The organism is Bordetella sp. MIP270_01_BMS, from assembly GCF_054958705.1.
This window is the reverse complement of the sequence record NZ_CM143297.1, coordinates 914,110-969,569: the sequence shown is the minus strand read 5'-3', so window position 1 is coordinate 969,569 and position 55,460 is coordinate 914,110. Positions and strand designations below refer to the sequence as shown.

The following is a 55,460-nucleotide window of genomic DNA, read 5'->3' as shown; positions in this document are numbered from 1 at the left end:
TTGACGGTGATATAGGCGCCGATCAGGCAGGCGGCCAAGGTCCAATGGAAGATGCGGGTGGGAAGATCCCAGATGCGTATGGATGCGCGCGTGTGCTGCATGGTGGTGCAAAGTAAGGCGATGACGCCGAATTTAGCACGCGGTCCCGCCGCAGGTGAACGTCAGGAAGCCAGGGCGGCTCCGCGGCGCAACGGTTCGATGCGATGCACGTGTTCGTGCCGGAAACGTATGCGTATGCCGGGGCCGGCCGACTGGCCGCACGGCCGCACCACGTCGGTGGTGTAGGTCACCGTACCATTGATGGGCGCGTTGAAGATCACCGTGGCGCGGATTTCCGGGCCATGGGCAGGTTTCAGGTGCACGATGTCACCCACGTGGATGGGGGTCTGGTCGAGCTTGCTATGGTGGACGCGGGGCAACAGGTGCGTGGCGCTCAGGACAGAAGTGGATAGGTTCATGGTTTTCCTCTTTCGAGTTCTCGTTATGGGAATGCAGTACCAGCGGGCGCACACAACCGAGCGCAACCTGCATGGACAGGGAAAGGCGATCTGGAGTGATACGCAAGCGCGGTGCGCTTCAGGGGGCCCGGTTGGAATGGGCTGATTGCGAGGCCGGGTAGATGGCGAGGCGCCTGGTGCTTCGGAACACCGTAAAACCGGTGGCTTCGCTTTGCGGCACAACAACCAGCTTGCGAGCTGGCGGGGCGGGATTTGTAGAATGGCCGGTTGGCGAAAGTTGCCATACCAGGCTTTCTTATAGAGGCCCTGTCTCGAAGAAATGCCGCAAAGATCAAAGTCTAAGCGTAAATGCCTGTTTTGTCAATACTTTTTACACCGGTCAGTGCCGGGTGGCCGCCTGGGCGTGAGCCAGGCGCTGGGCTTCGATGATCTGGTCTTCGAGTTCCGGTGACATTTCAAGCGCCACCTGGGGCGGTTCGCCAGGCGCGAGGTCGAGCTTGAGCAGGATGCGCTGGCCATCGAATGCGGCTGGAGCGGCCTGGATATCGATATAGCGCTGTACCAGCGCGTCTACGGCGTGCTGCGCGCGCGCCAGAGCGGCGTCGTCAATGGGCGGCTGAGCCAGTTCCTGGTTGACCACGCGGGCCAGGTCTGAAGTGAAGAACAGGAAAGCCGTGGCACCACGGCAGTCGGGATGTGCGTAGCCCCAGGGTTCCGGGGTGGTATCGGTATTCGCAGTCATCCGGCAATTGTAGGGCAGACCCGCCGGCGCCGTCGGCAAATGCTGTCACATATCGCTTCCCAGGCAACAATTCCTACATAGGTGCCCTGGCGCGCCACAGTTCAGTTAATGTTCGACCCGGCGCCTGACGCCGTCGTGATGGGCAGAGCCCGGGAGCAAGTGAACTGTGTTTCGGATTTTGATGCTGATGGTGGTGTGCCTGGGGGTGGCGGGGTGTGTGAACAAAGAGCCCGAGCATCGCGCGGCGTTCATTGACTGGCTGCAGACGCAGGACACCGAGGCGGCGCTTTCCCCTCTGCCTCGCCTGGATCGTAGCGAGCGTAACGGTTTTGGCGACTATGCCGAGCACTACGAAGTGCTGGCCGACTTCGACGAAGTGGCCAGGCAGGCGTATGCAACCGTGGCGCGTGCGCTGGGTCACGATGAACTCCATACCCTGGCGGCGCTGCTGGCGCGGCAGGAACCCCTGGCAGAAGATGAGCAGGCGCTGGCAAGGGCGCGCGATTCTCTGCTGCAGGCGCGGCAGCGCGCCCAGGCCCAGCGTCTCGCGCTTGAACAGCCTTCAGACTTGCAACCCGTGTATGCGCAGGTTTTTGAACGGGCCGTCACGCAGCGGGCCGCGCAACTCGAGTCGCTGCTTGCAACAGCGTCGGCTGCCGTGGGCGACGCATTGCGTGTTGCCCAGTTCGTGGACCGCCACCAAGAGCAGATAACGATCACCCCCGACTCGGCAGCCGTGCGCGATCCCACGGTTCAACAGGAACTGAACCGCCTCATCGATGCGCTCAATGGCCATGCCAACGCGGTCGCCGGGGCCCAGAGCCACCTCCGCGATCAGGAGGGCCAATGAAACCGTCCCTGTTTGTACAATGCGCCACAGACGGCAGCCGCCGGACACGAGGTCAAATATGAGCGGAATCAGCCTGCAATACCGTTGCTTTCTACTGTTGCTGGGTTTGGTAACGATTGCCTTTTTGGGGGTGCTATGGCCGTTTTACGGCGCCGTGTTCTGGGGCGCGATACTGGCCATCATCTTCGCGCCCGTACATCGCCGCATCGCGGCCAAGCTGGGCGCGCGCCGCAATCTGGCCGCGTTGATATCACTGACGATGGTATTGCTGGTGGTGATCGTACCCGTGGCGTTCATCGCCGCGTCCATGGTGCAGGAAGGGGCGTACCTGTACCAGCGCGTCAAGTCGGGCAATCTCGACTTCGGCGCTTTCATACAGCAGATCCTGGACGCAATGCCGGAATCGATCCATAACCTGCTGGCACGCTTCGGCATGGCCGACATCACGGGCCTGCAAGACAAGCTGACCGCAGGCGCCATGGAGGGCAGCCAGTTCCTGGCGACCCAGGCCTTCAACATCGGCCAGAACACGTTCCAGTTCGTCATCAGCTTCGGCGTGATGCTCTATCTGCTGTTTTTCTTGCTGCGCGACGGTTCGCTGCTGTCGGCGCGACTGCGCGAAGCTATCCCATTGAGCAAGGGCCGCAAGACCCACCTGCTGCGCAAGTTCACCACCGTGATACGCGCGACCGTCAAGGGCAACATTGCGGTTGCCGCCGTGCAGGGGGCGCTGGGCGGGGCGATTTTCTACGTTTTGGGCGTGCAGGGCCCAGTGTTGTGGGGCGTGGTCATGGCCTTCCTGTCGTTGCTGCCCGCCATCGGCGCCGGACTGGTGTGGGTTCCCGTTGCGATTTATTTCCTTGCGACCGGGGCGATCTGGCAGGGTGTGGCGTTGATCCTTTTCGGCGTACTGGTCATCGGCATGGTCGACAACGTACTGCGCCCCATACTGGTCGGCAAGGACACCAAGCTGCCGGACTACATGGTGTTGATCTCCACGCTGGGCGGCATGGCTTTGTTCGGCCTGAACGGTTTTGTCATCGGGCCCCTGATCGCGGCGCTGTTCGTGGCCAGCTGGGATCTTTTCAGTTCCGATATGTCGCGTGCCAAGGAGCGTGACGATGGCGCGCTGCCGCCACCTTCGGCGCCGTGACGCGTCAGCCGCCGTATGTAACGCCCCGGTAACGCTCTTCAAGGATTGCAAGGTTACGGTCCTGGGCACGTGTTTTGCTCTACCCTGGAACAGTGGTACTTCTCAGGGAGATCAGCCATGGACACGTTTTCCGCGTTTGCTTCCCGGGTGAGTTATTCCATCCGGCCGCGCGTCCACGAAGTGGGTTTTGGCGAGTTCCGCGGGTGCGTCGACATCATTGGGCGTGAAGCTTCGCGCACGTTCAGCTTCACGCGCTTCTGCGACATGGTGCGATCCGGACGCGACCGCGCCGAGTTGGACGCGCTCAGATTGGCGCGGCAACTGCAAGCCACCGAATGCGCAAATGGCAAGAGCTGGATATTGCCGGGCCAGGTGAGCGTACGGTGCGAACCTGAATTAGTGGAAGACGTACCTAGCAGCCTGCTGCGCCCCGCCAAACCCGGGCCTCAGCGCCGGCATCTGCGCGTGGCTGCCTGAGTTCCAGCGGCCGCTCGCAGCCGGGCGAGGTGCGAGTGCCCGGCTGCGAGCGGCCGGCTGCGAGCCACCCGTTGCGACCGGCGAGGTGCGGCCGGCAGGAGTCCCTTGCGAAGCCCGGCTGGTGAGCTTCTGCGGGTGACCTTCGGCCGGAGAACGCGACGGGGCAGGGAATCGCTCGGCCGAACCTTGCACACCGCACTGAATGACTGCACCAAACGCAAAACGGCCCGCATCGCTGCGGGCCGCATAAATCTTGGTGGCGCATCCCTGATTCGAACAGGGGACCTGCGGATTATGATTCCGTCGCTCTAACCGGCTGAGCTAATGCGCCTTGCCTGAGGCAGCGTTGCGTACCTGCGATACGCGTACTGCCTCTGACTTCTTTTTACCTTTCTTCTACTTGCTTCTTGCCAGGCAACGCGTGCCCAGGCAAGAACGAAATTCTAGCACGACAAAATCTTTTCTTGCAAACGTGTCAGGCGTCCCGGGCCAGTCGGATGCCGGAAAACTGCCACCGCGCTTCCGGCGGGAAGAAATTGCGATACGACGCGCGCACATGGCTGGCCGGCGTGGCGCAAGAGCCGCCGCGCAGCACGAACTGATTGCACATGAATTTGCCGTTGTACTCACCCACGGCGCCGGACGCGGGGGCGTATCCAGGATAGGCATCGTAGGCGCTGCTGGTCCATTCCCAGGCGTCGCCAAAAAGCTGCGTGGGACCGTCGTTGGCCGGTTGGGAAACGCGCCTGGGCTGGAGATAGCCGGAGTCGAGCAGGTTTGCCGACGCGACGTCGGCAACGGCCCGGGCGGCATGCTCCCATTCCGCCTCGCGCGGCAGGCGTGCCTGGGCCCAACGGGCATAAGCGTCTGCCTCGAAGTAACTGACGTGCGTCACCGGAGCGTCGGGATCGATGGGTTGCATGCCGCCCAAGGTGAAAGCCTGCCATTCATCGTCCTGCTCCTCCCAGTAGAGCGGGGCGTGCCATTGATCGGCACAGACTTTGTCCCATCCCATGGACAGCCAGAGTTCCGGACGCCGATAGCCGCCGTCGCGTATGAACTCCAGGTATTCGCCTTGCGTGACCAGCCGATTTGCCAGGGCGAACGGTCGCAGCAACACGTCGTGGCAAGGGCCTTCATTGTCGAAGGCGAATCCAGGCGGCTCGTGCCCGACGCGTACGCACCCGCCCTCGAACCGTGTATATCCCGCGGATAGCCGGGTGGCGGGCGGCGCGCTGCTTCTCGGCGGCTCGGTATAAGCAGGCCGCAGTGGATTCAGCGACAACGCATGCTTGATATCGGTCAGGATGAGCTCTTGGTGCTGCTGCTCATGGTTGATACCAAGTTCAACCAATTCCAGGCACGAAGCGTCGACGGACCTGGATTGTGCGAGCAATGCCGTCATGGCGGCATCGACATGTTCGCGATAGTCCAGCACATCGGCCAGAGTGGGCCGCGACAACATGCCGCGCTGCGGACGCGGGTGTTTTTCGCCGACCGCGTTGTAGTACGAATTGAACAACATGCGGTACTGGGGATGGAATGCGCGGTACCCGGGGTTGAACGTCGAGAGAATGAAGGTTTCGAAGAACCACGTGGTATGCGCCAGGTGCCACTTGACTGGGCTGCAGTCCGGCATGGACTGCATCTGACAGTCTTCGGGACTGAGCGGGGCGGCCAGCGCGCGGCTCAGCGCCCGCACCTGGGCGTAGCGTTGCGCCAGAGCGGGCACGGCGCGCGGGTCGGGCATTACGTGATGGCTGGCAAGGTCCATGATGTGTGGGGCGATGTACGTTGCGGATCAGGCCCGCGCGCTGAAGATCGAGAACCAGTCTCGCGCGTCGGTCCAGTGATTGATCTGGCGAAACCCGGCTTGTTCGAGCATGCCACGAAAGCGGTCGGGCGTGTATTTGTACGAATTCTCGGTGTGGATGCGCTCGCCTGCCGCGAATCGGCGATGCTTTCCCGGCCAGCGGATTTTTACGTCGCGCTTCGCCTGCAAGAACATCTGAATGCGCGTGTTGTCTTCATCGTAGTGCGCGATGTGGTTCCAGTCGCGAATATCGAAATCTGCGCCCAGCAGCACGTTCACGTGACGCAGCAGGTTCAGATTGAAGGCTGCGGTCAGCCCCAGGGCATCGTCATAGGCAGGCTCGAGAATGTCACGGGGTTTCGCGCGGTCCACGCCAATCAGCAGCCCGCCCTCTTTGCAGGCCGCGTGAATGCGCGACAACATGTCGGCGGCCTGGGCGGGGGCCAGATTGCCTATGCTCGAGCCGGGATAAAACACCAGCCTTCCCGCGTGGGGCAGGCTCTGCGGAATGTCCAGCGCCTGATGGAAATCCTGGCCCAGCGCAAGGATCTCCAGGTCGGGGTGTTGGTTCTCCAGCCGCCTTACGGCGGCCTGAAGATAATCCACGGAAATGTCGATGGGCACATAACGACGCGGACGCAAGCTGGCGAAAAGGCGTTCGGCCTTGACGCAATCTCCCGCGCCCAGGTCGATCAGCGTGTCGACCGAGCCTATATGCATTGCGATGTCGGAGGCGTGCTGGCGCAGAATCTCGGCTTCGCAGCGCGTTGGGTAGTACTCCGGCAACTGGGTGATGGCCGTGAACAGGCTGGAGCCCAGCCGGTCGTACAAATACTTGGGATCGATGCGAGGCTCAGGGGCCAAAAGGCCGGCCTGAAGTTCCTGGACATCCTGCGCCGCCGCTCCCGGTGTGTTTTCCATCAGAGCGGGCGAAGCAGGGGCGAACATGCTGCGGGGCTGGACCATGCGGTGGCTTCCTTGCAGTTGCGCGGAATTTATTGTGGCCGCTTACCCCGCTTCAGTGTCAAGCGTATATCGCCGGTTGCAAAGCTTTTTAACGAATGGAAAGCCCGTGCCGGGATTTGGCGCAGAAGTGTTTCCAATTTCCGTGCCGCGAAATACCGCATTACTGCTGGTTGCCAACGCAGAAGACACAGGGGCCGGTGGGGCGCGCAGAATAGGCTTGGTGCTATATGCCAAGGGACAGCGTATGTCGTCGATGATTGTTGCGCGTTTCGATAGCGTGCCCTCCGCCAAGAGCGCGGCGCACGCTTTGTTTGCCGAAGGCTTTCCCGAAGAAGCGGTAAGCCTGTTTCGCGGAGGCCGCCGCACCGGGCAAGTGCAGTCCTGGGACGACGACCCTGAAGCCCAGGCGGGGCAGGCCCGCTATGGTATGGCGTGGCGGGCGGCCGCGCTGGCTGCGGCCGGCGCGTTGCTGGGCACCGTCGCGGCGATCTTCCTGTACGACGGCGACATCGCGGTGGTAGCGGGCGCGGTGGTGGGTGCCTGTGCCGGATCGGCGGTCGGAGCCTTGTGGGCCGGAAGCAGGCTGGTGGCCAGGCGCAACGCCCGGCTTCAAAGCGTGCCTGCGGCAGAACAAGCGGTCCTGCTGGCCGTACGCGTCGACGCTGATGAGGAAGACGCGGTAATGGCGCTGTTGCGCGATGCAGGCGGATTTCAGGTCGACCGCGAACATGGCCGCTGGCAGGGCGGGCGCTGGATGGACCGCGAGACGACGCGCCGGGCGCCGGTGCGCCGGGCGCCGCAGCGCCGGACCACCGTGTCCCACCGTACGCAGTGGCAACCCTGATCGAACGCCATGAAGATGCCCGTCGTCGGCTTTGCAGAAACGGCGCGCGCAGCGGCGTGCCTGTGGGTTTTGAGCGTTCTGGCGGCCTGCGCAACCGTGCCCGATGCGCAGGAGCGCGAAGCGCGCAAGGCTCAGGCGGGCCTGTCGGCCGATACGGGCTGGGCGAGCTACGAACGCGGCAAGGAGATTGCAGCGCGCGCCCCCCAGGCGCGGCCGCAGGACTTCCTGGCGCGCCATCAGGCTGTCGAAGAAGCGATCAGCGGAGCGCCGCTGGTGGCGGGCAACGACGTGGCTTTGTTGGCAGATGGCGAAAGCACGTACCGCGCCATGCTCGAATCCATCGGGCAGGCGCAACGCTACGTGCATATGGAAACCTATATCTTTGACGACGACGAGGAGGGGCAGCGCTTCGCTGACGCGCTGATCGCCGCACAGCGGCGCGGTGCTTCCGTGGCCGTCATGATCGACGCCGTCGGCACGCTGGGCACCGCGGAGTCCCTGTTCGACCGAATGCGCGACGCGGGCATCCAGGTTGTGGTGTTCAACCCAGTCAATCCGGTGCAGGCGCAGGCGGGCTGGTCGCCCAACCAACGCAATCATCGCAAGCTGCTGGTCGTGGATGGGCGGGTGGGCTATCTGGGGGGCCTCAATATCAGCAGCGTCTACTCATCAGGTTCGAATCCTGGGGGCGCCGACCGCGAGTCGCAGCCCTGGCGTGATACGCATATCCGGGTCTCCGGCCCAGCGGTGGCCGAACTCGAGCGCGTGATACTTGCCGGTTGGGAATCGCAAAAGGGGCCGCCGCTGGCGCACGCCGATTTTTTTCCCCGTGTCGAGCGTCAGGGCGACCTGTCGGTGCGCATCCTGGCCAACCAGCCGGATCGCAGCGACGGGTACACGGTGTACCTGACGCTGATGTCGGCGTTCGAAAGTGCGCAGAAGTCCATCCACATCACCATGGCGTACTTCGTGCCGGATCCCGCGTTCATCGAAGTCCTGCAGAGCGCGGCGCGTCGCGGGGTGGACGTGGCGCTCGTGCTGCCCGGGTTCAGCGATTCGTCGCTCGTGTTCCACGCCGGCCGCTCGCATTACGAGGGCCTGCTCGAGGCCGGAGTGAAGATATACGAGCGTCGTGATGCCTTGTTGCACGCCAAGACTGCCGTCGTGGATGGTGTGTGGTCCACGGTGGGATCCAGCAACATGGATTGGCGCAGCTTCGCCTTGAACTACGAGATCAATGCCGTGATCCTGGGGCCGGACTTCGGCGCCGAGATGGAAGCCTTGTTCCAGCGTGACGTCGAAGCCGCGCAACAAGTCACATTGGAAAGCTGGCGCCAGCGCGGGCCCGATGACCGTTTCATGGAGTTCTTCTCGCGGCTGTTCGAACGCTGGCTGTGAAGGCCGCCGCATGACGCGGCGGCACAGGCCGGTGCGTCCCGGGGTTGGTGGCCCCGGTCGCGAGCGGTCACGCGTGGGCGCGGGGCGCCTTGGCCTGCCCGTTGAATCAGGGTGTGTGCAGCGTCTGGGCGCGATGGATGGCGGCAAGCGCCACCGTGACGTCGTGCGCGGGCTGGAACGAGTCCGCACGCGCCATCGACCAGCCAACTTTGAACACCGTATGCCGGAATTCACCCCGCAGCAGCTCGCCGGGCTCGAGCTCGGGGAACAACGCCGATAGCAGGCGTATTTCGTTGGTGGATACGCGGCGGGCAATATGATGCGGCCGCAGCTGGTTGGGATGAGTCAGCCCGGCCGCCTGCAGCAGCTCGGCCAGGGCATGCAGTGTGTTGCGATGAAAATGCGCGGCGCGCTGCGCCTTGTCAGGAACGACCAGCGCGCGCTGGCGCAGGGGGTCTTGCGTTGTGACCCCGGTCGGGCATTTGTCGGTGTGGCACGCCTGCGCCTGGATGCATCCGATGGCAAACATGAAGCCGCGCGCCGAGTTGCACCAGTCCGCGCCCATTGCCATGGCGCGCGCCATGTCAAAGGCCGTGATGATCTTGCCGGAAGCGCCGAGGCGGATGCGGTCGCGCAGATTGACCCCGATGAGCGTGTTGTGCACCAGGCGCAGCGCCTCGCGCAAGGGCGTCCCGACGTGATCAACGAATTCAACGGGGGCCGCGCCGGTGCCGCCCTCGGCACCGTCTACCACGATGAAATCGGGCGTAATGCCGGTCTCGAGCATGGCCTTCACGATGGCGAACCATTCCCAGGGATGGCCGATGCACAGCTTGAAGCCGACCGGCTTGCCTTCGGACAATTCGCGCAGGCGCGCCACGAAATGCAGCAGCCCGATGGGGGTATCGAAAGCACTGTGGCTGGGGGGCGAATTACAGTCCTGCCCGGGGGCCACGCCGCGCGCCTCGGCGATTTCGATGGTGACCTTGGCCCCGGGCAGGATGCCGCCGTGGCCCGGCTTGGCGCCTTGCGACAGCTTGATTTCGATCATTTTCACTTCAGGCGTGCAGGCGTTGCGCACGAAGGCGGCTTCGGAAAATGTGCCGGTCTCGCCGCGGCAGCCGAAATAGCCCGAGCCGATGTTCCAGATCAGTGCGCCCCCCGCCTTGCGATGGTGCCGGCTGATGCCGCCCTCGCCGGTATCATGCGCGAAGTTGCCCTGTCGCGCGCCCTCGTTCAGTGCCAGGACGGCATTGGCAGACAATGCGCCGAAACTCATGGCCGAGATATTGAAGACGGACATGGAATAGGGCTGGGTGCAGTCGGGGCCGCCCACCATGACCCGGAAATCGGCGTCGTCGATGCGAGCCGGCGCCATGGAATGGTTGATCCATTCGTAGCGCTCGCCATAAACGTCTTCTTGCGTGCCGAACGGGCGCTTGTCGATTTCTCGCTTGGCGCGCTGGTAGACAATGGAACGCTGGGCGCGCGAGAACGGCGCGGCGTGGGTGTCGTCTTCCAGGAAATACTGACGCACTTCGGGCCGGATGAACTCGAACAGAAATCGCAGATTGCCCAGCACCGGGTAATTGCGGAGTATGGCGTGGCGGGGCTGAAGCAAGTCGTAGAAGCCGAGAAGCGCAAGGAGCGCCAGCGGCACCGCCGCCCACAACCAGGCGAGCGAGGTGGCGACGGCAAGGGCCGTGGTCAGGGCGGTTCCCAGCAGCACCAGAAAGAAAGCGGTAAAGCGGCCTAGCATCCATCTCATGCGGATCTCCTGTTGCGCATGACGGCAACCATACCACTAGATGCCGGTGGCTCAGGAATAACTCAGCCGCACGGCCAGCGCGGCCAGCGTGACCAGCAATACGGGCAGCGTCAGCACGATGCCCACTCTGAAGTAGTAGCCCCAGGTGATACGTACGCCCTTGCGCGCCAGCACGTGCAACCACAGCAGGGTGGCCAGGCTGCCGATCGGCGTGATCTTGGGTCCCAGGTCGGTGCCGATCACGTTGGCGTAGATCATGGCATCCCGCACGGCGCCGCTGGAATCGGTGTCTGCAATGGCCAGCGCGCCGACCAGCACCGCAGGCAAGTTGTTCATTACCGAAGCGAGAAATGCAGTGACCACCCCCGTGCCCAGCGCGGCGCCCCATATGCCCAGTTCGGCAAAGCGCTCGAGCAGGCTGGTGAGATTTGCGGTAAGTCCGGCGTTGCGCAGGCCATACACCACCAGATACATGCCGAGCGAGAACACCACGATGTGCCATGGCGCCTCGCGCATGACGCGTCGCGTGCCTACGATATGCTGGCGGCCAGCCACCAGCAGCAGGATCAATGCGCCCGCAGCCGCAATGGCGCTGACGGGCACGCCCATGGGTTCGAGCACGAAAAAGCCGATCAGCAGCAGTACCAGCACGGCCACGCCCGCGCGGAATGTGACGGGGTCGCGCACCGCCGAGCTGGGCGCGGGAAGCTGTTCAACTTCATAGCGCCCAGGGATGTGCTTGCGAAAGTAGACAAACAACACCGCGAGCGTGGCCGCCACCGCGGCGAAGTTCACCGGCACCATCACCGATGCGTATTGAGCGAAACCGATGCCGAAAAAATCGGCCGACACGATATTGACGAGGTTCGACACGACCAGGGGCGTGCTGGCCGTGTCGGCGATGAAGCCGGCAGCCATCACAAAAGCCAGCGTGGCGCCGGGGCCGAAACCCAGGGCGAGCAGCATTTCCATGACGATGGGGGTAAGGATCAGGGCGGCACCATCGTTGGCGAACAGCGCGGACACCGCGGCGCCCAGCAGCACGATCAACGCGAACAGCCAGTGACCTCGGCCGCCGCCCCAGCGCGCCACATGCAGTGCCGCCCACTTGAAGAAACCGGCTTCATCCAGGATCAGGCTGGTAATGATGATGGCGATGAACGTGGCCGTGGCGTTCCAGACGATCTGCCATACGGCGCCGATGTCGGCAAGGTGCACCACGCCGGTGGCCAGGGCCAGCGCGGCGCCGGCGCTGGCGCTCCAGCCTATGCCCAGGCCTCGGGGCTGCCAGATGACCAGAACCAGCGTCACGACGAAAATCAGAATGGGCAGGAACATGGGAAAGGGCAGGTCTACAGGTTGGTCCGGGTGCTGATCCAGGCCACCAGCAAGCTCACGGTGAATACTGATAGCACTGTCGACACCAGGATGGCGCGTGACGTGGCACGTGCATCTCGGCCGTACATCTGGGCCAGCATGAAGGGCCCGGTGCCAATGGGAAGCGCCGCCATCAGTACGGCGCACCATGCCCACAGGGGCGGCAAGGGGAACACGGCAAAGGCCAGCACGGCCGTCGCGGCGGGTTGCAGCAGCAACTTGGCGGCTACCAGCTTCACGACGATAGCGTTGCTGCCCCCGGGTCGGGATTGCGCCAGGAACAGGCCGATGGTGACCAGCGCGCAGGGGCTGGCCGAGGCCCCGAGCAGCTCGACATAACGGTCCAGGCCCGATGGCATTGCCACGCCCGACCCATTGACGGCCAACCCCAGCAGGGGAGCGATGAGCAAGGGATTCCGTGCCAGTGCCCGACCGACCTTGAGCAGGGTTGCCCCCGGACTGCGGTCACGATGCTGGTCGAATTCGATCAGGGCTATTGCTGCGCCGAACAGCGCGCATGCCGTGAGCAGTGTCGTGATGACGGCGGGCGCCAGGCTCGCGGGTCCGAACAGGGCCAGGCAGAGCGGAATGCCCATGTAACCGGCGTTGGTGTACGAGGCAGCCAGTCCTTCTATGCCACGGTCGGTCAGGCTCTGCCTGCCCCTTCGCACGGGCGGGCAAGCCGCCAGGAAGGTGATGACGATGCCGCCCGCGAAGGCGCCCACGAAACCCCAGTGCATCTGGCTGCCGTCGGCATGCGCCATCGCGCGAAAGAGCAGGGCGGGTAGCGACAGATACACCACGTAGCGATTCAGCGCCTCGGTGGCGGCCGGCCCCAGCACCCGCAGGCGGGCGGCCAGCCAGCCTGTCAGGATCAGGGCAAATACCGGCAGGGCTGCGGTGACGACGGCTTGCATGGGCTGGGCGGGATGGAACGAGCGCACATTCTACTTGGCCGGGAATTTTGCGCCAGCCGCGCAGCCTGCGAGAATCACGGCTGTGCGGGACACCCCGTCACGCCCTTCAACGCCTACCGGAGACTCCGCCATGCCCGCCACGCCCCCCATTCGCATCGTTCTGGGAACCTGGGACCGGCTGCGCGATGATGCCTATGTCGTGCGGCACGAAGTCTTCGTGGTAGAGCAGGGCGTGCCGCGCGATATTGAACTCGACGACTACGACGCGCTGTCAGTGCATGCCGTCGCCTACGACCGCGACGGCAGTCCGGTCGCCACCGGCCGCCTGCTGCCCGATGGGCACATCGGGCGGATGGCTGTGCGCAAAGCGATGCGCGGCGCGGGAGTGGGCGGGCAGGTGCTGGACGCGCTCATCGCTCAGGGGCAGGGCGACGGGCACCGCATGCTGGTGCTGCACGCGCAGACACACGCGCGCCACTTCTACGAGGCCCACGGATTCGTGGCCGAGGGCGAGGAGTTTTTCGAAGCCGGCATCAGTCATGTGGCCATGACGCGCACCTTGGTCGGCTGAACCGGGCTGCGGCGTGCTGGAAAGGGCGCCCGCCCGGCGGCCTTCCATGCGCTGGACATGCGTCGGCCGCAAGGAGGTGCGTGCGGCATTGCCGGAATCGCTCGCGGCTGCCCGCGTGGTGTTCACGGCAGCCAGGTGTGGGGCCGCTGGCGTGCCGGCCAAACGGCGGGGCGGTGGGCGGGAACGAATCGTCAGGGCGGCCGGGATCGTGCACGCGCCGTGGAAACAAAAAAAAACCCCGAACACCGGGAAGGGCGATCGGGGTTTCTGGCGCGTCGTGAAGGTAAGCCACGACGTATTAATTGGTGCCCAGGAGAGGACTCGAACCTCCACACCTTGCGGCACATGGACCTGAACCATGCGCGTCTACCAATTCCGCCACCTGGGCGCTGGTGTTCTGGCGCGTTGTTGTCTAATCGCGTTTGAACATCAGAGGACGCGCATTATGCACAGTTTTCAGGACGCGCGCAACTTGCGGTCGGGCACGAGCCGGCCGGCCTGCGCTCGTTGCCAGCGGCCAGCCACCCACTGCCTATGCCAGTGGATCCCGTCGCTCGCCAGCCGCACCCGAGTCGTGGTGCTTCAGCACCCGACCGAGGCGCGCCATGCATTGAATACCGCCAGGTTGGCCGTGCTGGGCTTGCGCAACGCGAGCCTCCATGTAGGCACGGAGTTCGATCAGGCGTTGTGGCAGGTGGCGCAATACGAGGCCTTCCTGCTGTTTCCGGGCGACGGCGCCGAGGTGCTCACCCCGGCGGCGGTGGCTCCCCCGACAGGCGGCCGGCGGCCCAGGCTGCTGGTGGTTCCGGACGGTACCTGGCGTCACGCGCGCCAGCTGATTTCGCGTCACCCTGGCCTGGCGGCATTGCCCCGCGTCACATTGGCCCCCGGTCTCGCGTCGCGCTACCGGGTACGCCATGCCGGCATGCCCGACGCACTATCGACGATCGAGGCGGTGGCCGCCGCACTGGACGCGCTGGAGTCGCCCCAGTCGTACAGCGAGCTGCTCAAGCCGTTCGAGCGATTGGTGGCGGGGCAGATTTCGGCCATGGGCCCCGAACGCTATGCGCTGCACCATGTGCAGCGTTCCGGCAGCCGAGCCGGGCGCGAGTGAGGCTAGGCGCCGTCAGGCAGCGACCAAAACCGGCCGAGCCCGCCTGGCGCAAGGCGCTTACCCGGAATATCGCGTGCGGAACAGGCAGACTCGCAGGGCGGGCAAAAACAAACCCCCGGAAGCCTGAGGGCTGCCGGGGGTCTGGGAGTAATCGGGGAACCCCGATTTACTGGAATTCTGTGGTGCCCAGGAGAGGACTCGAACCTCCACACCTTGCGGCACATGGACCTGAACCATGCGCGTCTACCAATTCCGCCACCTGGGCACTGAGCAAAACTTACGACAGTAGTGTGATACGCTGAAAATTACTCGCAACACGCTACATGGTTTACCATAAGGTCTCGCCGCAGTGATCAGCCTCGGGCAGACCACAGAAGCAAAAGATTATATACAGGATTTCCAACTTTGGCAAAACGATCGAGTAAAGATTCGAACAACAATAACAACGGCAGATCAGGATCCGTATTGCCCGAAACGCCCCCAGACTTCGACCCCGATGTCCCCTCGCGCGAGGACATTCTTACCGCCCTGCGTTCCGCAGGAACGCCGTTGTCACCCGCCGAACTGGCCGAGCGCATGGGGGTGCAGCGGCCCGGTACCCAAATTGGCTTTGACCGCCGGCTTGCCGCCATGGAACGCGACGGCCAGCTGTTGCCCAATCGCAAGGGGGTACTGCTGCTGGCGACCAAGCTCGACTTCGTGGCGGGCAAGGTGCAGGGCCATCGAGACGGATTCGGTTTCCTGCTCCGCGACGATGGCGGTCCCGATCTCTTCCTGTCGCCGCGCGAAATGCTCAAGGTGCTGCACGGTGATCGCGTGCTGGTGAAACCCTCCGGGGAATACCGCGGCAAACCCGAAGGCACCATCGTCGAAGTCATCGAGCGCCGCACCAATAAACTGGTCGGGCGTTTTCTGCATGAGCATGGCCTGTCGATCGTGGCGCCTGAAGACCAGCGCATCAAGCACGACATCCTGATTCCCCCCGGCGACACCAATGGGGCCCAGCATGGCCAGGTCGTCGCGGTACAGATCATCGAGCAGCCCACCCGTCACACACAGCCTCTGGGGCGCGTGGCCGAGGTGCTTGGTGAGATCGATGACCCAGGCATGGAAATCGAAATCGCGGTGCGCAAGTTCGACGTGCCGGTCGAGTTTTCCGAGCCCGCAGCCCGTCAGGCGGCCCGCCTGCCCGACGTGGTGCGCAAGACCGACTTGAAAGACCGCATCGACTTGCGCGATGTTCCGCTGATCACCATCGATGGCGAAGACGCGCGCGACTTCGATGACGCGGTCTATTGCGAGCCGGTTGAACTCGGCACCGGCCAGCGCAAGCGGCCGGGCTGGCGTCTGCTGGTCGCCATTGCCGATGTCAGCCACTACGTGACGCCGGGCGATGCGCTCGATGACGATGCGCTCGAGCGTGGGACCAGCGTGTATTTTCCGCGCCGCGTCATCCCGATGCTGCCGGAATCGCTGTCCAACGGCCTGTGTTCGCTGAATCCGCAGGTAGACCGCCTCGTGTTGGTATGCGACATGGTGATCCCGGCAACGGGTGCCAAGGCAGGCACGATTACGGCCTACCAGTTCTACAACGCCGTCATGCATTCGCATGCGCGCACGACCTATACGCAAATCTGGGAAGGCCTGCAGCAGCCGGCGGGGCCCGTCGCGCAGGCGCTGGGAGCCATCATGCCGCATGTGCGGCACCTGCATGAGCTCTACCAGCTGCTGGTGCAGCAACGCAAGAAGCGCGGCGCCATCGACTTCGATACCGTCGAGACCAAGATTCTTTGCAACGAACTCGGGCGCATCGAACAGATTGTCGGCGTGGTGCGCAATGACGCCCACCGCCTCATCGAAGAATGCATGCTCGCGGCCAATACGTGCGCGGCGGACTTCATGGCACGCAGCAAGCACCCCGGCCTGTATCGCGTGCACGAAGGCCCGACGCCCGAGCGCCTGACTTCCCTGCGTGAATTCCTGCGTACCATGGGGCTGTCCATGGGGGGAGGCGACGAGCCCACCGCCAAAGATTACGGCGAATTTCTCGACAGCGTGCGCGCTCGCCCCGACTTCCAGCTGTTGCAGACCATGTGCCTGCGTTCGATGCAGCAGGCCATCTATAGCCCGGAAAATGTGGGCCACTTCGGTCTGGCCTACCCGGCGTACAGCCATTTCACATCGCCCATCCGGCGCTATCCAGACCTGCTGACCCATCGGGTCATCAAATCCCTGCTGGAGGGTCGCCGTTACGTGCCCGGGCTGGATGATCAGCCCATGGTGATCGGACGCACCCAGCGTGAGCACGAGCACGCCACGTGGGAAAAACTGGGCCTGCTCTTGTCGGCCAGCGAGCGCCGCGCCGATGAAGCGTCGCGCGATGTCGAGGCCTGGCTGAAATGCTGGTTCGTCAAGGAGAGAGTCGGGGAGGACTTCAGCGGCACCGTGACCGGCGTGGCGAGTTTCGGCGTGTTCGTCACGCTGGACACGCTGCACGTCGAGGGACTGGTGCATGTGTCCGAACTGGGCGGCGAATACTTCCAGTTCAATGAGGCACTGCATGAGTTGCGTGGCGAACGCACCGGCATGCGCTATCGGTTGACCGACAAGGTGCAGGTGCAGGTGTCGCGTGTCGATCTCGAGGCCCGGCGCATCGAGTTCCGCCTCGTCAGGGGCACCAGCTTCGAGGCCTTGCGCAAGGCTGCGTCCCGCAATCCCGACGAGCCTCGCAAGATCAAGAAGGCGGCGTCGCCCAAGCCCGAGGCACTGAAAGGGCAGACCGCCAAGCAGCGGCGCGCGCAAGCCAAAAAGGCGGCCAAGGCCGCGCCCGCGGCCAAGAAGCACGCCGCCAAGAAGGCCGCGCCGCGCGCGCGGCACTGAGTCGGCGGGCGCAGCGCGCCGTGCGCGCGCTCGAGCGCCGCACGCAGTAACATGACGTATGCCGTCCCGGGCGCCTTGCCCGGGCAAGCCGGCCCATGGCCGGCCTTTTATTACCCAGATTAAGGTGAATGTCGATGGCTTCGGCCCAAGTCCTGGCGGGATTCCATGCTGTGGTGGCGCGCTTGCGGCACGCTCCCGAGTCGATCAAGGATATTTATGTCGAGGCCGCGCGCCGCGACAAACGCATGCAGGCATTCCTGGAGCAGGCCGAACGCGCCGGCCGGCGCGTGCACCCCGTGGCGACCGAACGGCTGGACGGCCTGGCGCGCGGTACCCGGCACCAGGGCGTGGTGGCGCTGGCCGAAGAGCGCCTGCTGGCGGTCGATGTGGACGAGGTGCTCGACACCATCGAAGGTCCGGCATTGCTGCTGGTGCTCGATGGGGTGACCGACCCGCACAACCTGGGAGCCTGCCTGCGTACCGCTGACGCGGCGGGCGTGCATGCGGTGGTGGCGCCGCGTGATCGCGCGGTGGGGCTGAACAGCACCGTGCAACGCGTTGCATGCGGCGCGGCCGACACAGTGCCCTACATCACGGTCACCAATCTGGCGCGTACGCTGCGCGCCATCAAAGAGCGTGGCGTCTGGGTCGTGGGCACCGATGATCAGGCCACGGACAGGCTGCAAGCCGTGGATGCCCGCCAGTCCATCGCCTGGGTGATGGGCGCCGAAGGCGAGGGCATGCGACGCCTCACGCGCGAAACCTGCGATCAGCTCGTGAACATTCCCATGCTGGGTTCGGTAGAGAGCCTGAATGTCAGCGTTGCCAGCGCGGTGTGCCTGTACGAAGCGGTGCGCCAGCGGCAGGAGTAAACTTTTCCGGGCAGTCCGGGCGCGCGGCGTCTGGGTGCCAACATCTGCGATTTCATCATGCACCAGAACGGCTTCACCACTTCGATACTCCATTCCGACCGCCAGCAGGCCGTCGAGCACGGCGCCGTGCACCAGCCCATACACCCGTCGTCCGAATTCGCATATGCCGACGCCCGCGAGCTGGCGGCGGTTTTCCAAGGCAAGGCCGGGTTCACGTATGGTCGGCAGGGTACGCCCACGACCGCTGCGCTCGAGGCCAAGATCACCCGTATGGAAGGCGGCGCCAGCACGGTGACGTTCTCCACCGGCATGGCGTCCCTGGCCGCGGTGTTTACCACCTTGCTGCGCAAGGGCGACCATCTCTTGTCCAGCCACTACGTCTTCGGCAATACCAACAGTCTGCTGGGCACGCTGGCTGAACTGGGCGTCGAGGTGAGCTACGTCGACCCCACCGATGCCGATCAGGTCCGGGCTGCCTTGCGGCCCAACACTCGCATGGTGTTCACCGAGACCATCGCAAATCCGGGTACGCAGCTGGCCGACCTGGCCGGCATAGGCGAGCTCTGCCGCGAGCATGGCCTCGTGTACGTCGTCGACAACACCCTGACCTCGCCCTGGCTGATGCAGGGGCGCTCGGTGGGCGCCTCGCTGGTCATGAATTCGCTGTCGAAGTACATCGGGGGGCATGGGCACGCCCTGGGCGGCGCGATCACGGACACAGGCCTGTACGACTGGTCCGGGTACCCGAACATCTATGACAGTTATCGCAAAGGCGCACCCACCGGCTGGGGCCTGTTGCAGATCAAGAAGAAAGGCCTGCGCGACATGGGCGGCACCCTGTCGGCCGATTCCGCGCACCGTATAGCCATCGGGGCCGAAACCCTGGCCCTGCGCATGGCGACGCACTGCAGCAATGCGATGGCGCTGGCGCAGATGCTTGACGCGCACCCCGGCGTATCCAAGGTGCATTATCCGGGGCTGCCTCATCATCCGCAGCATGAGCGCGCCGCCCGGTTGTTCGGCGGGCGATTTGGCGGTTTGCTGGGCATAGAGCTGGCCGACGGCGTGGATTGTTTCGATTTTCTCAACCGGCTGAAAGTCGTGCTGATGGCGACCCACCTCGGTGACACGCGCAGCCTGGCGTTGCCGGCCGCCCATACCATTTATTACGAAATGGGCGCTGCCCGTCGGGCCGAAATGGGTATTTCCGACAGCCTGATCCGCGTGTCGGTGGGCATCGAAGACCAAGCCGATCTGCTGCACGACTTCGATCAGGCACTGCACGCCTGTCTGGCGTAGTCCCGCGCCGTTCGTCCCAGCAGATTGCCATGATCATAAACATTGCCGATGTCTTCAGCGCCGATGAAGCGGCGCAGCTACGCCAGCGCCTGGACCAGGCCGACTGGGTCGACGGCCGGGTCACGGCCGGCCTCCAGTCGGCCCAGGTCAAGCACAACCGTCAGCTATCCGAGCAACACCCGCTGGCCGTGGAGCTGGGCAAGCACATTCTTCAGCGCCTCTCAGGCAACAATCTGTTTATGTCGGCGGCCTTGCCTCGCAAGATATTTCCGCCGTTATTCAATCGCTACGAAGGCGGCGAAGCCTTTGGCTACCACGTGGATAACGCCGTGCGGCCGATACCGGGTACGTCCGAGCGCGTGCGTACCGACCTGTCGGCGACGCTGTTCTTTTCCGACCCCGACTCGTACGACGGTGGCGAACTGGTCATTGACGATACTTACGGGCCACGCGCGGTGAAGCTGCCGGCGGGCCACATGGTGCTGTATCCCGGCACCAGCCTGCACAAGGTGACTCCTGTCACGCGGGGCGCGCGTGTCAGCGCGTTCTTCTGGATCCAGAGCCTGGTGCGGGAAGACGGGCAGCGCAGCCTCTTGCTTGACATGGACGTTGCCATCCAGCGATTGAACCAGGATGTTCCCGGACATCCTTCCATTGTGCAGCTCACCGGCACCTATCACAACCTGCTGCGCCGCTGGGCCGACGTCTGATCGCAAGCCGGCGCGCCGACAAGAATGCGCGTACGCAAATGTGCTTATGCATCGTGCGGCTGTCAGCCAGTATTGGCGCGGCTTTTGGCTAGTTATCCTCTTGACAGCCGCTTCCGCGCAAGGCCTAATACGTCTCTGCGTCGCTGACGCTTCACCACGAAATCGTGCCGTGAAGTCTCCGCGACGCAGCAATTTTGCAGTTGCGCTTGGTAGTGCCCAGAAGCATTCCACTCGTCCGTTCTCCGTCTGCCGGTATCGAGTCCACGCTCCGATGCCAGGGCGCGCCTGACAGAACCAAATACCGTGAGGGGTAAACCTGAATGAACAAAACCGAACTCATCGATCATATCGCCAGCAAAGCTGACATTTCGAAGGCTGCTGCTGGCCGTTCGCTTGACGCCCTGATCGGTGCTGTCAAGACCACGCTCAAGAAGGGCGGTACGGTCACGCTGGTGGGCTTCGGCACGTTCGCCGTTTCGGCGCGCGCTGCGCGCACGGGCCGCAATCCGCGCACCGGCGAAACGATCAAGATCAAGAAAGCCAAGGTGCCGAAGTTCCGCCCGGGCAAGGCCCTGAAAGACGCCGTCAACTGATCGACGTCACCGCGCGGCGCTGGCGCCGTGAAAGAACAGCCCTTGAATGGCGCGCTGCGCCGGAATTCAAGGGCTTTTGTGTTTTTTGGGCTTTTATTTCGGGCTTATGCATGGGCACGCCTGACAAACCAGGCGGCCATGGCAGGCGGTAGCGGCATGCTGCGCCGGCCGCAAGGGCGGGGCGGCCGCCCGTGGCCAGGAGATTGCCCGATGGCGGCGAGCGCTCAAACAAAAAGGCACCCGGAAAACCGAGTGCCTTGATGCGAGGGGGTGGTGGGTGCTACAGGGGTCGAACCTGTGACCTACGCCTTGTAAGGGCGCCGCTCTACCAGCTGAGCTAAGCACCCCCGGTGCCGCAGTGCGCCGATGCATGACTGCAGCGCGGACCGCAGTATACCGGAGCCCAGGGCACGCCGCAAATGGCGTGCGCGGCGGACGCGCCGGCGCCACTGCATGCATGTCTGCGCCGCGGCTGCTGGCGTGCCTCTGCCATTACATGCCTGCGGGCATGGCATGCATCATGTTGGCGTTCATGTTGTGCAGCACCCATGCAGAGCCGCCCACGATGATCGCGATGATGAAGACGGCGAACACGAATGCCGCCAGATTGTCCCGCTGCGAGCGCGACGCGCCCATATGCAGGAAGTACACAAGCTGTACCAACAGCTGAACCACGCAGAGGATCACGATGCCCGGCAGCGCCACGCCATGTGGCACGGCGTCGCTCATGACCAGGCCGAACGACAGCAGGGTGAGCACCAGGGAAAGGCCGAAGCCCACCAGATACGATTTCAGCGTGCCGTGGGCGGCGTCGTCATGGCCGTGCTCATGGGCGGTAGCTGGGCTTGCATGGTGCATCATCAGAGCGCTCCCATCAGATAGACGAAGGTGAAGACACAGATCCAGACGATGTCCAGGAAGTGCCAGAACAGGCTGAGGCACGCCAGGCGCCGGGTGTTGACGGGTTCCAGGCCGTGGCGGCGCAGCATGTCGATCATGATCGCGATCCAGAGCAGGCCGAAGGCGACGTGCAGGCCGTGGGTGCCGATCAGCACGAAGAACGCCGACAGGTAGGCGCTGCGCTGGGGGCCGGCGCCCATGCTGATCAGATGATGGAATTCGTAGACTTCCATCGCGATGAAGCCGGCGCCGAGCAGAAAGGTGGCGCACAGCCAGCCGATCACGCGCGGCAGGTTGCCTTTGTGCATGCTCAGCATCGCCATGCCGAAGGTGAAGCTGCTGATGAGCAGCAGCATCGTCTCGCCCAGCACGAACTTCAGATCGAACAGTTCTTTGCCCGTCGGCCCGCCGGCCGTCGCCTGGGACAGCACGGCGAAAGTGGCGAACAGCACCGAGAAGATGAGCAGGTCGCTCATCAGGTAGATCCAGAAACCGAATACGGTCTTGGATCCGTCATCGTGATGGTGCGCGGCGTGGCCGTGCCCGTGGGGAAGGGTACTTACAACTTGCGTCATGGCTCAGGCAGCTTTGGACAGATTGGCGAAATGGGCGGATTCGATGCGAGCGACTTCCTGTGCCGGCACGTAGTAATCGACGTCGCGGTCATAGGCGCGCACGAGGAAGCTGCCGATCATGCCGACCAGCCCGACGATGGCCATCCACCAGATATGCCAGATCAGGCCGAAACACATGGCCAGGCCGAGGGCGCCGATATAGACGCCGGCCGCGGTGTTGCGGGGCATGTGGATGTCTTCGTAGCTGGCGGGCGCCTTGAAGGCCACGCCTTGCTCTTTGTTTTCCCAGTGCTGGTCCAGGTGCTCGACGTGGGGCACGTGCGCGAAGTTGTAGAACGGTGCGGGCGAAGGAATGGCCCATTCCAGCGTGCGGCCGCCCCATGGGTCGCCGGTCGTGTCCAGGTTCTGCTTGCGGTCCCGGATGCTGACGAACACTTGCTGCAGCAGGAACCAGATGCCGAGCGCCACGAAGCAGGCGCCGACCAGCGCAACGATCAGGTAGGGCTGCCAGTCGGGGTTGTCGTAATGGTTCACGCGGCGGGTCATGCCCTTGAAGCCCAGGATGTACAGCGGCATGAAAGCCAGGTAGAAACCCACCAGCCAGCACCAGAACGAATACTTGCCAAGCCGCTCATTGAGCTTGAAGCCGAAGGCCTTGGGAAACCAGTAGGTCATTGCGGCGATGCAGCCGAACACCACGCCGCCGATGATCACGTTGTGAAAGTGGGCGATGAGGAACAGGCTGTTGTGCAGCACGAACGATACGGCAGGTATGGCCATCAGCACGCCGGTCATGCCGCCGATGACGAACGTGACCATGAACCCAATGGTCCAGAGCATGGGAGTGGTCATTTCCACTCGGCCGCGGTACATCGTGAACAGCCAGTTGAAGATCTTCACGCCTGTGGGCACAGAGATGATCATCGTCATGATGCCGAAGAAGGCATTGACGTTGGCGCCGGACCCCATCGTGAAGAAATGGTGCAGCCACACCAGGAACGAAAGCACACCGATGGCTGCGGTTGCGTAGACCATCGACTTGTAGCCGAACAGCGGCTTCTTCGAATAGGTGGCCACGATCTCCGAGAACGCGCCGAAGCAGGGCAGGATCAGGATGTAGACCTCGGGGTGGCCCCAGATCCAGATCAGGTTCACGTACATCATGACGTTGCCGCCCATGTCGTTCGTGAAGAAGTGCGTATCCAGGTAGCGGTCGGCGGTAAGCAGGGCAAGCGTGGCGGCCAGTACCGGGAACGCCGCGACGATCAGCACGTTGGTGACGAGTGCCGTCCAGGTGAATACCGGCATCTTCATCAGGCTCATGCCGGGCGCGCGCATGCGCAGGATGGTTACGATGAAGTTGATGCCGCTGAGCGTCGTGCCCAGACCCGATATCTGCAGCGCCCATAGGTAATAGTCCACTCCCACGCCGGGGCTGTAGTCCAGTCCGGACAGCGGGGGATACGCCAACCATCCGGTGGCGGCGAATTCGCCCACGAACAGCGACAGCATCATCAGCACGACGCCAGCCCCGAACAGCCAGAAGCTCAGTGAATTCAGGAACGGGTAGGCGACATCCCGGGCGCCGATCTGCAAGGGCACTACGATGTTCATCAGACCGGTGATGAAGGGCATGGCCATGAAGAAGATCATGATCACGCCATGCGCGGTAAAGATCTGGTCGTAGTGGTGCGGGGGAAGTATGCCCGCGGCGTCGCCGGCGGCGACAGCCTGCTGCGTTCGCATCATGATGGCGTCGGCGAAGCCGCGCAGCAGCATCACCAGCGCCACGATGATGTACATGACGCCGATGCGCTTGTGGTCGACCGACGTCAGCCATTCGGTCCACAGGTACGACCACTTGCGGTAGTAGGTTACGGCGGCCACCAGTGCAATGCCCAGAATGGTGCACATGACCAGCGTCCCCAGGATGATGGGGTCGTGGTAGGGTACGGCGTCCAGGGTGAGTTTGCCGAACATCAGTTGTTTCCTGCGATCAGATTCTTGGAGGTGGGCGTGCAGGTGGCGGGATCGAGGCCGGCCATCTGGCTCATCTGGTTATGCATGATGTAGTCGAACATGCCGGTAGGCGCCGTCGAATAGCGCGTAACCCCTTGGTTCGTGCTGGGCTGTGCCAGTGCCTGGTAGACCTGCGGCGTCAGCGGGTTGCCGGACGCGCGCGCCTGCTGCACCCAGTCTTCGAAGCCCTGCTGTGTCGTTGCGATGGCCTTGAAGCGCATGCCGGAGAACCCGCCGCCGCTGTAGTTCGCTGAAATGCCGGCGTAGGTGCCGGCCTCGCGGGCGATCAGGTGCAGCTTGGTTTCCATGCCCGCCATCGAATAGATCTGGCTGCCAAGCTGCGGAATGAAGAATGAGTTCATCACCGAGGCCGAAGTGATGCGGAACTGCACCGGCGCGTCCACCGGAAAGGCAATTTCATTCACCGTGGCGATGTCGAAGTCCGGATAGATGAACAGCCATTTCCAGTCCAGCGACACCACGTCGATGTTCACCGGCGTCACCGTGGATTCGATGGGGCGGTAGGGGTCCAGGGCGTGCGACGAGCGCCAGGTAAGCACGGCCAGGATGGCGACGATGATGCAGGGGACGGTCCACACCACGATCTCGATGCGCGTCGAGTGCGCCCAGCGCGGCAGGTACACGGCTTCGGTGTTCGATGCGCGGTATTTCCATGCGAAGTACAGCGTCATGATGATGACGGGCACCACGACCAGGAGCATCAGCCCCAGTGCAGTCAGGATCAGTGTTTTCTCTTGGGCGCCGATGTCGCCCTTGGGGTCCAGCACTTCCATGGTGCAGCCGCCGAGCAGCATGAGCGCACCCAGGGCGAGCCAGCGCGCGCAGGTGGCAAAGTGGGGGTGTTTCACGTACAGCCTTGAGGGATGAATCGCCGTAACCGGCATCAATGCAGTGGCGCTTTGAGTAAGCGCAAAGCAGCGGGGAAGGCGCATGCTAACGGTTTGTTGCATCGCAAACATGCGACGAAAAGTCGCATCCACATCGCGGCTTAGCTGCAAAACAGCAGGAGCAACGGTTTGTGCCCCCGGCAGGCCAGGCGCGCGCCCGGCGTTGAGGTGCGACAACGTGTCGCACCCCCGAGTGATGCCGACGCCTCAGTCGGGGCTGAAATCGCGCTCGGGCCCCGGCTTCTTTGCCAGCTTGCGTTGTAGCGAACGCCGGTGCATGCCCAGCAGCCGGGCGGCGGCGGACACATTACCGCCGCTCTCGTGCAAGGCTTGCTGGATGTGTTCCCATTCCAGTCGGTGCAGCGGCGTCATGGTGGACTCGATGGCGACTGACTCGGGTTTGGCCAGGCCCAGTGTGCGCAGGATCATGGGTGCGGTGGCCGGTTTCGGCAGGTAGTCGTCGGCGCCTCGCTTGATGGCTTCCACCGCCGTGGCAACGCTCGCGTAGCCCGTCACCAGCAGAATGCGCATGTCGGCGCGCAGGGCACGCAAGGGCCGGATCAGCGTCAATCCCGAGTCTTCGCCCAGCCTCAGGTCTACCAATGAAAATGCGGGAAGAATTTCTTCGGCAACGCGCAAGGCTTCGGCGATGCTGGTCGCTACGCGGGTTTCGAGGCCATGACGCGTCAGGCTGCGCTGCAGGGTGCGCACATAGAGTTCGTCGTCGTCGATCAATAGGCCAATGTCGGAGGGGCTCATGCTGGGGTTTCCGAGGCAGCCGCGGCGCCTGGCGCCAGCGGCAGGTAAAAGCGGATGCGGGCGCCTCCTCCGTCGGCCGCAGTCATTGTCATTTCGCCGCCCAATTGTTCTACGGTGGCGTGCGATAAAGCCAGGCCCACGCCCAGCCCGCCAGGCTTGCCGCTGTGAAACAGGCTGGTGGCGGGCAGCAGGGAATGGTCCGGGTCGAAGCCGCGTCCATGATCACGCACTTCACCCTGCAGGGCGCCGGCCCGGTATTCCAGGTGCAGGTCGATGCGCGGGTTGCCCGCGGCTTCGCCGGCGTCGGCGGCATTGTTCAGCAAGGCCTGCAACAGGTGGGCAATGGAGGGTTCCACCCTGAGGCTGGCAGGCAGCTCTCCGGTGCGGTGCAAGTCTATGGTGGGGCGCACCAGGCGCCACTGGCTGACCACGCGCACCAGGTCGACCTCGGTGGGCACGGCCAGGTTGCGGATGCGTTCGCGGCACAGCGCCAGCAATTGCCCCAGCAAGGCGACATCGGCGCGTAATTCGTCGGTGCGCACCTCGGCGGCGATTTCATCCGCAAGCAGGGCCATGGTGGCCAAGGGGGTATTGAGTTCATGCGCCATTGCGGCGGCGTGCGTGGCCAGCGCCACAATGCCTTCGTTGCGCGTGAAGCGTTCGCGCAGCGCCGCGAGTTCACGTTCCCGGCTGCGCAGGTCGGCGGCCAGTCGCGTCGTGAAGTACAGCACCACCATGGCCGAAATGAAGAAACTGGCTACGATGCCCCACAGTATGAGTGCGTAAGGGTTGTGATGGCCCTCGAGCGGCTGGCCCAGCATGGCCGAGGCCGAGTAGCCGGCCAGGCAGGCGATCGCCGCGGCCAGCGCCCAGGCGCGCGGCAGCGCCAGCGCCGCGAGGGCGATCAGGATCAGGAACATCAACCCGAAAGGGTTATGGATGCCGCCGCTCCAGCCCACCATCCAGGCCAGCACCGCGATATCGACCAGCAGGTGGGCGAATGCGATGCCCGGGGCGATTTCCGTGCGGCTGCGTCGCACCCGCACGCTGGCGTACAGGTTGAAGGCCACCAGCAGCGCCACGCCGGCCCAGAGCGGCCGCAGCGGCAGGTCCAGGCCCAGCATGCCGCTGGCTACCAGCACCGTGGCGGCCTGCCCGGCAATGGCAAGCCAGCGCAGGCTGCAGAGCGTGCGTAGAAAGGAATTGGCGGAACTACCGGACATGTCAGAAACCAGGGGCCGGGAAAGGCTGGCCCGCGGGGGCCGTGCCGGGCGAGTGCGAACCCCCGCGGCGTAGAAGAAGATGGCGCCCGCGGCGGCGCGCAAGCGGGCTGGCGTCCGGGCATCGGGCGCGCAGGCGCATTGTATTGCGAATCCGGCAGGCGTGCTGCAGTGCAGCGTAAACGGCTTGCGCCGCGCAAGCAGGGGCGAGCATACTGGCAACCGGGGCGCCGAGCGCGGCGGCCCATGGCATGGCCCGGAATAATCCCATGAGTGAAACGAACCGTCCTCGAATCAGTATTACGTACTGCACGCAGTGCCAGTGGCTGTTGCGCGCCGCCTGGATGGCGCAAGAGCTGCTGTCGACATTCGCCACCGACCTTGAGGCGGTGACGTTGGTTCCCGGGACGGGCGGCGTCTTTCGCATCCACTACAACGATCAGTTGCTGTGGGACCGCGCCGCCGACGCGGGGTTCCCGGATGCGAAGGTGCTTAAACAGCGCGTGCGCGACCGCCTGGACCCGACACGCTCGCTGGGGCACATTGACCGAGCGCGCACCGAAAGGCCGGGCCCCCCCTGACCTAGTTTTAAAAGTATGTGCGAATCATTCGCATTTAATATAATATGTCGGACTTGGAATTCGCCGGCCTTGGCGTTCCCCGGCGTGGTGCCGGCGCGCGGCCGGCCGACATCGACGCTTTTCGGCTAGTTCATGCCCGGTCCTCAACTCGGTTGGTCTGCTCGTTCGCAAACACCTTTGGCTTTACGGGCCGGCGCCGGTCTTGCCGTGCTGGCGGCGCACGTTGCGGTCGTTGCGGCAATTTACTGGATGCCGGAAGAGGCCCCGCCTCAACTGCTTGAACCCGAAGCCGTCATGGTGAGCGTGATCGAGGCGCCCATACCTCAGATTGCCAAGGCCGAGCCTGCCGTCGAGCCGGCGCAGCCGGAACCCGAGCCGGAACCCGAGTCCGAGCCCGAACCCGAGCCCGAACCCGAGCCGCCTCCACCAGAGCCGGAGCCCGAGCCCGTGGTCGAACCCGAGCCCGCGCCGGTTATCGAGCCGGAGCCCGAACCCGAGCCTGTGGTGGAAAAGGCCGCCGAGCCGGCTCCCAAGCCGGAACCCAAGCCCGAACCCAAACCGAAGCCCAAGCCGAAGCCCAAGCCCAAGCCGGAACCCAAGCCGAAGCCCGAGCCCAGGCCGGAAAAGCCGGTTACGCCGCCGAAGGCGCCCACACCGCCAGCCGGCGCCCCGGAGGGTGCACAGGAGACGCAGGCGCCGGTGCAGGGCCCGCCGCCCGACGAACCTGTCATGGTGTCCAGCGTCGAATACATGGGCCGCCGACCTTTGCCGGTCTATCCCATGACCTCGAAGCGTTTGCGCGAAGAGGGCAGGGTCGTGGTACTGGTGGAAATCAATACCCAAGGGTTGGTCGAGCGTGCCACAGTCGCCCAGTCTTCCGGCCACTCCCGGCTTGACGAGTCGGCCCTGACCGCCGCGCGCAAGGCGCGTTTCAAGCCGCTGATGCGCAATGGCGTGGCGTACCCGGCCAAAGCCCGATTACCGTTCGATTTCGTAATGAGGAACTGAGATGTCCAACGCTATGCATAACGCCATGCTGGTGGCGCAGGCGAGCACCGCCCCCTCTGCCGCTGGCGCCGCCGAGGCAGTGGCGCCCGTGGCTTCCGGTGCGCTGCCAGGCGCGCAGCAGGCCGCCGATGCGCTGAGCCAGGCCGGCGCGGCGATGGCTCAGGCGGCCGTCGCGCCGCCGCCCCCGCTGCCGGTGACGGCGGACATGGGCTTTCTGCACTTCATCGCGCAGAGCGACTTCGTGGGCAAGGGCCTGTTCGCCATCCTGATCGTGATGTCGCTGCTCACCTGGTACCTGATCCTGGTGAAGTTCGTCAGCAATATGCGCATGCGCCGCCGTTCGGCCGAGTTCCTCAACAAGTTCTGGAACTCCAGTTCGCTGGAGCAGGTCGAGAACGAAATCGTCACTCATGGGGCGCGTGACCCGTTCTCGCACCTTACCAGCCACGCCATGCATGCTCAGGCGCATCACGCAAAGTTCGGCGCCACGAAGCTGGAAGAAAGCGGCGGCAATGGCGAGTTCGTCACGCGTACGATGCGCAAGGTGATCGATGAAGAAACCGCCAAACTCGAAAACGGCCTGACAGTGCTGGCCTCGGTGGGTTCCACTGCCCCGTTCGTGGGCCTGTTCGGCACCGTCTGGGGTGTGTACCACGCCCTGGTCGGTATCGGCCTGGCCGACGGCGTCACCATCAATCGCATCGCCGGTCCAGTCGGCGAGGCGCTGATCATGACCGGTCTGGGCCTGGCCGTGGCCATTCCCGCCGTGCTGGCCTATAACGCCTTTGTGCGGGGCAATCGGGTCTTCCTGTCGCAGCTCGATGCTTTTGCCCATGATATGTTTGCATTCCTTAGCACGGGCCAACAGGTGGTGCTGTCCGACGGCAAGGTGCGCGCGTTGCGGCGTCATAACGCGTCCGCCGGCCACCGGGGAGCCGAATAATGGCTTTCGGCAGCTTCGACAGCAAGGGGCCGGGCAGCCACACCGTGTCCGAGATCAACATGGTGCCGCTGATCGACGTGATGCTGGTGCTGCTGGTGATCTTCATCATCACGGCGCCACTGATGGCGCACTCGATCCGCATCAACATGCCTCAGGTCACTGCGGAGCAGGTCGAGGAAGAGCCCAAGACGGTGGATCTTGCCATCGATGCGGCGGGCGCCCTGTTCTGGGACGAGCAGCCGGTTGCCATGGAAGACCTGACAAACCGGTTCCTGGGCATCGCCCAGTCCAAGCCCCAGCCTGAACTGCGCATCCGCGCCGACATGAACACGCGCTACGAAACCCTGGCCCAGGTGATGGCTGCCGCGCGCCGATCGGGGGTCTCGCGCATCGGCTTCATTACCACTCCGCAGCCGGGTGGCGCGGCTTCGGCCGACGCCGGCTCGCGCGGCGCTGCGACCGAAAGCCCCGCCGCTGCCACCGCCGGCGCCCGCGCTGGTGCCGCCGCTTCGGCATCCACACCGGCCGCTGCAGATTGACCCTGCTGGCTTATAAGACGTTACCAGGCCCAGCCGCGCTTCGCGCTAGAATCGCCGCATGCGAGTTCTCGTAATCGAAGATGACACCACCCTGGGCCACGCGCTGCAGGAGTTCCTGGCCGATCAAGGGTACGCTGTCGACTGGCTCACCGAGGGCGACAAGGTGCTCGGTGCCCTGGCCGGGCAGTCTTACGATCTGCTGCTGCTCGACCTAAACCTGCCAGGCCGCAGCGGTCTCGACGTTCTGCGCCAGCTGCGCCAGGACGGCAACCAAGTCCCCGTTCTCATCGTCACCGCCCGCGACGGGCTGGACGACCGCGTCGCCGGGCTGGATGCGGGCGCCGACGACTACGTCACCAAGCCGTTCGACCTGCCGGAATTGGCGGCGCGCGTGCGCGCCTTCGGACGGCGGCGCGTCGGCCAGGCGCAGCCCCTGATCGAGACCGGACCGCTGGTATTCGACACGGTAGGGCGCGAAGTGCGTGCCAACGGTCAGCGCCTGTCGCTATCGGTGCGCGAGTTGTCGGTGCTGGAAATGCTGATGGCGCGCGCCGGCCGCGTCGTGACCAAACGCCAGATCGTGAATTCGCTTTCCGCCTGGGACGCCGACTTCAGCGAGAACGCGGTCGAAGTCTACGTCTATCGCCTGCGCAAGCGCCTGGAGGGTACCGGCGCCAGCATCCAGACGGTGCGCGGATTCGGCTACATGCTGGATTCCGAACAGGCGTGAACACGTCCGGCCGGCCCGCGCGCCACGCCGCCCGGCCGGCGCCCGGCACCGTGCCATCCCCGCTCACTGAACCCGGCCCCAGCTATGCGCGCTGGCGCCTGCGGCGCGGCTCGCTCGCACGCTACCTGGTCAAGCGCCTCCTGCCGCCCATCCTGCTGCTGGTGGCGCTGGATCTGCTCGCCACCTGGGTCATCAGCCACAAATTAGACATGTCCGGCTGGATGCTGGAAGATTTCTTCTGGCTGATGGTTGCCGGCCAGTGCGTGCTGGTGGCCGTGTTCGCAGGCGTGATCGTGCAGGGGATCCGATCCGGTCTGCGCTCGGTGAATCACTTGTCCGACGAGATTCGTCAGCGTTCCATCGACGACATGCAGCCGCTGGAAGTCGCAGGCGTCCCGGTCGAGATCGAGCCCTTGGTGACCCATACGAACGATCTCCTGCGGCGCCTGGACGCCTCGCTGGCGGCGCAACGCCGATTCATCGGTCACGCGGCGCACCAGTTGCGCACGCCACTGAGCGGGTTGCGGATGGAATCGGAACTGATGCTGGCCCGCCCGCTGCCCGATGACGTGCGGGCCCGCGCCGAGCGGATCAAAGCCGTCAGCGACCGCATGATCAGGCTGGGTCAGCAATTGCTGGTGCTGGCGCGCGCCGACCCCAATGCGCGGCCGCAGGACAGTTTCGTGCGTATCGATCTGTGCGAATGGGTCCGCTCCAGCGGCGCAGAATGGATACCTCACGCGCGCGCGGCGAATTTCCAGATCGACCTGGTGGCGCCTGACGAGCCGGTGTGGATAGACGGCGATCCGCTGCTGCTCGACGAGCTGCTTGGCAACCTCATCGACAACGCGGTGCGTTACGGCAAAACCGCGGGACGCATTACGCTGACGGTGGGTATCAATCCGCCCGCACTCACCGTCGAGGACAACGGCCCGGGAATTCCGGGCGACGAGCGCGAACGCGTGTTCGAAGCGTTCTACCGCTCGCCAGGCAGCACGGCCGGCGGTTCCGGGCTAGGGCTGGCCATCGTGCGCGAGATCGCCCATGCGCATGGGGCCTGGTGGAAACTCACCAGCCGGCCCGAGTATGCCGGCACCCGCCTGTCCGTGGTATTTCCCGGCCCGCGCAAGGGCGCGCAACTGACCCGCCACGACCGAACTTCATGAGTGCCGACCTTCCGGGCCGTGAAGTCCAGCCGCAGGCCCCTTCGTCGACGACCTTGCTGATGCTGGGCGCGCTGGGCGTGGTGTACGGGGATATCGGCACCAGCCCGCTGTACACCTTGCGCGCCTGTCTGGCGGGCTTCAGCGACCTGTCGCCCGAGCACATCCTGGGTGTGCTTTCGATCCTGTTCTGGCTCGTGATGCTGGTGGTATCGTTCAAGTATGTCGCCCTGGTGCTGCGCGCAGACAATCGGGGCGAGGGCGGGACGCTCGCGTTGCTGGAACTGGCTGTGCGCGGGCGGCATGGGCGGGCGCGCTGGCTGCTGGTGGTGCTCGGCATTTTCGGCGCGGCGCTGTTCTACGGCGACAGCATGATCACACCCGCGATATCCGTACTGTCCGCTATTGAGGGAGTGGGTGTGGTGTCGCACCGGCTCGATGCCTGGATCGTGCCCCTGTCGGTCGCGGTGCTGGTGGGCCTGTTCGCCATCCAGTCGCATGGCACAGGCGCCATGGGCAGGCTGTTCGGGCCGGTGATGGCGGTGTGGTTTCTTGCGCTGGCGGCGCTGGGCGGCTGGCAAATCTGGCAGGCGCCGCAGGTGTTGCAGGCGCTCAACCCCCTATGGGGCTGGCGGATGATAGGCGAGTTTCCCCTGGCCAGTTTCCTTTTGCTCGGGGCCGTGGTGCTGGCGCTGACAGGCGCCGAAGCCCTGTACGCCGACATGGGCCACTTCGGCAGGCCGGCCATCCGGCGTGCCTGGTTCTCGATGGTGCTGCCGGCCCTGGTGCTGTGTTATTTCGGTCAGGGGGCGCTGCTGTTGCGTGAGCCCCAGGCGATACGCAATCCATTTTTCCTGATGGCGCCCGACTGGGCGCTGGCGCCGCTGGTGGTGCTGGCCACCGTCGCCACCGTCGTTGCGTCGCAGGCCGTGATTTCCGGCGCCTATTCGGTCACCCGCCAGGCCGTGCAACTGGGATACTGGCCGCGCATGCAGATTCTGCACACCTCGGCGGCCGAGAAGGGGCAGATCTACCTGCCGCAGGTCAACGTGCTACTGCTGCTGGCGGTGCTGGTGCTGGTGATGCTGTTCCAGAATTCCGAGAGCCTGGCTGCGGCTTATGGTTTTGCCGTAACCGGCACCATGCTCGTGACCACGGTGCTGGCCTTTGCTGTTCTGCCACGCGAGGCGGCGGGGGTGCGCCGCGCGCTGTGGCTGGCGGTACTCGGGGTGCTTCTGCTCGTCGACCTGCTGCTGTTCAGTGCCAATGTGTTCAAGATTCATGAAGGGGGCTGGCTGCCGCTGATGGTCGGCGTGGTGATCTTTGCCTTGATGATGACGTGGCGTCGCGGGCGGCAGCTGCTCGCTGTGCTTCAGCAGCGCGACCACCAGCCGTTGCAGGCTTTCCTCAAGGGGCTGGAAGAGTTTCCCCCGGCCCGCGTGCCGGGCACGGCGGTCTTCATGACCATGAGCCCGGGCATGGTGCCCGCTGCCATGCTGCACAACCTGAAACATAACAAGGTGCTGCATGATCATGTGGTGTGCCTGACCATACACGTGGTGGACGTGCCGTACGCGGCACAACACGAGCGGCTCGACGTGACGCAGGTCGGCGTGTCGTGCTGGCAGGTCGTGGCGAATTACGGGTTCAAGGAAGACCCCGATGTGCCGGCGGTACTCAGACAGGTGGCAGAGGCGTTTCCCGAGATAGGCCTGGAGCCCATGCGCACTTCGTATTTCCTGTCGCGGCAAACTGTCGTGGCGGCGCAAAGGCCGGCCATGCAACGATGGCGCAGGGCGGTGTTCTCGTTCATGGCGCGCAATGGCATGCGCAGCACCAAGTTCTTCAAGATTCCGCCGAACCGGGTGGTCGAGATGGGCATGCAGGTGGAACTGTAATGCCCGCAGGCCGCCTGGCGGCGGGGCGGGGCGGGGCGGGGCGGTGCTGGCCGCACCGCGTCCGCCCCGGTGGGCGCCTACTTCTTGGTGTCTTTCAGCTGCGGCAGCGCGGCGCCGCCGGAAGGCGCCAGCAGGCCGGTCTGCACGTAGGTGTAGAGCTTCTCACGCGTGTCGATGATGTCGAGGTTGCGCATGGTGAGCTGCCCGATGCGGTCGGCCGGCGAGAAGGTGGAGTCGCCTTTCTCCATGGTCAGGCGTTCGGGTTTGTACGTCAGGTTGGCCGATTCGGTGTTCAGCAGGGAATAGTCGTTGCCGCGGCGCAGTTCCAGCGTGACTTCGCCAGTAATGGCGCGCGCCACCCAGCGCTGGGCGGTTTCGCGCAGCATGATGGCCTGCGGGTCGAACCAGCGGCCCTGGTAGAGCAACCGGCCCAGCTTGCGGCCGCTTTCGCGGTATTGCTCGATGGTGTCTTCGTTATGGATGCCGGTAACCAGGCGCTCGTAGGCGATGAACAGCAAGGCAAGCCCCGGCGCTTCGTAAATGCCGCGGCTCTTGGCTTCGATGATGCGGTTCTCGATCTGGTCACTCATGCCCAGGCCGTGGCGGCCGCCTATGCGGTTGGCTTCCAGCAGGAGCTCGACCGGATCGGCATATTCGACGCCATTCAGCGCCACCGGCTGGCCTTCTTCGAAGCGCACGCGCACTTCCTCGGCCTTGACCACGACGTCGTCACGCCAGAACGCCACGCCCATGATGGGCTGGACGATCTTGATGCCCGAGTTCAGGTGTTCGAGGTCCTTGGCTTCGTGGGTGGCCCCCAGCATGTTGGAATCGGTGGAGTAGGCCTTTTCCGCCGACATTTTGTAGTCGAAGCCCGCTTGCTGCATGTATTCGGACATCTCGGCGCGGCCGCCGAGTTCGTCGATGAACAACTGATCGAGCCACGGCTTGTAGATTTTCAGCTCGGGATTGGTGAGCAGGCCATAGCGGTAGAAACGTTCAATGTCGTTGCCCTTGTAGGTGCTGCCATCGCCCCAGATGTTGACACCGTCTTCCTTCATGGCCGCCACGAGCATGGTGCCCGTCACGGCGCGCCCGAGCGGCGTGGTGTTGAAGTAGGTGACGCCTGCCGTGGAAATATGGAAGGCGCCGGCCTGCAGGGCCGCAATGCCTTCGGCCGCCAGCTGGGCGCGGCAGTCGATCAGGCGTGCGTTTTCGGCGCCATATTCCATGGCGCGACGCGGAATGGCCTCGTAGTCGGATTCGTCGGGCTGGCCCAGGTTGGCCGTGTAGGCGTACGGAATGGCGCCCTTGTTGCGCATCCAGAGCAGCGCAGCGCTGGTGTCCAGGCCGCCCGAAAAGGCAATGCCGACCTTCTGGCCGACGGGAAGGTGGGGAAGAATAGTGGTCATTGTGTGATCTAAAGCCTACGGACAGACAGTGCCGGCGCGGCGGCGTGGCGCGCTCGCTGCGATTGAACCACGGATTTTAGCGCGTTTGCGTGGGGTGGACCGCCTGCCGCGCGCAGGCGCCAACTGGAATGTCTGATATCGAAGGCTGCGACCTGCCGGCTGATAGGGCGGGGCGTTCAGGCGGATCAGAGGCGGCCCAGCAGCAGGAACTCCATCAGCGCCTTCTGCACATGCAGCCGGTTCTCGGCTTCGTCCCACACGACGCTTTGCGGTCCGTCGATGACTTCGCCGGTGACTTCCTCGCCGCGATGGGCCGGCAGGCAATGCATGAAAACCGCCTGCGGGTCGGCGACGGCCATCATTTCGGCATCGACGCACCAGTCGGCGAAGGCGGCGCGGCGCGTCTCGTTCTCGGCCTCGTAGCCCATGCTGGTCCAGACGTCGGTGGTGACCAGATGCGCGCCGCGGCAGGCTTCCATGGGGTCGGCAAACTGGCGCAGCACACCCTCGGGTGGCGAACCGACACGCGCGGGGTCGAGTTCATAGCCGGGGGGAGTGGATACATGCAGGGTGAAGCCCAGCATCTCGGCGGCCTGCAGCCACGTGTAAGACATGTTGTTGGCGTCGCCGATCCAGGCCACTGTCTTGCCGGCAACGGGCCCGCGATGCTCGATATAGGTGAACAGATCGGCCAGGATCTGGCAGGGGTGGTATTCGTTGGTCAGTCCGTTGATGACAGGCACGCGCGAATGCGAGGCGAAGCGCTCGATGCGGGTCTGCTCGAAGGTGCGGATCATGACGATGTCGACCATGCGCGAAATGACGCGCGCCGTATCTTCGATGGGTTCGGAACGGCCGAGCTGCGAATCGTTCGACGTGAGATTGATGACCGACCCGCCCATCTGGTACATGCCAGCCTCGAACGAAACGCGCGTGCGCGTGCTGGCCTTCTCGAACACCATGGCCAAGGTGCGGTCATGCAGCGGCATATGGGGCTCGTAGCGCTTGAACTTGTCCTTGATCAGGCGAGCGCGGTCGAGCACATAGGCGATTTCTGCGGGTGAGAAATCCCGGAACTGCAGGAAATGCCGCAAGGGGCCATTCTGGTGCGTGGGAGGAGTCATGGTCGAAACGGCGTGGCCAAAAGAGCAATCATATACAATTCGCGGCGCGGGCCGCATCTTTGGTGCCTGGCCAATCTGGACCCTGCACACGCAGCCCGTGGTGAAAACACATGGCAACTCGCGTCAAACAATTCGTTATCCACGGTGTCACGGAAAGTGGCGCCCGGTTCCGTCCGAGCGATTGGGCGGAACGCCTGGCCGGCGTCATGGCGCAGTTCCGCCCTCCCGGGTCCACCGGCAGCCATCTGACTTACTCGCCTTACGTGCTGCCGGTCATGATAGACGGCGTGCGCGGGGTCGTGGTCGACCAGCGCTTGCGCGAACTGGAACCGCTGGCCTACAAGTTCGTGATTGACTTCGCGCACGACAATAAACTGAAGACCGAAGAGCGCGAAGTCTGAGCAAGCCTGTGGCCGCACATGCCGTGCGGCGCGGATTCTGAAGCGGGCGCCAGCCGCCCGCAGCCTCAGGGACGCTGGGCGCGGACTGCGGCGCCGCCTGCGGCAGGGGGCTACCCGGCCTTACTCGACCGGAGTGACCAGCTTGCCGGTCTGGAAGAACGACTGCAGGTTTTCCAGCATCAGGTCTTCCATGGCCATGCGGGTTTCGTACGTGGCGCTGCCGATGTGCGGCAACAGCACGCTGTTGTCGCTGGCTTTCAGGGCATCGGGCACGTTGGGCTCATGCTCGAACACGTCGAGCGCCGCGCAACCCAGTTTGCCGCTGTCGAGCGCCGTGACCAGTGCCTGCTCGTCGATGACCGGTCCCCGCGCGATATTGACGATGATGCCCTTGGGGCCCAGAGCCTCCAGGACCTCGCGGTTGACCAGGTGCCGCGTGCCCGGACCGCCCACGGTGGCCACGATCAGGAAATCGGACCAGCGCGCCAGTTCGACCAGCGAAGCTTCGTACCCATACGACACGTCGTCGCGCTGGCGGCGATTGTGATAGCGCACTTCCATGTCGAAGCCCTCGCCCCGGCGGGCGATGGCCTGGCCTATGCGTCCCAGGCCGATGATGCCCAGTTTCTTGCCGCTGACGCGCGTGCCCAGCGGAATGCTGCCATGCACCTGGCCCCAGCGGCCGGCCCGCACGTAGCGATCGCCCAGGCTCATGCGCCGCGCGCCGGCGATCATCAGGCCCCAGGCCAGGTCGGCCACACAGTCGGTGAGCACATCGGGCGTATTGCTGACAAGCACGCCGCGCGCCTGCGCTGCCTGGACGTCGATGGTTTCGTAACCGACGCCCCAGCTGCAGATAGCCTTCAGGTCGGGCAGGCCTTCGATGAGTTCGGCATTGGCGCCCATGGTGGCCGAAGTGACGACCGCCGTGATGCCTTTGCCATGTTCGGCCAGGGCGGCCTTGCGGTCGCCGTGCTTCCAGAGTTCGAAGACATCGTAGGAATCGGCCAGCCGTTGGTTGGCGCTGGGAGAGCCGGACAGGGAGCCGACCTGGAGTATGCGTTGCTTGGTGGTCATGTCGTGAGCGCTTGTCAGGGAAACTGCAAATGCTACTTGATTCCGACGGCGCATGGGCAATCTGCCGCCCATGCGCGCCGCCGCCTACTGCAGCTGTATGCCGCCATCTTTGATGACCTGTTTCCAGCGCTTGACTTCGGCCTGCTGGAACGCGGCGAATTCTTCGGGTGAGTTGGCCACCACCTCGAAGCCGAGCCCCTGCAGCGTCTTGGTGACTTCGGGCTCGCGAAGGGTCTGGCGCAAGGCGTCGGACAAGGTCTTGACCACGGGCGCGGGCGTATCTTTGGGTACGGCGAATCCCTGCCACGAATACACGACCATATCCTTGATGCCGGCTTCCGCCAACGTGGGGACGTCAGGGAGTTCGGCGGCGCGCGTCTCGCCGGTGATGGCAAGCGCTTTCAGCTTGCCGGCAAGCACATGCTTCTGCACCGCCCCCAGATTCTGGAACGACACGTTGACCTGCGCGCCCAGCAGGTCCGCGATGGCAGCGGCGCCGCCGCGGTAGGGCACGTCGACGCCGGTGGTGTCGGTGCGCTGGCGGAACAGGATTGCCGAAAGATGGTCCGACGAGCCCGTACCGGACGACGCATACGACACTTCGCCCGGATGCTTCTTGGCATATTCCACCAGCTCGGCCACCGTGTTGGCCGGGAACGACGGCGGAGCCACCAGCAGGTTGGGATTACGCACGGCCTGGGTCAGATACTGGAAGTCCTTGCTGGGGTTGTAGGCCAGTTCTTTGTAGAGCGCCTCGTTGATGGCGAAGGTGCCGATCGAGCCGACCATCATGGTGTAGCCGTCGGCGGGCGCGCGAGCCAGTGCCTGCGCGCCGATGGCGCTATTGGCGCCCGGCTTGTTCTCGGCGACGAAGCTCTGGCCCAGCAGCTTCTGCATGCCGGGCATGACCGAACGGGCCGTAATGTCGGAGGATCCGCCGGGAACGAACGGCACGATGATGGTCACCGGCTTTTCGGGAAACGTGGCGGCGTGGGCGGCCGGTGCGCCCAGAAGGGCAAGGCCGGCGGCGGCGATGGCGCTGATCAGTTTATTCACGATGTCTCCTGGTGCGCGTGTTGTGGGATCAGCCGCCGGCCACGCGCGCCAACGGCCTGGGAATGCCTGAGTTCAGTCGACCCGCGCGCCGGATTGCTGCACGGCCTTGGCCCACTTGGCGGTTTCGCCGGCCATGAAGGTCTTGAATTCGTCGGGCGTCATGGCTTGAGGTTGGGCACCCAGCGCCTCGAAACGCTCGCGCACGGCCGGATCCTGGAGGATCTTCGCCACATCGCGCTGCACCCGGTCCACGATGGCCGGCGGTGTGCCGGCCGGAGCCAGCAGGCCGAACCAGCTGGACGCGTCATAGCCGTCTACCCCAGCCTGGGCGATCGTGGGCACGTCCGGCAACGCGGGGGATCGTTCGGCGCTGGTGACGGCCAGGGGGCGCAATTTGCCCGCTTTCAGAAAACCCATCGAGGACGGCAGGTTGTCGAAGATCAGGTCGGCGGAACCACTCATCACGTCGGTCAGCGCAGGGCTGCTTCCCTTGTACGGCACATGGGTCATCTTGGTGCCGGTCATGGCCATGAACAGCTCGCCGGACAGGTGGGTGGACGTGCCGTTGCCGGTAGAGGCCATATTGACCTTGCCCGGGTTCGCCTTCAGGTAGGCGATCAGGTCGGCGACCGAGCGGATGTTGTGCCGGTCGGCGAAGGCCGGGTTCAGCTCCAGGACGTTGGGCACCGGAATGACCATGGTGACCGGCGTGAAATCGCGCACCGGGTCATAGGGCAAGTTGCTGTAGACGGATTGATTGATGGCATGGGTGCTTACCGTGCCCATCAGCAGGGTGTATCCGTCGGGCGCGGCGCGCGCTGCCTCGGCAGTGCCGACATTGCCGCCGGCGCCGGCCCGGTTCTCGACCACGACGGGCTGCTGCCAGGCCTTGCCAAGTTCGGCTGCCACCACGCGCGCGGCGATGTCGGTGGTGCCGCCTGCGGGAAATGGCACCAGGATGGTGACCTGGCGCGCGGGATAGGCATCGGCGGCATGCGCGGGGGACCCCCACAGTGCCGCGCTGGCGGCCAAGGCGGTGACGGCGGAACGGAACAAGGAACTGACAGGCATCGCGGTGTCTCCTGGTGCGCGGGGCGCATCGGGTGTTATTGGAATGACACGCCCGCGCGGTACGTTGCAGAGCTTGTGCGCGGCGCGCGTATCTGGCAACCGATTTGTTGTAAGACAAATATAGGTATTGAGCTTTTACTTGTCAACCAAGTATACTTTTTTTGTTGATGAATCCGACCACCGGCTCCAGGAGTCCATTGCCATGAAAACCACCCCGGTCACCGCCGCCGACCTGCAGCGATCCGTGATAGCCGTTCCGCCGCTGGCGCGCCGCGCCGATCTTTCGTTCGACGCCGCGGGAAACCAGGCTTTATTGCGCCATCTCGAGCAGGGTGGCGTGCGCAGCGTGATGTACGGCGGCAATGCCAATTTTTATAACCTCGCCGTCAGTGAATATGCGCATGTGGTGGATTCCCTGGCCGAAGCGGCAGGGCCCGATACCTGGGTGTTGCCATCGGCAGGCCCCGACTACGGCAAGCTGATGGACCAGGCGGCGATCCTGCGCACGCGCGACTTTCCCACCGCCATGCTGCTGCCCATGTCTTTCCCCTACACCGACGCGGGCCTGGCCGACGGCATCCGACGCTTCAGCGACGCCCTGGGCAAGCCCGTGGTGGTCTATCTGAAAAGCGCGGGCTACATCGAGCCCGCCACGCTGGCCAGTCTTATCGGCGAGGGCCGCATCGTCGCGCTCAAATATGCAGTGGTGTGCCCTGACGCGGCCGACGACCCTTATCTGCACGCGCTGCTGCAGGTCATCGAGCCTCGCTGGCTGGTCAGCGGCAGCGGTGAGCGCCCGGCCATCACCCACTTCCGCAAGTTCGGGCTCAAGAGCTTTACCTCGGGTTCGGTTTGCGTGGCGCCCAGGGGCGCAATGCATATGCTTCATCTGCTGCACGAAGGCAAGTTCGACGAAGCCGAGCAAGTGCGCCAGAAGTACCTGCCCCTGGAAGACTGCCGTGACGGCATCAGCCCCATCCGCGTGCTGCACGACGCGGTCACGTTGGCCGGAGTGGCTGACATGGGCCCCATGCTGCCTCTGGTCACCGGCCTGTCCGAGTCCGAGCGCCAGCGCGTGGCGCCGGTGGCCCGCGCGCTGTTGCAGTGGGACCAGGAGCTCGTGCCCGCCTGAAAACGCATGCCTGCGCGGTTGACGCCGGCGTTCGATCTTCCCGAAGGTCCACCCACCGGAGAATCACATGCAGAATGCCGACCTGCGGCCAGGCCGCACTGAAGCTCAGGAAGCGTCACACGCCGGCCCGGCCGTCGACGGGCCGCGCCGCCGGCTGCTCGCTGGCGCGGGCGCTGCAGCCATCGCCGCACTGCCAGGCCTCGCGCGGGCCTGGAAGCCTTCTGCCGCCTACCCGGACCCCGCGATCGAAGTCCTTGACCCGGGCTTCGAGGCCTACCGGTTGTTCAACGCGGGCATCGAGCGCATTGCCACGGGCATGCGATGGGCCGAAGGACCGGTCTGGTTCGGCGATGGGCGCTACCTGCTTTGGAGCGATATTCCCAACGACCGCATCATGAAATGGGACGAGCAGACCGGCGCGGTCAGCGAGTTTCGCAAACCGTCGAATTATGCAAATGGCAACACGCGTGATCGCCGGGGCCGGCTGGTCACGTGCGAGCATCTCACGCGGCGCGTGACGCGTACCGAGTACGACGGCTCCATCACGGTGCTGATGGACAAGTATCAGGGCAAGCCGCTGAATTCCCCCAATGACGTGATCTGCCATACCGATGGCGCGGTGTGGTTTTCGGATCCGCCCTTCGGCATAGGGGGCAACTACGAAGGCCGCAAGGCCCAGGCCGAACTGCCGCACAGCGTCTACCGCATCGACCCGCAAACGGGCCAAGGCAATGCCGTGATCACCGATCTCAAGGGCGTCAACGGCCTGTGCTTCTCGCCCGACGGCATGCTCTTGTATGTGGTCGAGGGGCGGGCGACGCCCAATCGCCTGATTCATGTGTACGACGTCGTCGAGGGCGGCCGCGGGGTCGCCAACCGACGCGTGTTCCTCGACGCGGAGGGCGGCACGCTCGATGGCATGCGCTGCGATGTGGACGGCAATCTGTGGTGCGGGTGGGGCATGGGCGAAGGCAAGGACGGCGTGATGGTGATATCGCCCAAGGGCAGGCGTCTGGCGCATATCCACTTGCCCGAACGCTGCGCCAATCTGTGCTTTGGCGCAGCACAGCGCAACCGTCTTTTCATGGCTTCCTCACATTCCGTGTACGCCTTGTATGTGAATACGCAGGGGGTGCCAGGCGCTTGAGCCGCTGCCCGGCGACAGTGGTATACAGATGACTGGCGCGCATGGGCGCCTGAAGGCGGGCGGCGCGCATGGCGTGCGCGACGTCTGCATGTGCAAAGGAAAGCAAGGTGAAACGCAAGAAATCGGCGGGGCCCACGGCTCCCGCTGTGGTGGCAGAAACGGGCGCCGGCACGCTGGTGCTGGAGCGCGGGCAACGGGTGCGCCTGGCCGATCAGCTGTACGGCCAGATCTTCGAACAGATCACTGCCGGACACCTCAACGTCGGAGACAAGCTGCCGTCTGAACACGAGATCTGCGAGCGCTTCGGCGTTTCGCGCCCGGTGGTGCGCGAGGCCCTGCTGCGCTTGCGCGCCGACGGCCTGGTGACCGCGCACCAGGGGCTCGGCACGTTTGTCAGCCAGCAACCGGCGCCACGGCTGAAGACGTTCAGCGATGTGCAGCATGTGGGCGCCTATCTGCGGGCCCAGGAAATCCGCATGGCTCTGGAAGGGGATGCCGCGCGCCTGGCGGCGTTGCGCCGCACAGACGAAGAATTGCGCGCCATTGGCGATGCGCATGCCGCCTTCATCGACGGACTCGAGCGGGGCCATGTGTCGCCCGAAGCCGACCTGGCGTTCCATGCGAGCATCGCACAGGCCACCGGCAATGACTATTACCTGGGGGTGCTCGAATCGATCCATGAGTCCATCAGCGGCTTCATGCGCCTGACGCTGAGCCTGACGCGTACCGGATCGCGGCAGCGTGCCCAGCGCGTGGCGGACGAGCATGCGGCGATCCTGGGGGCCATACGCGAACAAGATGGCGAGCGGGCTCGCGTCGCGATGCAGTTTCATCTGGGGCAAGCCCGTCATCGGCTGGTGGATCGCGAGCGCGATTGATCCGGGCCGGCGGCAAGGCATTGATAACGGGTCCGACCCAAAGGAGACAAACGGTGCAGTGCAGCAGCAAGGAATCCTCGTTCAGGGTGCGCGCCGCACAGGTGCGCGAACAGATACTGGCCATCCTGGTGGCGTGGGGCATGCCACGCGACCTGGCGGCCATCACGGCGGAACTCATGACCGAGACCGATCTGCTGGGCGTCGATTCGCACGGTATTTCGATGTTGCCTGCCTACGAAGCGAAGTTGCGCGCGGGCACCTTGCGTATCGACGCGCGGCCGCGCCTGGTGCGTGAAACTGCGTCCACGGCGCTGCTCGATGGCATGGCGGGGCTGGGTTATCCGGTGGCCGCGCAGGGCATGCAACTGGCCGTGGACAAGGCGCTCGAAGAGGGCGTCGGGGCGGTCTCGGTGCGCAACTCGCATCACTTCGGGGCGGCCGGGGTCTACGCGCGCATGGCCGTGCGGCGCGGGGTCGTGGGACTGGTGACCAGCAGCGCCACCACGCTGATCATGGTGCCCACCCATGGCGCGGCGCCAGTGCTGGGCACCAATCCCATAGCCTTCGGCGCGCCCGCGGCGCAGAACGAACCCTTTGTGCTGGACATGGCCACCACCACTGTGGCCGCCAACAAAGTGAAGGTGTACGACTTTCTCGGCAAGCCGCTGCCCGATGGCTGGGCCGTCGATGGCCAGGGCCGCAGCGTGACCGACGCCGCGCAGGCCATGCAATACATCTTCGACCGGCCCGAAGGCGGTCTGACGCCCCTGGGCGGCACGGCCGCCATGAGCAGCCACAAGGGCTATGGGCTGGCGGTCATGGCGCAGTTGCTGGGCGGCACGCTTGGAGGCAGCGCCATGGCTGCCCGCTACGCCGCGCGCCGGCGGCCTGGCGACCCGGACGACATCGGCCATTTCTTCCTGGCCCTGAATCCCGACGCGTTTCGTGACTCGGGTTCGTTTGAAGACGATGTGGACGAAGTACTGGATACGCTGCGCGACACGCCGGCCGCCGACCCCAGCCAGCCCGTGCAAGTGGCGGGCGACCCCGAGGCGGCCGAGTGGGAGCGGCGCCAGCGCGATGGCATACCTTTGCCCGCCGCGCTGGTCGGGCGGCTGCGCGAGCTATGCGATCGCAGCGGCGTGCCCTTTCTGCTGGGCTCCTGACGCACGGCCTCGACCCGCGCACCCCCCCTTTTTTGACGACTATCGAAGGACATTTCCGCACCATGACTGACAACTCGCAGCGCAAACGGCCCGAAGAACTGCGCAGCCACCGCTGGTATGGCGTGAAAGACCTGCGGTCTTTCGGACATCGTTCGCGTACCGCACAGATGGGGTATCACCGCTCCGACTACGCGGGCAAGCCGGTGATCGCCATCATCAACACCTGGAGCGACATCAACCCCTGTCACAGCCATTTCAAGCAGCGCGTCGAAGAGGTCAAGCGCGGCATCTGGCAGGCTGGTGGTTTTCCGGTGGAAATGCCCGCCATGAGCCTGTCGGAGCCCTTCCAGAAGCCCACCACCATGCTCTATCGCAATCTGCTCGCCATGGAAACGGAAGAGCTGTTGCGTTCCTATCCGGCCGATGGATGCGTGCTGATGGGCGGTTGCGACAAGACCACGCCAGCGCTGCTGATGGGAGCGGCGTCGATGGACCTGCCCACCATTTTCGTGCCGGCAGGCCCGATGCTGCGCGGCAACTGGAATGGCAACACGCTGGGCTCAGGATCGGACACCTGGAAGTACTGGGCCGAACTGCGGGCGGGCAACATCACCGAGGAAGACTGGCAGGGCGTCGAAGACGGCATTGCGCGTTCGCCCGGCCATTGCATGACCATGGGCACCGCATCCACAATGACGGCGGCGGTCGAGGCCCTGGGCCTGTGCCTGTCCGGGTATTCATCGATTCCGGCGCCCGATTCGCGCCATGCGCAGATGGCCACGTTGTCGGGCAAGCGCATCGTCGAGATGGTGTGGCGCGATATCACCCCATCGAGCCTGCTGACGGCCTCTTCGTTCGATAACGCCGTGCGCACCGTGCTGGCCCTGTCGGGTTCGACCAATGCCGTCGTGCATCTGATCGCCATGGCGCGTCGTTGCGGCTTTTCCCTGGACCTGGACCGCTTCGACAGCCTTGCGCGCAGTACCCCGGTGCTGGCCAACCTGCGCCCCGCGGGCAAGTATCTGATGGAAGATTTTTACTACGCCGGTGGCTTGCGCGCCCTGATGGTTCAGCTCGGCGACCTGCTGGATACGAGCCAGCAGACCGTCGACGGCCGCACGCTGGGCGAGAACATCGCAGGCGCGCGCGTTTTCAACGATGACGTGATCCGCTCGCGTGAACAGGCGCTGGTGGCATGCGACGGCCTGGCTGTCCTGCGCGGCAACCTGGCCCCCGACGGCGCGGTGATCAAGCCGCCGGCAATGGAACCGCGCCTGCAGGTCCATACCGGGCGCGCGGTGGTATTCAAGGACTACAACGACATGGCCGCGCGCATCGACGATCCCGATCTGGACGTCGGTGCGGACAGCGTCATCGTGCTGCAGAACGCCGGCCCGCAGGGCGCGCCCGGCATGCCCGAGTGGGGGCAGTTGCCCATACCGCAGAAACTGCTGAAGCAGGGCGTGCGCGACATGCTGCGCATATCCGATGCGCGCATGAGCGGCACCAGTTATGGCGCCTGCGTGCTGCATGTGGCTCCCGAGTCGTACATCGGCGGGCCGCTGGCGCTCGTCCGTGACGGCGACTTGATCACGCTGGACGTGCCGAACCGGCGGCTTGACGTGCAACTGACCGATGCCCAGCTGGCCGAGCGCAAGGCGTCATGGCAGCCGCCGCCTGCCAGGTTCGAGCGCGGTTATGGCGTTCTGTACCTGAAGCACGTGGGCCAGGCCAATACCGGTTGCGATTTCGACTTTCTGCAGACCGAGCAGCAGGCGGGCGGCGCTGCCGAGCCCGAGATCCACTGAACCCGCGGCTCACCCGCCGCGCATACCTAAACCAAGGAGACACATCCATGCAGAGATTCCGTCAAACCACATCGGCCCGACTGGGCCGCATCGCCGCCGCGATGGCCACTGTTTCGGCCCTGCTGGTGGCGGCGCCGTCAACCGCAGCCGCGCAGGCATGGCCGTCGCAGCCCGTGCGCCTGGTGGTGCCGTTCCCTGCCGGCGGCAGCACCGATTCGGTCGGGCGCCTGTTGGCGGCCGAACTGGCCAAAGACCTGGGCCAGACCGTCATCGTCGAAAACAGGGGAGGCGCGAACGGCAATATTGGTTCCGATGCCGTGGCCAAGGCCAAGCCGGACGGATATACGCTGTTGCTGTCGGGCGTCGGCTCCAATGCCATCAACTACGCGGTCTATTCCACGATGCCTTACAGCGACGCCGATTTCGCGCATATCTCGCTGCTGGCCAAGGGGCCCAATGTGCTGGTCGCCAACCCGGAATTCCCTGCTCAGAATTTCGCCGATTTCATCAAGCTGGCCAAGGCCGACCCGGGCAAGTACACCCACGCCAGCTCGGGCAATGGATCGTCGGGTCACCTGGCCATGGAAATGCTGAAACAGGCGGCCGGCATCGACCTGATGCATGTGCCGTACAAGGGCGGCGCGGCGGCCATCACCGATACCATCGGCGGACGCGTATCGGTGCTGTTCCTGAACCAGGACAATGTGCTGCCCCATGTGCGTGCCGGCAAGCTGCGCGCCCTGGCCGTCGCCAGCGACAAGCGCAACCCTGCCTATCCCGACACGCCCACGGTGGCCGAGTCCGGTTATCCGGGCTTTGCAGCCGAATCCTGGTTCGGCCTGTCGGCCCCGGCCGGAACGCCGCCTGAAGTCATACAGCGGCTGCAGCAAGCCACCGTCAAGGCCCTGAATGCGCCCGAATTGCGCGAGAAGCTGGAAAGCGTGGGCTTCGTGGTGGTGGCAAGCGATCCCCAGGAATTCACTTCGTTCGTGTCCGCCGAGATTGCCAAATGGGGCAAGGCCGCCAAGGCCTCGGGCGCCCGCAACGACTGACATGCCTTTGCAAGGAACCTCATGAATACTCCGCTACCCAACCGATTCCGGCAGCGCATCCTGGCGCGTGAACGGCTGATCGGCTTCTGGATGAGCATGTCCAGTCACATTACGGCTGAACTGGCCGGGCTGGCCGACTTCGACTGGTTACTGCTCGACGGCGAGCATTCTCCCAACGAAGTGCCCATGTTCCTGCAACAGTTACAGGCCCTGCAGGGAAGTGCCAGCGCCCCGGTGGGCAGGCCCTCGTGGAATGACCCCGTCGAAATCAAGCGCCTGCTCGATATCGGGTTCTACAACCTGCTGATCCCGTTCATCGAATCCGAGGAAGACGCGAGGCGCGCGGTGGCGGCAACGCGGTATCCGCCGCAGGGCATGCGTGGCGTGGCGGGGCTGCAGCGCAGCAATCGCTATGGCACCGTGCCCGACTACCTGCACGTCATCAACGACAACATCTGTGTATTGCTGCAGATCGAGAGCCGGCCTGGCATCGAAGCGGTGGACGACATCGCGGCGGTCGAGGGCGTGGATGGCGTATTCATCGGCCCGTCTGACCTTGCTGCCGCGCTGGGCCACCTGGGCAATCCCGGGCATCCGGAAGTGCAGGAAACCATCAGGCACTTGTACCAGCGCGTCAGCGCGCAGGGCAAGGCCGTGGGTATCCTGGCCCCGGTCGCCGCGGACGCGCGCCGGTACCTCGACATGGGAATGCACTTCGTAGCCGTGGGCACCGACCTCGGCGTGTTCAAGCAGGCAACGTTCGCGCTACGCGAGGCGTTTCCGACCTGATCACGGGGCAGGGCGGCTGGCCACCGCCCGCCGCCCAATACAAAAGGGACGCCCGAGGGCGTCCCCTTGCTTGCCGTATTCATGCCGCCCCGGGGGGCGCGGCAGAATGGCTCAGGCCAGCGCCTTGATGGCGGCGGCCAGGCGGCTCTTGTGGCGAGCGGCCTTGTTCTTGTGGATGATGTTCTTGTCGGCCACGCGGTCGATCACGCTGGTGGCCTTCTGGAACACTTCGCCAGCCGCAGCCTTGTCGCCGGCAGCGATGGATTGGCGTACGCGCTTGATGGCGGTGCGCAGCATCGAGCGCAGGCTGGAATTATGCTTGTTGCGCTCGACCGATTGACGAGCGCGTTTGCGTGCTTGGGCGGTATTGGCCATGTTGCGATATATAGTGAATTCGGCAAAGTCCAATATTCTAACAACTCTGCCGAGGATTGCAAGATATTTGCCTACGCGGGCCGCAAGGCGGCTTCATGCGGAGGCGACTGCGATGGAAACCAGCCACGGGGTATAGCGCCGCACAGCAATGGGCATGCGGGTTTGAAGGGTGCGCAGGGTGGCCGGCACATCGTCGAGCAGGTAACGCCCATATACAGGCAGGCCGCCGGCGGCCATCGAGACGCGCAGGGTGCCGTGATAATAAGGGCGCAAGGTCTCGACGATCTCGGCCAGCGGCTGGCCTCGGGCGTCGATCAGGCCGTCTTCCCACGCTGCCTGGGCGGCCAGGTCGGCGCGGGGAGGGCCCAGGCGCACGGAGTCGAAGCGCACCCCCAGGCCGGGGTCGAGCTGGTCACGCATGCCGGCGTGGGTTTCGACGGTAACCGGGTCTTCATGCGCCACCACCAGCGTCCGGTGCGGTTGCTGACGCACCATATAACGGTTTCCGGCGGAATGGATGCGGCCCTCGGTGGTCTCGACAATGAACGGGCGCTCATCGCGGGCGCTGGCCGTGATCATGACGGCGCCGCTCAGCAATTTCAGCTTGCGGACCTGGCCGGTATAGACGAGGTCGACGCGGCTGCGCGCATCGAGCAGGAGTTCGCTGCCGTCCGACAACATGTAGCGGCGCCGCTCGGCCGTGCCCGTGGCGGCGTCGGAAGCCAGATTGCCCAACGGGTAGAAAATGTTGCCGACGTAGGCGGCCGAGGCCCCGCCCGCAGCCAGCAGGGCTGCACCGGCCAGGAAGCGGCGGCGGGTGCGAGAGACCGGTTGATCGTGAACAGGGGGGTCGACGCCCTCGTAGCCCTCGGGGTAGGCATCGCCCAGTCGCCCGTACGCGCCGCCGCCCAGGGTCACCGTAAGTTGTTGCCAGGCCGTATCGTGCTGTGGATTGGCGTCTCGCCAGGCCAGGAACTCGGCATAATCGCGCTGGGTGGCACGGCCGGAACGCAGCAACAGCAGCCAGTCTATGACCTGGTCTGACAATGGCGTGGGCGTGTTGGACGAGGTATTCGGTGCCATGAGCGAACCCGAACGACTACCGAGGAGTTGCATCCACAAATAATAATGCTTTTTTTACTTTAGATTACATCGTAGGCGGAAAAATTCTCGTTTCTTTACGGTCTGGCGCATTTGCGTGCTTAATTGTGACCTTTCGCGTCGCGCGGATCAACCCCGTCGGCGGGTGAAATCGCGTAGCCGGAAGCCGCATGCGAACAGGGCCGCGAAATACGCCACGCCGCTCGCAGCGATCACCGCCCCCAGCCAGGCCGCGCGCTGCCCCGGCACGGATTGCAGCGAGACCCAGTCGAGGTGCCGGCCGGCATAGAGCAGTACGGCGGCCAGGGCAACCAGGGCGGGCACGATGCGCAGCAGGAATTTGGGCCATCCGGCCACGGGACGGTACATGCCGCGCCGCCGCAGGCCAACGAGCAGGGCCAGTGCATTCAGGGTGGCGCCCAGTCCGATCGCCAGCGCCAGCCCTGCATGCGCCAGGGCCGGAACAAGCGCGACATTCAGCAATTGCGTCGCCACCAGTACCATGATGGCGATTTTGACGGGCGTACGGATGTCTTGCCGGGCGTAGAAACCGGGGGCGAGGATCTTAACGCCCAGCAGGCCGACCAGGCCTACTGCATACGACACCACGGCCAGGCGGGTCTGGGCCACATCGTCGGCCTGGAATGCACCATAGTGAAAAAGAGTGGCAACCAGGCCGTCAGACAGCAGGGCCAGGCCCAGCGCGGCCGGCAGCCCCAGCAGGAGGGTCAGGCGCAGGCCCCAGTCGAGCAGCGCCGAGTACCCTGCCGCGTCCTGGCGCGCGTGCGCGGCCGAGAGACTGGGCAGCAGCACGGTACCCAGCGCGACGCCCAGCAGGGCGGTCGGGAATTCCATCAGGCGGTCGGCGAAGGACAGCCAGGTGACGCTGCCAGGCGTGAGCCAGGTGGCGATGTTGGTGTTGATCAGCAGTGAAATCTGGGCGACCGACACTCCAAGCGTGGCGGGCGCCATCTGCCGGAGTATGCGCTGCACGGTAGGGTCGCGCCAGGCCTGCGGCAAGCTGGTGCCCAGCCGCGGCAGCATGCCCAGGCGCGCGAGCGCCGTCCACTGGATTGCCAGTTGCGCCACGCCGCCGGCCATGACGCCGATAGCCAGCGCATAGATGGGCACATCCATGCGGGGGGCCAGCCAGAGGCAGGCTGCGATCATGGACAGGTTCAGCAATACGGGCGTGAACGCCGGTACGGCGAACCGGCGCCAAGTGTTGAGCACCCCCGAGGCGAACGCCACCAGCGACATGCACACGATGTACGGGAACATGACGCGTGTCATCCAGATGGCGGCGCCGAACTCGGTGCTGCGGGAAGCTTCCCGCATGCCGCTGGCCATGGCGCTCACGACCCAGGGGGCTGCCACGATGCCGAGTACGGTGACGGCCATGAGTGCCAGCGTGAGCAAGAGCGCCACGCGGTCGAGCAGGGTACGAACCTCGGCATCGCTGCGATCGTTGCGGGCCGCTCCCAGAATGGGCACGAAGGCCTGGGCGAACGCGCCTTCGGCAAACAGCCGGCGCAGCAGGTTGGGAATGCGAAACGCCACCCAGAAGGCGTCGGTGAGCGGGCCCGCCCCGAAGGCCCGCGCGATGAGTATGTCGCGGACCAGGCCGGTGACGCGCGACAGCAGCGTGAAGCTGCTGATGGTGGCGGCCGAGCGGAAAAGACCCATGGGCGATAGTGGCAGTCGCGCCGCCAGGCGGCGCGACACGGCGTGATTACTTGGGCGGCATGCGGATCGCGCCGTCCAGGCGGATCGTTTCACCGTTGAGCATGTCGTTGGTGATGATGCTGTGCACCAGCTTGGCGTAGTCTTCGGGGCGGCCCAGGCGTGCCGGGAAGGGAATGCTGGCCGCGAGGGAGTCCTGAACTTCCTGGGGCATGCCGAAGATCATGGGCGTGCCGAAAATACCCGGCGCAATGGTCATGCAACGGATGCCGGTCTTGGCCAGGTCACGCGCGATGGGCAGCGTCATGCCGGCGACTCCCGCCTTCGAGGCCGCGTAGGCGGCCTGGCCGATCTGGCCGTCGAAGGCGGCCACCGAGGCCGTATTGATCAGTACGCCGCGCTCGCCGGTGGGTTCTGGCGTGTTCGCGCTCATGGCCTCCGCGGCCAGCCGCATCATGTTGAAGCTGCCCACCAGATTGATTGCGACGACTTTCTGGAACAGCTCGAGCGGGTGGGCGCCATTCTTGCCGACGATCTTGGCCGCCGGCGCAACCCCTGCGCAGTTGACCAGGCCGTACAGCGCGCCCAGTTCCAGCGCGGCGGCTACGGCTTGCCGGCCGTCGGCTTCCTGGGTGACGTCGCAATGCACGTAACGCTGGCCCAGTTCGCTGGCCAGCGCCTGGCCGGGCTCGTCCTGGAGGTCGGCGATGACGACCTTCGCGCCGTTGGCGACCAACATGCGGGCCGTGCCGGCGCCCAGGCCGGAAGCACCGCCGGTGACGATGAATACCTTGTTCGCTATTTCCATGGGAAGATCTCTGAAGACGAATGCAAAAGGGATGGTGCGCCGCGGGCCGGCCGCGGCGCCTGCGAGGCTTTGCGGCCTAGCTGGCCAGCGCCTGGAACAGGCGGGACTTGATGTCGTCGACCGCGCCGACCCCGGAGATCTTGCGATACTTGGGAGCCTGCGAGTCGCCTTCCTGAGCCCACGAGGCGTAGTAGTCCACGAGCGGACGGGTCTGCTTCTGGTAGACGGCCAGGCGATTGCGCACGGTGTCTTCGCGGTCGTCGTCGCGCTGCACCAGCGGCTCGCCCGTGACGTCGTCGATCCCTTCCTGCTTGGGCGGGTTGAAGCGCAGGTGGTAGCTGCGGCCGCTGGCGGGGTGTACGCGCCGGCCGCTCATGCGTTCGATGATGTCTTCTTCGGGGACTTCTATTTCGACGACGTAATCGAGCGCCACGCCGGCGCTCTTGAGCGCGTCGGCCTGCGGAATGGTGCGCGGAAAGCCGTCGAACAGGTAGCCGTTTGCGCAGTCGGACTGCTTCAGGCGGTCCTGGACCAGGCCGATGATGATGTCGTCGGACACCAGGCCACCGGAGTCCATGACCTGCTTTGCCTGCAGGCCCAGCGGCGTGCCTTGCTTCACGGCTGCGCGCAGCATATCGCCGGTTGAAATCTGCGGGATGGCGAAATGCTGGGTGACGAAGGCCGCCTGGGTACCTTTACCGGCGCCGGGAGGTCCGAGCAGGATGAGACGCATGGGTGCTCCTGAATGATGGGTAATTTTTATGGCCGGGAAGATTATGCCGCAATGCAGCACCCCTTGTGGCCACGCGTATCAAGGGAAACCCCTATAAAGCGGCGTAAATCTGCCGCACGCGCTCGAGATCGGCGGGCGTGTCCACCCCGGCCATCGGCGCCTGCGGCGTGCGGTGCACGACGATGGCATGCCCGTGTTCCAGAGCCCGCAGCTGTTCCAGCGCTTCATAGCGTTCGAGCGCACCTTGCGGTAGTGTCGGAAAACGCCGCAGGAAGCCGGCGCGGTAGGCATACAGTCCGATGTGGTGCAGGGCTGGCAGGCCGGGCGCCAGCGTCCGGGGGCTGGCAGCCAGCGCATCGCGCGCCCACGGAATGGGGGCGCGCGAGAAGTACAGCGCGCGACCGTCGCTGGCACAGACGACCTTGACTACATTGGGGTTGAACAGCGCCTGTGCGTCGGCCAGGGGGCAGGCGCAGGTGGCGATGGCGGCGTCGGCGTGCGCATGCAGCGCGCCGGCAACCGCGTCGATGAGCGCGGGTTCGATCAGCGGTTCGTCGCCCTGCACGTTGACGACGATGGCATCGTCGGCCAGGTCGAGCTGCTCGATGGCCTCGGCCAGCCGGTCGGTGCCTGTGGGGTGGTCGGCGCGGGTCAGCAGTGGGTGCTGGCCATGTTGGGCCGCTGCCTCGGCAACGCGCGCATCGTCAGTGGCGATAAATACGCGAGCGGCACCTGACAGCGCCGCGCGTTCAGCGACCCGCACCACCATGGGCTTGCCTGCGATGTCGGCCAGCGGCTTGCCGGGCAGGCGCGTGGACGCCATGCGGGCAGGGATCAGGGCGACGAATTCCACGGTTCAGGCAGAATCGGAGCGCGCCACGTCGAGCTGGCGCGCTTCGGATTCGAGCATGACGGGAATGCCGTCGCGTACGGGGTAGGCCAGACGGTCGGCGCGGCAGATCAGTTCGGCCTGGGCACGATCGAAGTCGAGGCGGCCCTTGCATAGCGGGCACACGAGGGTATCGAGTAGACGGGATTCCATCCCGCGATTCTAAAGCAGTTTCGCCCGGATCAGCGCGCCCGCGCGGCGGCCAGCGGCCGCAGCCGGGCGTCGAGCCAGTCGAACAGCCCAGGGTCGGAGAAGCGGGCCTGCACCGGCACTTCCCACAGTCGTGGATCGTTCAGCGCCCGGCACTTGATGGCGTCTTTAGAGGTGATGAGGATGGCATCTGCCGCTACCGACCCGAAGGGAGACCGGCGGTAATCGTGGTGATCGGGCAGCGCCAGGCAGGGATCGGGCCGCACCCCCGCTGCCCGCAGCGTGGCGAAAAAGCGTTGAGGGTTGCCGATACCGGCCGCCGCGGCGACCGACCGGTACCGGGTTGCATCTGCAAACGCCGACAGCGGCAGGCGCGCATCGCTTTGCAGGTGCCGGGCCTCTGCAGGCTCGAGCCGCATATCGGCGCGGCGCGGTGGCCCGTGATGATGCGAAGAGGGCGCGCCGGCTGCGCAATTCGTGATGACCACGTCAACCGCATCCAGGCGGGTTGCAGGCTCGCGCAATGGCCCCGCCGGCAGCAGGCGGCCGTTGCCCACGCCGCGCTCGTCCTGCACCACGATTTCGACGTCGCGCGCCAGCGCCAGGTGCTGCAGACCATCGTCGGAAACAATCACATCCACCTCCGGATGGCGCTGCAGCAGCGCCTGCACGGCCAGCGCGCGGCGCGGATGGACGGCGACCGGCGCGCCGGTGGTGCGGGCGATCAAGGCGGGCTCATCGCCAAAATCGGCCGGCGAAAGCTCGCCGTGGCCCACCCGGGGCTGGGCGCCTTGCCGCGCTCCGTAGCCCCGGCTGACGATACCCGGCGTCCAGCCACGCTCGCGCAGTGCCTGCACGGTGGCAATCGCGACGGGGGTCTTGCCCGTGCCCCCGACATAGATATTCCCTATGACCACGACGGGCACTGCCGCCCGGTAGACAGGCCGCCGCCCAGTGCGGTACTGGGCCTGACGCCGGGCCACATGCCAGCCGGCCAGGCCCGCCAGCGGCGACAGCAGACGGGCCAGCCAGCCATTGCGTTGCCAATGGTGCTGTGCGAATGCGGCGCGGGCTGCGGGCTTCACCGGGCGTTCTGGGCGGCGAAATTGACGCGCCCGATGCCCGCCAGGCGGGCGGCTTCCATGACGTTGACCACCGCCTGGTGCGTCGCCTGGGCATCGGCGTTGATGAGCAGCAGCGGCTGGTTCTTTCCGGCGGCCGCTTGCGCCAGCGCTTGTGCCATGTCGGCGGGATCGGGGGCATCGACCAGCGTGCCATTGACGGCGTAGCGGCCGTCGCGGCTGATCGCCACCTCGATGGCGGGCGGGTTTTCCTGTTCGATGGAGGCCTGCGGCAATGTCACTTTCAGCTGCGTGTAGCGCGCGAAAGAGGTCGTGGCCGCCAGGAAGATCAGAATGACCAGCAACACGTCGATCAGCGGGATAAGGTTGATCTCGAGATCTTCGCTTTCGGTCCGCCTGCCGCGGAAATTCATGGCCGGCGTCCGGCCGCCGCAGGCGCGCCGCCGGCGCGCGCGACGCGGGCGGCGATCTGTTCCATGGC

At 64.9% G+C, this 55,460-nt stretch carries 56 protein-coding genes and 4 tRNA genes (2 of these 60 only partly in view); 27 read left to right on the top strand and 33 right to left on the bottom strand.

Features of this window, described 5'->3' with window-relative positions:
- The 3 genes from ACV17W_RS04460 to ACV17W_RS04450 form a co-directional block, all read right to left on the bottom strand.
- Positions 1-101: the beginning of a cytochrome b/b6 domain-containing protein gene (locus tag ACV17W_RS04460; RefSeq protein WP_462595240.1), read on the bottom strand. The gene continues 592 nt to the left of window position 1, outside the view; the window shows 101 of its 693 coding nt (coding positions 1-101); the start codon lies at positions 99-101; its stop codon lies off the left edge, out of view.
- A 60-nt stretch (positions 102-161) separates the two neighbouring features.
- Complete coding sequence (locus tag ACV17W_RS04455) at positions 162-458, bottom strand: hypothetical protein (protein WP_462595239.1); 297 nt, start codon at positions 456-458, stop codon at positions 162-164.
- 379 nt (positions 459-837) lie between these two features.
- Positions 838-1,200: a hypothetical protein gene (locus tag ACV17W_RS04450; RefSeq protein WP_462595238.1), complete on the bottom strand. Its 363-nt coding sequence runs from the start codon at positions 1,198-1,200 to the stop codon at positions 838-840.
- A gap of 166 nt (positions 1,201-1,366) precedes the next feature.
- Between ACV17W_RS04450 and ACV17W_RS04445 the strand changes: the two genes are divergently transcribed.
- From ACV17W_RS04445 to ACV17W_RS04435, 3 genes are all read left to right on the top strand, one after another.
- Positions 1,367-2,050: a DUF3053 family protein gene (locus ACV17W_RS04445; RefSeq protein WP_462595237.1), complete on the top strand. Its 684-nt coding sequence runs from the start codon at positions 1,367-1,369 to the stop codon at positions 2,048-2,050.
- Between the two features lie 58 nt (positions 2,051-2,108).
- Positions 2,109-3,203 carry an AI-2E family transporter gene (locus ACV17W_RS04440; protein ID WP_462595236.1) on the top strand — a complete coding sequence of 365 codons (1,095 nt, stop codon included), beginning with the start codon at positions 2,109-2,111 and terminating at the stop codon, positions 3,201-3,203.
- A gap of 117 nt (positions 3,204-3,320) precedes the next feature.
- On the top strand, positions 3,321-3,680 hold the full coding sequence (locus ACV17W_RS04435; protein ID WP_462595235.1) for a hypothetical protein: 360 nt from the start codon (positions 3,321-3,323) through the stop codon (positions 3,678-3,680).
- 254 nt (positions 3,681-3,934) lie between these two features.
- Here ACV17W_RS04435 and ACV17W_RS04430 read toward each other — a convergent pair.
- From ACV17W_RS04430 to egtD, 3 genes are all read right to left on the bottom strand, one after another.
- Positions 3,935-4,011: transfer RNA gene (locus ACV17W_RS04430), tRNA-Met, on the bottom strand.
- 144 nt (positions 4,012-4,155) lie between these two features.
- A complete protein-coding gene (gene egtB, locus ACV17W_RS04425) occupies positions 4,156-5,454 on the bottom strand; it encodes an ergothioneine biosynthesis protein EgtB (RefSeq protein WP_462595234.1) in 1,299 nt (432 codons plus the stop codon).
- Between the two features lie 27 nt (positions 5,455-5,481).
- On the bottom strand, positions 5,482-6,459 hold the full coding sequence (gene egtD, locus ACV17W_RS04420; protein ID WP_462595233.1) for an L-histidine N(alpha)-methyltransferase: 978 nt from the start codon (positions 6,457-6,459) through the stop codon (positions 5,482-5,484).
- A gap of 244 nt (positions 6,460-6,703) precedes the next feature.
- On the opposite strand from egtD, the gene ACV17W_RS04415 reads away from it, so the two are divergent.
- Together ACV17W_RS04415 and cls are read left to right on the top strand one after the other, a co-directional pair.
- Complete coding sequence (locus tag ACV17W_RS04415) at positions 6,704-7,303, top strand: hypothetical protein (RefSeq protein WP_462595232.1); 600 nt, start codon at positions 6,704-6,706, stop codon at positions 7,301-7,303.
- Positions 7,304-7,318: 15 nt separating this feature from the next.
- Positions 7,319-8,701, top strand: coding sequence for a cardiolipin synthase (gene cls / locus ACV17W_RS04410; protein ID WP_462596458.1), 1,383 nt, complete (start codon positions 7,319-7,321; stop codon positions 8,699-8,701).
- Positions 8,702-8,807: 106 nt separating this feature from the next.
- Here the strand turns inward: cls and ACV17W_RS04405 are convergent, their stop codons facing one another.
- Genes ACV17W_RS04405 through ACV17W_RS04395 form a run of 3 tightly spaced genes read right to left on the bottom strand, consistent with a single transcriptional unit; the run spans position 8,808 to position 12,763 of the window.
- On the bottom strand, positions 8,808-10,469 hold the full coding sequence (locus ACV17W_RS04405) for an FMN-binding glutamate synthase family protein (protein WP_462595231.1): 1,662 nt from the start codon (positions 10,467-10,469) through the stop codon (positions 8,808-8,810).
- A 51-nt stretch (positions 10,470-10,520) separates the two neighbouring features.
- A complete protein-coding gene (locus ACV17W_RS04400; RefSeq protein WP_462595230.1) occupies positions 10,521-11,807 on the bottom strand; it encodes an arsenic transporter in 1,287 nt (428 codons plus the stop codon).
- A 14-nt stretch (positions 11,808-11,821) separates the two neighbouring features.
- Positions 11,822-12,763: an AEC family transporter gene (locus ACV17W_RS04395; RefSeq protein ID WP_462595229.1), complete on the bottom strand. Its 942-nt coding sequence runs from the start codon at positions 12,761-12,763 to the stop codon at positions 11,822-11,824.
- A gap of 130 nt (positions 12,764-12,893) precedes the next feature.
- Here ACV17W_RS04395 and ACV17W_RS04390 point away from each other — a divergent pair, with 130 nt between their 5' ends.
- Positions 12,894-13,334, top strand: coding sequence for a GNAT family N-acetyltransferase (locus ACV17W_RS04390; protein WP_462595228.1), 441 nt, complete (start codon positions 12,894-12,896; stop codon positions 13,332-13,334).
- Between the two features lie 303 nt (positions 13,335-13,637).
- Here ACV17W_RS04390 and ACV17W_RS04385 read toward each other — a convergent pair.
- Positions 13,638-13,722: transfer RNA gene (locus tag ACV17W_RS04385), tRNA-Leu, on the bottom strand.
- 57 nt (positions 13,723-13,779) lie between these two features.
- On the opposite strand from ACV17W_RS04385, the gene ACV17W_RS04380 reads away from it, so the two are divergent.
- Entirely contained in the window at positions 13,780-14,448 is a 669-nt protein-coding gene (locus ACV17W_RS04380) for a tRNA-uridine aminocarboxypropyltransferase (RefSeq protein ID WP_462595227.1), read from the top strand.
- Positions 14,449-14,628: 180 nt separating this feature from the next.
- On the opposite strand, the gene ACV17W_RS04375 is transcribed toward ACV17W_RS04380, so the two are convergent.
- A tRNA-Leu gene (locus ACV17W_RS04375) sits at positions 14,629-14,713 on the bottom strand.
- 140 nt (positions 14,714-14,853) lie between these two features.
- Here ACV17W_RS04375 and rnr point away from each other — a divergent pair.
- From rnr to ACV17W_RS04350, 5 genes are all read left to right on the top strand, one after another.
- Complete coding sequence (gene rnr / locus ACV17W_RS04370; RefSeq protein WP_462595226.1) at positions 14,854-17,328, top strand: ribonuclease R; 2,475 nt, start codon at positions 14,854-14,856, stop codon at positions 17,326-17,328.
- Between the two features lie 134 nt (positions 17,329-17,462).
- Positions 17,463-18,200: a 23S rRNA (guanosine(2251)-2'-O)-methyltransferase RlmB gene (gene rlmB / locus ACV17W_RS04365; protein WP_462595225.1), complete on the top strand. Its 738-nt coding sequence runs from the start codon at positions 17,463-17,465 to the stop codon at positions 18,198-18,200.
- 57 nt (positions 18,201-18,257) lie between these two features.
- The gene (locus tag ACV17W_RS04360; RefSeq protein WP_462595224.1) at positions 18,258-19,499 is read left to right on the top strand and encodes a cystathionine gamma-synthase family protein; all 1,242 of its coding nucleotides are present in this window, start codon (positions 18,258-18,260) and stop codon (positions 19,497-19,499) included.
- 29 nt (positions 19,500-19,528) lie between these two features.
- Entirely contained in the window at positions 19,529-20,209 is a 681-nt protein-coding gene (locus ACV17W_RS04355; RefSeq protein ID WP_462595223.1) for a Fe2+-dependent dioxygenase, read from the top strand.
- A 320-nt stretch (positions 20,210-20,529) separates the two neighbouring features.
- Complete coding sequence (locus ACV17W_RS04350) at positions 20,530-20,802, top strand: HU family DNA-binding protein (RefSeq protein ID WP_003812968.1); 273 nt, start codon at positions 20,530-20,532, stop codon at positions 20,800-20,802.
- A 271-nt stretch (positions 20,803-21,073) separates the two neighbouring features.
- Here the strand turns inward: ACV17W_RS04350 and ACV17W_RS04345 are convergent.
- The 7 genes from ACV17W_RS04345 to ACV17W_RS04315 all read right to left on the bottom strand — a co-directional run bounded on the left by ACV17W_RS04345 (position 21,074) and on the right by ACV17W_RS04315 (position 27,186).
- Positions 21,074-21,149, bottom strand: a tRNA-Val gene (locus tag ACV17W_RS04345).
- Positions 21,150-21,294: 145 nt separating this feature from the next.
- Positions 21,295-21,660 carry a cytochrome o ubiquinol oxidase subunit IV gene (cyoD, locus tag ACV17W_RS04340; RefSeq protein WP_462596457.1) on the bottom strand — a complete coding sequence of 122 codons (366 nt, stop codon included), beginning with the start codon at positions 21,658-21,660 and terminating at the stop codon, positions 21,295-21,297.
- Positions 21,661-21,662: 2 nt separating this feature from the next.
- Complete coding sequence (gene cyoC / locus ACV17W_RS04335; protein ID WP_462595222.1) at positions 21,663-22,277, bottom strand: cytochrome o ubiquinol oxidase subunit III; 615 nt, start codon at positions 22,275-22,277, stop codon at positions 21,663-21,665.
- Positions 22,278-22,280: 3 nt separating this feature from the next.
- Positions 22,281-24,257, bottom strand: a complete 1,977-nt coding sequence (gene cyoB, locus ACV17W_RS04330; RefSeq protein WP_462595221.1) for a cytochrome o ubiquinol oxidase subunit I — start codon at positions 24,255-24,257, stop codon at positions 22,281-22,283.
- Positions 24,257-25,165: a ubiquinol oxidase subunit II gene (gene cyoA, locus ACV17W_RS04325; protein ID WP_462595220.1), complete on the bottom strand. Its 909-nt coding sequence runs from the start codon at positions 25,163-25,165 to the stop codon at positions 24,257-24,259. The genes cyoB and cyoA overlap by 1 nt, the downstream gene beginning before the upstream one ends.
- A gap of 246 nt (positions 25,166-25,411) precedes the next feature.
- Positions 25,412-25,963, bottom strand: coding sequence for a response regulator transcription factor (locus ACV17W_RS04320; RefSeq protein ID WP_462595219.1), 552 nt, complete (start codon positions 25,961-25,963; stop codon positions 25,412-25,414).
- A complete protein-coding gene (locus ACV17W_RS04315) occupies positions 25,960-27,186 on the bottom strand; it encodes an ATP-binding protein (protein WP_462595218.1) in 1,227 nt (408 codons plus the stop codon). The genes ACV17W_RS04320 and ACV17W_RS04315 overlap by 4 nt, the downstream gene beginning before the upstream one ends.
- A gap of 266 nt (positions 27,187-27,452) precedes the next feature.
- Here ACV17W_RS04315 and ACV17W_RS04310 point away from each other — a divergent pair, with 266 nt between their 5' ends.
- From ACV17W_RS04310 to ACV17W_RS04280, 7 genes are all read left to right on the top strand, one after another.
- Entirely contained in the window at positions 27,453-27,764 is a 312-nt protein-coding gene (locus ACV17W_RS04310) for an Rdx family protein (protein WP_462595217.1), read from the top strand.
- A 132-nt stretch (positions 27,765-27,896) separates the two neighbouring features.
- Positions 27,897-28,772 carry an energy transducer TonB gene (locus tag ACV17W_RS04305; protein WP_462595216.1) on the top strand — a complete coding sequence of 292 codons (876 nt, stop codon included), beginning with the start codon at positions 27,897-27,899 and terminating at the stop codon, positions 28,770-28,772.
- A 1-nt stretch (position 28,773) separates the two neighbouring features.
- Positions 28,774-29,715, top strand: coding sequence for a MotA/TolQ/ExbB proton channel family protein (locus tag ACV17W_RS04300; RefSeq protein WP_462595215.1), 942 nt, complete (start codon positions 28,774-28,776; stop codon positions 29,713-29,715).
- Positions 29,715-30,254, top strand: a complete 540-nt coding sequence (locus ACV17W_RS04295; RefSeq protein WP_462595214.1) for an ExbD/TolR family protein — start codon at positions 29,715-29,717, stop codon at positions 30,252-30,254. The genes ACV17W_RS04300 and ACV17W_RS04295 overlap by 1 nt, the downstream gene beginning before the upstream one ends.
- 58 nt (positions 30,255-30,312) lie before the next feature.
- Positions 30,313-30,984: a response regulator transcription factor gene (locus ACV17W_RS04290; protein WP_462595213.1), complete on the top strand. Its 672-nt coding sequence runs from the start codon at positions 30,313-30,315 to the stop codon at positions 30,982-30,984.
- A 50-nt stretch (positions 30,985-31,034) separates the two neighbouring features.
- Positions 31,035-32,150: a sensor histidine kinase gene (locus tag ACV17W_RS04285; protein ID WP_462596456.1), complete on the top strand. Its 1,116-nt coding sequence runs from the start codon at positions 31,035-31,037 to the stop codon at positions 32,148-32,150.
- Complete coding sequence (locus tag ACV17W_RS04280) at positions 32,147-34,045, top strand: potassium transporter Kup (RefSeq protein ID WP_462595212.1); 1,899 nt, start codon at positions 32,147-32,149, stop codon at positions 34,043-34,045. The genes ACV17W_RS04285 and ACV17W_RS04280 overlap by 4 nt, the downstream gene beginning before the upstream one ends.
- A gap of 77 nt (positions 34,046-34,122) precedes the next feature.
- Here the strand turns inward: ACV17W_RS04280 and argG are convergent, their stop codons facing one another.
- Both argG and argF read right to left on the bottom strand, forming a co-directional pair.
- Positions 34,123-35,457 carry an argininosuccinate synthase gene (argG, locus tag ACV17W_RS04275; protein ID WP_462595211.1) on the bottom strand — a complete coding sequence of 445 codons (1,335 nt, stop codon included), beginning with the start codon at positions 35,455-35,457 and terminating at the stop codon, positions 34,123-34,125.
- A 185-nt stretch (positions 35,458-35,642) separates the two neighbouring features.
- On the bottom strand, positions 35,643-36,581 hold the full coding sequence (gene argF, locus ACV17W_RS04270; protein ID WP_462595210.1) for an ornithine carbamoyltransferase: 939 nt from the start codon (positions 36,579-36,581) through the stop codon (positions 35,643-35,645).
- A gap of 110 nt (positions 36,582-36,691) precedes the next feature.
- Here argF and ACV17W_RS04265 point away from each other — a divergent pair, with 110 nt between their 5' ends.
- The gene (locus ACV17W_RS04265) at positions 36,692-36,982 is read left to right on the top strand and encodes a DUF3579 domain-containing protein (RefSeq protein WP_462595209.1); all 291 of its coding nucleotides are present in this window, start codon (positions 36,692-36,694) and stop codon (positions 36,980-36,982) included.
- 120 nt (positions 36,983-37,102) lie between these two features.
- On the opposite strand, the gene ACV17W_RS04260 is transcribed toward ACV17W_RS04265, so the two are convergent.
- The 3 genes from ACV17W_RS04260 to ACV17W_RS04250 form a co-directional block, all read right to left on the bottom strand.
- Positions 37,103-38,059: a 2-hydroxyacid dehydrogenase gene (locus ACV17W_RS04260; RefSeq protein ID WP_462595208.1), complete on the bottom strand. Its 957-nt coding sequence runs from the start codon at positions 38,057-38,059 to the stop codon at positions 37,103-37,105.
- Positions 38,060-38,143: 84 nt separating this feature from the next.
- Positions 38,144-39,115, bottom strand: a complete 972-nt coding sequence (locus ACV17W_RS04255; RefSeq protein ID WP_462595207.1) for a Bug family tripartite tricarboxylate transporter substrate binding protein — start codon at positions 39,113-39,115, stop codon at positions 38,144-38,146.
- A gap of 72 nt (positions 39,116-39,187) precedes the next feature.
- Entirely contained in the window at positions 39,188-40,186 is a 999-nt protein-coding gene (locus ACV17W_RS04250; RefSeq protein ID WP_462595206.1) for a Bug family tripartite tricarboxylate transporter substrate binding protein, read from the bottom strand.
- Between the two features lie 202 nt (positions 40,187-40,388).
- On the opposite strand from ACV17W_RS04250, the gene ACV17W_RS04245 reads away from it, so the two are divergent.
- The 7 genes from ACV17W_RS04245 to garL all read left to right on the top strand — a co-directional run bounded on the left by ACV17W_RS04245 (position 40,389) and on the right by garL (position 48,158).
- Complete coding sequence (locus ACV17W_RS04245; RefSeq protein WP_462595205.1) at positions 40,389-41,318, top strand: dihydrodipicolinate synthase family protein; 930 nt, start codon at positions 40,389-40,391, stop codon at positions 41,316-41,318.
- A gap of 67 nt (positions 41,319-41,385) precedes the next feature.
- Entirely contained in the window at positions 41,386-42,465 is a 1,080-nt protein-coding gene (locus ACV17W_RS04240) for an SMP-30/gluconolactonase/LRE family protein (RefSeq protein ID WP_462595204.1), read from the top strand.
- 107 nt (positions 42,466-42,572) lie between these two features.
- The gene (locus ACV17W_RS04235) at positions 42,573-43,343 is read left to right on the top strand and encodes a FadR/GntR family transcriptional regulator (protein WP_462595203.1); all 771 of its coding nucleotides are present in this window, start codon (positions 42,573-42,575) and stop codon (positions 43,341-43,343) included.
- Between the two features lie 53 nt (positions 43,344-43,396).
- Positions 43,397-44,509, top strand: coding sequence for an Ldh family oxidoreductase (locus tag ACV17W_RS04230; protein WP_462595202.1), 1,113 nt, complete (start codon positions 43,397-43,399; stop codon positions 44,507-44,509).
- A gap of 62 nt (positions 44,510-44,571) precedes the next feature.
- Positions 44,572-46,317: an L-arabinonate dehydratase gene (gene araD, locus ACV17W_RS04225; protein WP_462595201.1), complete on the top strand. Its 1,746-nt coding sequence runs from the start codon at positions 44,572-44,574 to the stop codon at positions 46,315-46,317.
- A 47-nt stretch (positions 46,318-46,364) separates the two neighbouring features.
- Entirely contained in the window at positions 46,365-47,369 is a 1,005-nt protein-coding gene (locus tag ACV17W_RS04220) for a Bug family tripartite tricarboxylate transporter substrate binding protein (RefSeq protein ID WP_462595200.1), read from the top strand.
- Positions 47,370-47,390: 21 nt separating this feature from the next.
- Complete coding sequence (garL, locus tag ACV17W_RS04215) at positions 47,391-48,158, top strand: 2-dehydro-3-deoxyglucarate aldolase (protein ID WP_462595199.1); 768 nt, start codon at positions 47,391-47,393, stop codon at positions 48,156-48,158.
- 111 nt (positions 48,159-48,269) lie between these two features.
- Here garL and rpsT read toward each other — a convergent pair whose 3' ends face one another.
- From rpsT to ACV17W_RS04165, 10 genes are all read right to left on the bottom strand, one after another.
- Complete coding sequence (rpsT, locus tag ACV17W_RS04210) at positions 48,270-48,533, bottom strand: 30S ribosomal protein S20 (RefSeq protein ID WP_043542310.1); 264 nt, start codon at positions 48,531-48,533, stop codon at positions 48,270-48,272.
- A 93-nt stretch (positions 48,534-48,626) separates the two neighbouring features.
- A complete protein-coding gene (locus tag ACV17W_RS04205; protein WP_462595198.1) occupies positions 48,627-49,616 on the bottom strand; it encodes a FecR family protein in 990 nt (329 codons plus the stop codon).
- 147 nt (positions 49,617-49,763) lie between these two features.
- The gene (gene murJ, locus ACV17W_RS04200; protein ID WP_462596455.1) at positions 49,764-51,320 is read right to left on the bottom strand and encodes a murein biosynthesis integral membrane protein MurJ; all 1,557 of its coding nucleotides are present in this window, start codon (positions 51,318-51,320) and stop codon (positions 49,764-49,766) included.
- 46 nt (positions 51,321-51,366) lie between these two features.
- The gene (locus ACV17W_RS04195) at positions 51,367-52,125 is read right to left on the bottom strand and encodes a 3-hydroxyacyl-CoA dehydrogenase (protein WP_462595197.1); all 759 of its coding nucleotides are present in this window, start codon (positions 52,123-52,125) and stop codon (positions 51,367-51,369) included.
- A 76-nt stretch (positions 52,126-52,201) separates the two neighbouring features.
- Positions 52,202-52,858, bottom strand: coding sequence for an adenylate kinase (gene adk, locus ACV17W_RS04190; RefSeq protein ID WP_462595196.1), 657 nt, complete (start codon positions 52,856-52,858; stop codon positions 52,202-52,204).
- Between the two features lie 91 nt (positions 52,859-52,949).
- Complete coding sequence (gene kdsB / locus ACV17W_RS04185) at positions 52,950-53,711, bottom strand: 3-deoxy-manno-octulosonate cytidylyltransferase (RefSeq protein WP_462595195.1); 762 nt, start codon at positions 53,709-53,711, stop codon at positions 52,950-52,952.
- Positions 53,712-53,714: 3 nt separating this feature from the next.
- Positions 53,715-53,900 (bottom strand): Trm112 family protein, encoded by a 186-nt coding sequence (locus ACV17W_RS04180; protein WP_462595194.1) that lies wholly within the window; start codon positions 53,898-53,900, stop codon positions 53,715-53,717.
- A gap of 29 nt (positions 53,901-53,929) precedes the next feature.
- Complete coding sequence (gene lpxK / locus ACV17W_RS04175) at positions 53,930-54,982, bottom strand: tetraacyldisaccharide 4'-kinase (RefSeq protein ID WP_462595193.1); 1,053 nt, start codon at positions 54,980-54,982, stop codon at positions 53,930-53,932.
- Positions 54,979-55,392, bottom strand: coding sequence for an ExbD/TolR family protein (locus ACV17W_RS04170; RefSeq protein WP_462595192.1), 414 nt, complete (start codon positions 55,390-55,392; stop codon positions 54,979-54,981). Before ACV17W_RS04170 ends, lpxK begins: the two co-directional genes overlap by 4 nt.
- Positions 55,389-55,460, bottom strand: the end of a protein-coding gene (locus ACV17W_RS04165; protein WP_462595191.1) for a MotA/TolQ/ExbB proton channel family protein. Its footprint extends 549 nt past the window's final position; 72 of the gene's 621 nt are visible here — the last part of the coding sequence; its start codon lies off the right edge, out of view; the stop codon is at positions 55,389-55,391. Before ACV17W_RS04165 ends, ACV17W_RS04170 begins: the two co-directional genes overlap by 4 nt.

Bases quoted from the DNA above. Each gene is read 5' to 3' on its own strand.
- garL (WP_462595199.1), top strand. From the start codon at position 47,391: ATGAATACTCCGCTACCCAACCGATTCCGGCAGCGCATCCTGGCGCGT.
- egtD (WP_462595233.1), bottom strand. From the start codon at position 6,459: ATGGTCCAGCCCCGCAGCATGTTCGCCCCTGCTTCGCCCGCTCTGATG.
- ACV17W_RS04395 (WP_462595229.1), bottom strand. From the start codon at position 12,763: ATGCAAGCCGTCGTCACCGCAGCCCTGCCGGTATTTGCCCTGATCCTG.
- ACV17W_RS04435 (WP_462595235.1), top strand. From the start codon at position 3,321: ATGGACACGTTTTCCGCGTTTGCTTCCCGGGTGAGTTATTCCATCCGG.
- ACV17W_RS04355 (WP_462595223.1), top strand. From the start codon at position 19,529: ATGATCATAAACATTGCCGATGTCTTCAGCGCCGATGAAGCGGCGCAG.
- araD (WP_462595201.1), top strand. From the start codon at position 44,572: ATGACTGACAACTCGCAGCGCAAACGGCCCGAAGAACTGCGCAGCCAC.
- cyoD (WP_462596457.1), bottom strand. From the start codon at position 21,660: ATGCACCATGCAAGCCCAGCTACCGCCCATGAGCACGGCCATGACGAC.
- ACV17W_RS04315 (WP_462595218.1), bottom strand. From the start codon at position 27,186: ATGTCCGGTAGTTCCGCCAATTCCTTTCTACGCACGCTCTGCAGCCTG.
- ACV17W_RS04360 (WP_462595224.1), top strand. From the start codon at position 18,258: ATGCACCAGAACGGCTTCACCACTTCGATACTCCATTCCGACCGCCAG.
- ACV17W_RS04240 (WP_462595204.1), top strand. From the start codon at position 41,386: ATGCAGAATGCCGACCTGCGGCCAGGCCGCACTGAAGCTCAGGAAGCG.
- ACV17W_RS04195 (WP_462595197.1), bottom strand. From the start codon at position 52,125: ATGGAAATAGCGAACAAGGTATTCATCGTCACCGGCGGTGCTTCCGGC.
- ACV17W_RS04455 (WP_462595239.1), bottom strand. From the start codon at position 458: ATGAACCTATCCACTTCTGTCCTGAGCGCCACGCACCTGTTGCCCCGC.
- ACV17W_RS04450 (WP_462595238.1), bottom strand. From the start codon at position 1,200: ATGACTGCGAATACCGATACCACCCCGGAACCCTGGGGCTACGCACAT.
- ACV17W_RS04295 (WP_462595214.1), top strand. From the start codon at position 29,715: ATGGCTTTCGGCAGCTTCGACAGCAAGGGGCCGGGCAGCCACACCGTG.
- ACV17W_RS04350 (WP_003812968.1), top strand. From the start codon at position 20,530: ATGAACAAAACCGAACTCATCGATCATATCGCCAGCAAAGCTGACATT.
- ACV17W_RS04260 (WP_462595208.1), bottom strand. From the start codon at position 38,059: ATGACCACCAAGCAACGCATACTCCAGGTCGGCTCCCTGTCCGGCTCT.
- ACV17W_RS04205 (WP_462595198.1), bottom strand. From the start codon at position 49,616: ATGGCACCGAATACCTCGTCCAACACGCCCACGCCATTGTCAGACCAG.
- ACV17W_RS04440 (WP_462595236.1), top strand. From the start codon at position 2,109: ATGAGCGGAATCAGCCTGCAATACCGTTGCTTTCTACTGTTGCTGGGT.
- egtB (WP_462595234.1), bottom strand. From the start codon at position 5,454: ATGGACCTTGCCAGCCATCACGTAATGCCCGACCCGCGCGCCGTGCCC.
- rlmB (WP_462595225.1), top strand. From the start codon at position 17,463: ATGGCTTCGGCCCAAGTCCTGGCGGGATTCCATGCTGTGGTGGCGCGC.
- ACV17W_RS04320 (WP_462595219.1), bottom strand. From the start codon at position 25,963: ATGAGCCCCTCCGACATTGGCCTATTGATCGACGACGACGAACTCTAT.
- ACV17W_RS04310 (WP_462595217.1), top strand. From the start codon at position 27,453: ATGAGTGAAACGAACCGTCCTCGAATCAGTATTACGTACTGCACGCAG.
- argG (WP_462595211.1), bottom strand. From the start codon at position 35,457: ATGACCACTATTCTTCCCCACCTTCCCGTCGGCCAGAAGGTCGGCATT.
- ACV17W_RS04390 (WP_462595228.1), top strand. From the start codon at position 12,894: ATGCCCGCCACGCCCCCCATTCGCATCGTTCTGGGAACCTGGGACCGG.
- ACV17W_RS04305 (WP_462595216.1), top strand. From the start codon at position 27,897: ATGCCCGGTCCTCAACTCGGTTGGTCTGCTCGTTCGCAAACACCTTTG.
- cyoC (WP_462595222.1), bottom strand. From the start codon at position 22,277: ATGACGCAAGTTGTAAGTACCCTTCCCCACGGGCACGGCCACGCCGCG.
- ACV17W_RS04290 (WP_462595213.1), top strand. From the start codon at position 30,313: ATGCGAGTTCTCGTAATCGAAGATGACACCACCCTGGGCCACGCGCTG.
- ACV17W_RS04415 (WP_462595232.1), top strand. From the start codon at position 6,704: ATGTCGTCGATGATTGTTGCGCGTTTCGATAGCGTGCCCTCCGCCAAG.
- ACV17W_RS04400 (WP_462595230.1), bottom strand. From the start codon at position 11,807: ATGTTCCTGCCCATTCTGATTTTCGTCGTGACGCTGGTTCTGGTCATC.
- murJ (WP_462596455.1), bottom strand. From the start codon at position 51,320: ATGGGTCTTTTCCGCTCGGCCGCCACCATCAGCAGCTTCACGCTGCTG.
- ACV17W_RS04380 (WP_462595227.1), top strand. From the start codon at position 13,780: ATGCACAGTTTTCAGGACGCGCGCAACTTGCGGTCGGGCACGAGCCGG.
- ACV17W_RS04170 (WP_462595192.1), bottom strand. From the start codon at position 55,392: ATGAATTTCCGCGGCAGGCGGACCGAAAGCGAAGATCTCGAGATCAAC.
- ACV17W_RS04265 (WP_462595209.1), top strand. From the start codon at position 36,692: ATGGCAACTCGCGTCAAACAATTCGTTATCCACGGTGTCACGGAAAGT.
- cyoB (WP_462595221.1), bottom strand. From the start codon at position 24,257: ATGTTCGGCAAACTCACCCTGGACGCCGTACCCTACCACGACCCCATC.
- ACV17W_RS04300 (WP_462595215.1), top strand. From the start codon at position 28,774: ATGTCCAACGCTATGCATAACGCCATGCTGGTGGCGCAGGCGAGCACC.
- ACV17W_RS04180 (WP_462595194.1), bottom strand. From the start codon at position 53,900: ATGGAATCCCGTCTACTCGATACCCTCGTGTGCCCGCTATGCAAGGGC.
- rpsT (WP_043542310.1), bottom strand. From the start codon at position 48,533: ATGGCCAATACCGCCCAAGCACGCAAACGCGCTCGTCAATCGGTCGAG.
- ACV17W_RS04245 (WP_462595205.1), top strand. From the start codon at position 40,389: ATGAAAACCACCCCGGTCACCGCCGCCGACCTGCAGCGATCCGTGATA.
- ACV17W_RS04250 (WP_462595206.1), bottom strand. From the start codon at position 40,186: ATGCCTGTCAGTTCCTTGTTCCGTTCCGCCGTCACCGCCTTGGCCGCC.
- ACV17W_RS04280 (WP_462595212.1), top strand. From the start codon at position 32,147: ATGAGTGCCGACCTTCCGGGCCGTGAAGTCCAGCCGCAGGCCCCTTCG.
- adk (WP_462595196.1), bottom strand. From the start codon at position 52,858: ATGCGTCTCATCCTGCTCGGACCTCCCGGCGCCGGTAAAGGTACCCAG.
- ACV17W_RS04405 (WP_462595231.1), bottom strand. From the start codon at position 10,469: ATGAGATGGATGCTAGGCCGCTTTACCGCTTTCTTTCTGGTGCTGCTG.
- ACV17W_RS04220 (WP_462595200.1), top strand. From the start codon at position 46,365: ATGCAGAGATTCCGTCAAACCACATCGGCCCGACTGGGCCGCATCGCC.
- argF (WP_462595210.1), bottom strand. From the start codon at position 36,581: ATGACTCCTCCCACGCACCAGAATGGCCCCTTGCGGCATTTCCTGCAG.
- cls (WP_462596458.1), top strand. From the start codon at position 7,319: ATGCCCGTCGTCGGCTTTGCAGAAACGGCGCGCGCAGCGGCGTGCCTG.